This is a genomic window from Seohaeicola sp. 4SK31, from assembly GCF_028802875.1.
Lineage (GTDB): Bacteria > Pseudomonadota > Alphaproteobacteria > Rhodobacterales > Rhodobacteraceae > Seohaeicola.
Window position 1 is genome coordinate 110,721 of sequence record NZ_JARAMP010000003.1, and the last position, 56,617, is coordinate 167,337.

At 64.2% G+C, this 56,617-nt stretch carries 55 protein-coding genes (2 of these 55 only partly in view); 30 read left to right on the forward strand and 25 right to left on the reverse strand.

What is annotated here, in order from left to right; all coding sequences use genetic code 11:
- The 8 genes from lpdA to mdh form a co-directional block, all read right to left on the reverse strand.
- Window positions 1-264, reverse strand: partial view of a dihydrolipoyl dehydrogenase gene (gene lpdA, locus PVW27_RS03685; RefSeq protein WP_274555199.1) — the start only. 1,125 nt of this gene lie to the left of the window's left edge; the window shows 264 of its 1,389 coding nt (coding positions 1-264); its start codon is at window positions 262-264; the stop codon falls past the left edge of the window.
- Window positions 265-320: 56 nt separating this feature from the next.
- On the reverse strand, window positions 321-731 hold the full coding sequence (locus tag PVW27_RS03690; RefSeq protein ID WP_274555433.1) for an MAPEG family protein: 411 nt from the start codon (window positions 729-731) through the stop codon (window positions 321-323).
- Window positions 732-739: 8 nt separating this feature from the next.
- Window positions 740-1,729: a glycosyltransferase family 2 protein gene (locus PVW27_RS03695; protein ID WP_274555200.1), complete on the reverse strand. Its 990-nt coding sequence runs from the start codon at window positions 1,727-1,729 to the stop codon at window positions 740-742.
- A gap of 81 nt (window positions 1,730-1,810) precedes the next feature.
- Complete coding sequence (gene odhB, locus PVW27_RS03700; RefSeq protein ID WP_274555201.1) at window positions 1,811-3,325, reverse strand: 2-oxoglutarate dehydrogenase complex dihydrolipoyllysine-residue succinyltransferase; 1,515 nt, start codon at window positions 3,323-3,325, stop codon at window positions 1,811-1,813.
- A 3-nt stretch (window positions 3,326-3,328) separates the two neighbouring features.
- On the reverse strand, window positions 3,329-6,292 hold the full coding sequence (locus PVW27_RS03705; RefSeq protein WP_274555202.1) for a 2-oxoglutarate dehydrogenase E1 component: 2,964 nt from the start codon (window positions 6,290-6,292) through the stop codon (window positions 3,329-3,331).
- Window positions 6,293-6,349: 57 nt separating this feature from the next.
- Window positions 6,350-7,231: a succinate--CoA ligase subunit alpha gene (gene sucD / locus PVW27_RS03710; RefSeq protein ID WP_274555203.1), complete on the reverse strand. Its 882-nt coding sequence runs from the start codon at window positions 7,229-7,231 to the stop codon at window positions 6,350-6,352.
- 4 nt (window positions 7,232-7,235) lie between these two features.
- Window positions 7,236-8,429: an ADP-forming succinate--CoA ligase subunit beta gene (sucC, locus tag PVW27_RS03715; RefSeq protein ID WP_274555204.1), complete on the reverse strand. Its 1,194-nt coding sequence runs from the start codon at window positions 8,427-8,429 to the stop codon at window positions 7,236-7,238.
- Between the two features lie 261 nt (window positions 8,430-8,690).
- Window positions 8,691-9,653 (reverse strand): malate dehydrogenase, encoded by a 963-nt coding sequence (mdh, locus tag PVW27_RS03720; RefSeq protein WP_274555206.1) that lies wholly within the window; start codon window positions 9,651-9,653, stop codon window positions 8,691-8,693.
- A gap of 186 nt (window positions 9,654-9,839) precedes the next feature.
- On the opposite strand from mdh, the gene PVW27_RS03725 reads away from it, so the two are divergent.
- Window positions 9,840-10,568: a sulfite exporter TauE/SafE family protein gene (locus PVW27_RS03725; RefSeq protein WP_443217133.1), complete on the forward strand. Its 729-nt coding sequence runs from the start codon at window positions 9,840-9,842 to the stop codon at window positions 10,566-10,568.
- A gap of 3 nt (window positions 10,569-10,571) precedes the next feature.
- On the opposite strand, the gene PVW27_RS03730 is transcribed toward PVW27_RS03725, so the two are convergent.
- On the reverse strand, window positions 10,572-10,853 hold the full coding sequence (locus PVW27_RS03730; protein ID WP_274555435.1) for a hypothetical protein: 282 nt from the start codon (window positions 10,851-10,853) through the stop codon (window positions 10,572-10,574).
- Window positions 10,854-11,119: 266 nt separating this feature from the next.
- Between PVW27_RS03730 and PVW27_RS03735 the strand changes: the two genes are divergently transcribed.
- From PVW27_RS03735 to PVW27_RS03785, 11 genes are all read left to right on the forward strand, one after another.
- Window positions 11,120-11,965 (forward strand): HpcH/HpaI aldolase/citrate lyase family protein, encoded by an 846-nt coding sequence (locus PVW27_RS03735; protein ID WP_274555210.1) that lies wholly within the window; start codon window positions 11,120-11,122, stop codon window positions 11,963-11,965.
- Window positions 11,966-11,979: 14 nt separating this feature from the next.
- Entirely contained in the window at window positions 11,980-12,525 is a 546-nt protein-coding gene (locus PVW27_RS03740) for an NnrU family protein (protein WP_274555212.1), read from the forward strand.
- Window positions 12,526-12,529: 4 nt separating this feature from the next.
- Window positions 12,530-12,733, forward strand: a complete 204-nt coding sequence (locus PVW27_RS03745) for a DUF1737 domain-containing protein (RefSeq protein WP_274555437.1) — start codon at window positions 12,530-12,532, stop codon at window positions 12,731-12,733.
- The gene (locus PVW27_RS03750; protein ID WP_274555214.1) at window positions 12,734-13,792 is read left to right on the forward strand and encodes a MaoC family dehydratase; all 1,059 of its coding nucleotides are present in this window, start codon (window positions 12,734-12,736) and stop codon (window positions 13,790-13,792) included.
- 325 nt (window positions 13,793-14,117) lie between these two features.
- Complete coding sequence (gene sdhC, locus PVW27_RS03755; protein WP_274555215.1) at window positions 14,118-14,501, forward strand: succinate dehydrogenase, cytochrome b556 subunit; 384 nt, start codon at window positions 14,118-14,120, stop codon at window positions 14,499-14,501.
- A gap of 11 nt (window positions 14,502-14,512) precedes the next feature.
- Entirely contained in the window at window positions 14,513-14,884 is a 372-nt protein-coding gene (gene sdhD, locus PVW27_RS03760) for a succinate dehydrogenase, hydrophobic membrane anchor protein (RefSeq protein WP_274555217.1), read from the forward strand.
- An 18-nt stretch (window positions 14,885-14,902) separates the two neighbouring features.
- Window positions 14,903-16,708 (forward strand): succinate dehydrogenase flavoprotein subunit, encoded by a 1,806-nt coding sequence (sdhA, locus tag PVW27_RS03765; RefSeq protein ID WP_274555219.1) that lies wholly within the window; start codon window positions 14,903-14,905, stop codon window positions 16,706-16,708.
- Entirely contained in the window at window positions 16,705-17,046 is a 342-nt protein-coding gene (locus PVW27_RS03770; protein WP_274555220.1) for a hypothetical protein, read from the forward strand. Before sdhA ends, PVW27_RS03770 begins: the two co-directional genes overlap by 4 nt.
- Before the next feature lie 13 nt (window positions 17,047-17,059).
- Complete coding sequence (locus PVW27_RS03775) at window positions 17,060-17,839, forward strand: succinate dehydrogenase iron-sulfur subunit (protein WP_274555221.1); 780 nt, start codon at window positions 17,060-17,062, stop codon at window positions 17,837-17,839.
- An 85-nt stretch (window positions 17,840-17,924) separates the two neighbouring features.
- Window positions 17,925-18,137: a hypothetical protein gene (locus tag PVW27_RS03780; protein ID WP_274555223.1), complete on the forward strand. Its 213-nt coding sequence runs from the start codon at window positions 17,925-17,927 to the stop codon at window positions 18,135-18,137.
- An 8-nt stretch (window positions 18,138-18,145) separates the two neighbouring features.
- A complete protein-coding gene (locus PVW27_RS03785; RefSeq protein ID WP_274555225.1) occupies window positions 18,146-18,988 on the forward strand; it encodes an urea carboxylase-associated family protein in 843 nt (280 codons plus the stop codon).
- A 2-nt stretch (window positions 18,989-18,990) separates the two neighbouring features.
- Here PVW27_RS03785 and deoD read toward each other — a convergent pair whose 3' ends face one another.
- Both deoD and PVW27_RS03795 read right to left on the reverse strand, forming a co-directional pair.
- On the reverse strand, window positions 18,991-19,701 hold the full coding sequence (deoD, locus tag PVW27_RS03790) for a purine-nucleoside phosphorylase (RefSeq protein WP_274555227.1): 711 nt from the start codon (window positions 19,699-19,701) through the stop codon (window positions 18,991-18,993).
- Between the two features lie 13 nt (window positions 19,702-19,714).
- A complete protein-coding gene (locus tag PVW27_RS03795; RefSeq protein WP_274555229.1) occupies window positions 19,715-20,155 on the reverse strand; it encodes a GNAT family N-acetyltransferase in 441 nt (146 codons plus the stop codon).
- 217 nt (window positions 20,156-20,372) lie between these two features.
- Between PVW27_RS03795 and PVW27_RS03800 the strand changes: the two genes are divergently transcribed.
- A complete protein-coding gene (locus PVW27_RS03800; RefSeq protein ID WP_274555231.1) occupies window positions 20,373-20,798 on the forward strand; it encodes a DUF4168 domain-containing protein in 426 nt (141 codons plus the stop codon).
- 61 nt (window positions 20,799-20,859) lie between these two features.
- Here the strand turns inward: PVW27_RS03800 and PVW27_RS03805 are convergent, their stop codons facing one another.
- Window positions 20,860-22,827: a protein meaA gene (locus tag PVW27_RS03805; RefSeq protein ID WP_274555233.1), complete on the reverse strand. Its 1,968-nt coding sequence runs from the start codon at window positions 22,825-22,827 to the stop codon at window positions 20,860-20,862.
- Window positions 22,828-22,998: 171 nt separating this feature from the next.
- Between PVW27_RS03805 and PVW27_RS03810 the strand changes: the two genes are divergently transcribed.
- The 7 genes from PVW27_RS03810 to PVW27_RS03840 all read left to right on the forward strand — a co-directional run bounded on the left by PVW27_RS03810 (window position 22,999) and on the right by PVW27_RS03840 (window position 29,965).
- The gene (locus PVW27_RS03810) at window positions 22,999-24,354 is read left to right on the forward strand and encodes a 1-acyl-sn-glycerol-3-phosphate acyltransferase (RefSeq protein WP_274555235.1); all 1,356 of its coding nucleotides are present in this window, start codon (window positions 22,999-23,001) and stop codon (window positions 24,352-24,354) included.
- A 159-nt stretch (window positions 24,355-24,513) separates the two neighbouring features.
- Window positions 24,514-25,803 carry a crotonyl-CoA carboxylase/reductase gene (ccrA, locus tag PVW27_RS03815; RefSeq protein ID WP_274555237.1) on the forward strand — a complete coding sequence of 430 codons (1,290 nt, stop codon included), beginning with the start codon at window positions 24,514-24,516 and terminating at the stop codon, window positions 25,801-25,803.
- 274 nt (window positions 25,804-26,077) lie between these two features.
- Window positions 26,078-26,266, forward strand: a complete 189-nt coding sequence (locus tag PVW27_RS03820; protein ID WP_274555239.1) for a hypothetical protein — start codon at window positions 26,078-26,080, stop codon at window positions 26,264-26,266.
- Entirely contained in the window at window positions 26,238-26,951 is a 714-nt protein-coding gene (locus tag PVW27_RS03825) for a helix-turn-helix transcriptional regulator (protein ID WP_274555241.1), read from the forward strand. Before PVW27_RS03820 ends, PVW27_RS03825 begins: the two co-directional genes overlap by 29 nt.
- An 86-nt stretch (window positions 26,952-27,037) precedes the next feature.
- Window positions 27,038-27,739 carry an acyl-homoserine-lactone synthase gene (locus tag PVW27_RS03830; RefSeq protein ID WP_274555242.1) on the forward strand — a complete coding sequence of 234 codons (702 nt, stop codon included), beginning with the start codon at window positions 27,038-27,040 and terminating at the stop codon, window positions 27,737-27,739.
- Complete coding sequence (locus PVW27_RS03835) at window positions 27,711-29,249, forward strand: ATP-dependent DNA helicase (RefSeq protein ID WP_274555244.1); 1,539 nt, start codon at window positions 27,711-27,713, stop codon at window positions 29,247-29,249. The genes PVW27_RS03830 and PVW27_RS03835 overlap by 29 nt, the downstream gene beginning before the upstream one ends.
- Window positions 29,246-29,965: an SDR family oxidoreductase gene (locus tag PVW27_RS03840; RefSeq protein WP_274555246.1), complete on the forward strand. Its 720-nt coding sequence runs from the start codon at window positions 29,246-29,248 to the stop codon at window positions 29,963-29,965. Before PVW27_RS03835 ends, PVW27_RS03840 begins: the two co-directional genes overlap by 4 nt.
- Window positions 29,966-30,032: 67 nt before the next feature.
- On the opposite strand, the gene PVW27_RS03845 is transcribed toward PVW27_RS03840, so the two are convergent.
- The 10 genes from PVW27_RS03845 to PVW27_RS03890 form a co-directional block, all read right to left on the reverse strand.
- Window positions 30,033-30,827 carry a TIGR02186 family protein gene (locus PVW27_RS03845; RefSeq protein ID WP_274555248.1) on the reverse strand — a complete coding sequence of 265 codons (795 nt, stop codon included), beginning with the start codon at window positions 30,825-30,827 and terminating at the stop codon, window positions 30,033-30,035.
- Window positions 30,824-31,753, reverse strand: coding sequence for a sulfite exporter TauE/SafE family protein (locus tag PVW27_RS03850; RefSeq protein ID WP_274555250.1), 930 nt, complete (start codon window positions 31,751-31,753; stop codon window positions 30,824-30,826). Before PVW27_RS03850 ends, PVW27_RS03845 begins: the two co-directional genes overlap by 4 nt.
- Window positions 31,754-31,853: 100 nt before the next feature.
- The gene (locus tag PVW27_RS03855) at window positions 31,854-32,819 is read right to left on the reverse strand and encodes an ABC transporter permease (protein WP_274555251.1); all 966 of its coding nucleotides are present in this window, start codon (window positions 32,817-32,819) and stop codon (window positions 31,854-31,856) included.
- Entirely contained in the window at window positions 32,819-33,913 is a 1,095-nt protein-coding gene (locus PVW27_RS03860) for an ABC transporter permease (RefSeq protein ID WP_274555253.1), read from the reverse strand. Before PVW27_RS03860 ends, PVW27_RS03855 begins: the two co-directional genes overlap by 1 nt.
- A complete protein-coding gene (locus tag PVW27_RS03865; protein ID WP_274555255.1) occupies window positions 33,913-35,496 on the reverse strand; it encodes an ABC transporter ATP-binding protein in 1,584 nt (527 codons plus the stop codon). The genes PVW27_RS03860 and PVW27_RS03865 overlap by 1 nt, the downstream gene beginning before the upstream one ends.
- Window positions 35,497-35,498: 2 nt before the next feature.
- The gene (locus PVW27_RS03870; RefSeq protein WP_274555257.1) at window positions 35,499-36,494 is read right to left on the reverse strand and encodes a BMP family lipoprotein; all 996 of its coding nucleotides are present in this window, start codon (window positions 36,492-36,494) and stop codon (window positions 35,499-35,501) included.
- Between the two features lie 172 nt (window positions 36,495-36,666).
- The gene (locus tag PVW27_RS03875) at window positions 36,667-37,101 is read right to left on the reverse strand and encodes a GNAT family N-acetyltransferase (RefSeq protein ID WP_274555259.1); all 435 of its coding nucleotides are present in this window, start codon (window positions 37,099-37,101) and stop codon (window positions 36,667-36,669) included.
- Window positions 37,088-37,705 (reverse strand): tRNA (adenosine(37)-N6)-threonylcarbamoyltransferase complex dimerization subunit type 1 TsaB, encoded by a 618-nt coding sequence (tsaB, locus tag PVW27_RS03880; RefSeq protein WP_274555260.1) that lies wholly within the window; start codon window positions 37,703-37,705, stop codon window positions 37,088-37,090. The genes PVW27_RS03875 and tsaB overlap by 14 nt, the downstream gene beginning before the upstream one ends.
- A gap of 26 nt (window positions 37,706-37,731) precedes the next feature.
- The gene (locus PVW27_RS03885; RefSeq protein ID WP_274555261.1) at window positions 37,732-38,295 is read right to left on the reverse strand and encodes a NifU family protein; all 564 of its coding nucleotides are present in this window, start codon (window positions 38,293-38,295) and stop codon (window positions 37,732-37,734) included.
- A 71-nt stretch (window positions 38,296-38,366) separates the two neighbouring features.
- Window positions 38,367-41,201 (reverse strand): cation:proton antiporter, encoded by a 2,835-nt coding sequence (locus tag PVW27_RS03890; protein ID WP_274555262.1) that lies wholly within the window; start codon window positions 41,199-41,201, stop codon window positions 38,367-38,369.
- A gap of 250 nt (window positions 41,202-41,451) precedes the next feature.
- On the opposite strand from PVW27_RS03890, the gene PVW27_RS03895 reads away from it, so the two are divergent.
- The 7 genes from PVW27_RS03895 (at window position 41,452) to PVW27_RS03925 (ending at window position 48,965) form a co-directional block, all read left to right on the forward strand.
- Window positions 41,452-42,366 (forward strand): lipid A-modifier LpxR family protein, encoded by a 915-nt coding sequence (locus PVW27_RS03895; RefSeq protein ID WP_274555263.1) that lies wholly within the window; start codon window positions 41,452-41,454, stop codon window positions 42,364-42,366.
- 193 nt (window positions 42,367-42,559) lie between these two features.
- Complete coding sequence (locus tag PVW27_RS03900) at window positions 42,560-43,624, forward strand: Hint domain-containing protein (protein WP_274555264.1); 1,065 nt, start codon at window positions 42,560-42,562, stop codon at window positions 43,622-43,624.
- A gap of 387 nt (window positions 43,625-44,011) precedes the next feature.
- A complete protein-coding gene (rpsD, locus tag PVW27_RS03905; RefSeq protein ID WP_274555266.1) occupies window positions 44,012-44,632 on the forward strand; it encodes a 30S ribosomal protein S4 in 621 nt (206 codons plus the stop codon).
- 109 nt (window positions 44,633-44,741) lie between these two features.
- Window positions 44,742-46,175, forward strand: coding sequence for a homospermidine synthase (locus PVW27_RS03910; protein WP_274555268.1), 1,434 nt, complete (start codon window positions 44,742-44,744; stop codon window positions 46,173-46,175).
- A 149-nt stretch (window positions 46,176-46,324) separates the two neighbouring features.
- Complete coding sequence (gene hisC, locus PVW27_RS03915; protein ID WP_274555270.1) at window positions 46,325-47,410, forward strand: histidinol-phosphate transaminase; 1,086 nt, start codon at window positions 46,325-46,327, stop codon at window positions 47,408-47,410.
- Window positions 47,407-48,327, forward strand: a complete 921-nt coding sequence (locus PVW27_RS03920; RefSeq protein WP_274555271.1) for a prephenate/arogenate dehydrogenase family protein — start codon at window positions 47,407-47,409, stop codon at window positions 48,325-48,327. Before hisC ends, PVW27_RS03920 begins: the two co-directional genes overlap by 4 nt.
- Window positions 48,324-48,965 (forward strand): extensin-like domain-containing protein, encoded by a 642-nt coding sequence (locus PVW27_RS03925; RefSeq protein WP_274555273.1) that lies wholly within the window; start codon window positions 48,324-48,326, stop codon window positions 48,963-48,965. Before PVW27_RS03920 ends, PVW27_RS03925 begins: the two co-directional genes overlap by 4 nt.
- A gap of 3 nt (window positions 48,966-48,968) precedes the next feature.
- Here the strand turns inward: PVW27_RS03925 and PVW27_RS03930 are convergent, their stop codons facing one another.
- Window positions 48,969-49,994, reverse strand: a complete 1,026-nt coding sequence (locus tag PVW27_RS03930; protein ID WP_274555275.1) for a DUF2125 domain-containing protein — start codon at window positions 49,992-49,994, stop codon at window positions 48,969-48,971.
- Between the two features lie 76 nt (window positions 49,995-50,070).
- Here PVW27_RS03930 and PVW27_RS03935 point away from each other — a divergent pair, with 76 nt between their 5' ends.
- From PVW27_RS03935 to PVW27_RS03945, 3 genes are all read left to right on the forward strand, one after another.
- On the forward strand, window positions 50,071-50,616 hold the full coding sequence (locus tag PVW27_RS03935; protein ID WP_274555439.1) for a gamma-glutamylcyclotransferase: 546 nt from the start codon (window positions 50,071-50,073) through the stop codon (window positions 50,614-50,616).
- 68 nt (window positions 50,617-50,684) lie between these two features.
- Complete coding sequence (locus PVW27_RS03940; protein WP_274555277.1) at window positions 50,685-51,905, forward strand: biopolymer transporter ExbB; 1,221 nt, start codon at window positions 50,685-50,687, stop codon at window positions 51,903-51,905.
- Between the two features lie 3 nt (window positions 51,906-51,908).
- Complete coding sequence (locus PVW27_RS03945; RefSeq protein ID WP_274555278.1) at window positions 51,909-53,552, forward strand: peptidoglycan -binding protein; 1,644 nt, start codon at window positions 51,909-51,911, stop codon at window positions 53,550-53,552.
- 12 nt (window positions 53,553-53,564) lie between these two features.
- Here PVW27_RS03945 and PVW27_RS03950 read toward each other — a convergent pair whose 3' ends face one another.
- Together PVW27_RS03950 and clpA are read right to left on the reverse strand one after the other, a co-directional pair.
- Window positions 53,565-54,527, reverse strand: coding sequence for a M23 family metallopeptidase (locus PVW27_RS03950; RefSeq protein WP_274555279.1), 963 nt, complete (start codon window positions 54,525-54,527; stop codon window positions 53,565-53,567).
- Window positions 54,527-56,617 carry the 3' portion of an ATP-dependent Clp protease ATP-binding subunit ClpA gene (gene clpA / locus PVW27_RS03955; protein ID WP_274555280.1) on the reverse strand. 240 nt of this gene lie beyond the right edge of the window, so the window shows 2,091 of its 2,331 coding nt (coding positions 241-2,331); its start codon lies beyond the right edge, outside the window; it ends in the stop codon at window positions 54,527-54,529. Before clpA ends, PVW27_RS03950 begins: the two co-directional genes overlap by 1 nt.

Below are 56,617 nucleotides of genomic sequence, written 5' to 3' on the forward strand. Positions count from 1 at the left end.
CTTGTAGGCCAGCATCTGCTTCCAGTCGACCGAGGGGGATTTCCCCTTGAGGCCCATCTTGGCGAAGTTATGCTCGGCCTCGTGCAGCATGTGGCTGGCATGGAGCAGCGCCTTGGAGGGGATGCAGCCGACGTTGAGGCAGGTGCCGCCAAGGGTGGCGCGGCCTTCGACACAGGCGGTCTTGAGGCCCAGTTGGGCGCAGCGGATGGCGGCGACATAGCCGCCGGGGCCAGCACCGATGATGATCACGTCATAGCTTGCCATGGGGAAATCTCCTTAAGATCGTGTGAATGGCGAGGGGATGTGCTGCGGCATGGGCATCAGACAAGCGCCGCCAGCAGCATGAGGGTGGTGGCGGAAAAACCCACTATCCAGATGAGGGAGCGCCATGGCACAAGGCCGAAGGCATAGGCGGGCACATAGAGCACGCGCGCGACAAGATAGGTCCATGCACAGGCGGCGGTGAAGGGGCTGGACTGGTCTGAAAGAGTGACCACGACCACGGCGAGGGTGAAGAGGATCAGCCCCTCGAAATGGTTGTTGAGCGCGCGGAACAGGCGGCCCGTGCGGGGGCTGACCTGTTCGATCAGCGGCTTGCCCAGACGGTCGGGATCGCGGGGGCCCAGCGTCTTGCCCGGTCCCAGTTCCAGATTGGCGGGGATCGACATCAGCATGAACTGGATGACTTGCAGCAGGCCCGCAAGGGCGAGGGCGGTCAGTTCGGGGGTCATGGTCTGCGTCATGTCTGCGGCCTTTCGCGGCGGGTCCAGAGGGCCAGAGCCTCGGGCGTCAGGATGGCGGATTTGCGGGTGGTGAACCAGTCGAAACAGGCTTTTTCCGCGGCGGCGGTGGCGGGGTCTTGCCGGAGGGCCGCCATGCGGGCTTCGGTTGCGGGCCAGTGGCGCAGGATCGTGCGATCCTCGACATCGTTCTTGTTGGCGCTTCGGTGCCAGTTCGAGCCGAGGTGATATTTGGTCTGATCGGTCTTGCCCTGCCCGTCGCCACGGTCGTTCTTCATCATGAAGAGATCGCGGGATTTGACGGCATAGTGGTTGATCCGGGCTGTCGCGTTGGAGGCGGCCAGATCATGCGGGCGGAAGCGGCTGGAGCGGTCCTGATAGAGGCTGGCCGCGTGCAGCGGCGTGCCATCCGGGTTGACGACAACGGGGCTGTCCACCAGCGGATGACGCGGGTTGTGATCGGTGGCGGCGGCAAAGCTGGCGGCGCGGAACAGGCATTTGGATTTGGTCACGCGCGGTTCGGGGCGCGGTTCGGCGCGGGTGAAGCTGGGCAGGACGGCCATGCCGGGGGTCCATTCGGTGACGCCTGCATCACCAAACAATTGCCACGGGATCGCGACGACATCGGCCTCTGACGCGTTTGCCATCAGGGTGGGCAAGCGCCCGTCACCTGCGGTGATGTTCAGAAATTCGTCACTGTCGATATGCAGAAGCCAAGTGACATTCTGCGCGCGCGCCCAGTCAAGGACCAGCGCCATGCCGCTGTCCTGCGGTGGGGTGCCTGGCGGGACGCTCTGGCGGATATGGGTCAGGTGGCCTGCGGCGGCCAAGGCATCCAGAAGCCTGTCCGAACCATCGGTGCAATCATTGCTGACCACGACCACCTGATCGAAGCCGATCACCTGATGATATGCCAGCCATTCAAGGATGAAGAGCCCCTCGTTGCGCATGCAGGAGACGAGGGCTGTCTGGTCCGATGCGGCGGTCATGGGGGATACCGGGAGATAAGAGGGTGCACCAAACGGGGCGGGGGAAGGGCGCGCGGATCACGCGCCCTTCGGATCACGGGATCAAAGGTCCATCAGCAGACGGCGGGGATCTTCCAGCGCCTCTTTCACGCGGACGAGGAAGGTCACAGCGCCTTTGCCGTCCACGATCCGGTGGTCATAGGACAGCGCCAGATACATCATCGGTCGGATCACCACCTGGCCGTTGATCGCCACGGGGCGGTCCTGGATCTTGTGCATGCCCAGAATACCCGACTGCGGGGGGTTCAGGATGGGCGAGGACATCAGCGAGCCATAGACGCCGCCGTTCGAGATGGTGAAGGAGCCGCCCTGCATTTCGGCCATGCTCAGCTTGCCATCGCGGGCGCGGACGCCCAGTTCGGCGATCTTCTTCTCGATGGCGGCAAAGCTCATCTGATCGGCGTCGCGCACCACAGGCACGACGAGGCCCGAGGGCGTGCCCACGGCCACGCCCATATGGACGAAGTTCTTGTAGACCACATCGGTGCCGTCGATTTCGGCGTTCACCTCGGGCACTTCGCGGAGCGCATGGCAGCAGGCCTTCACGAAGAAGGACATGAAGCCCAGTTTGACGCCGTGTTTCTTCTCGAAGATGTCCTTGTATTCCTTGCGCAGATCCATCGTCGCGGTCATGTCCACCTCGTTATAGGTGGTCAGCATGGCGGCGGTGTTCTGCGCGTCCTTGAGGCGGCGCGCGATGGTCTGGCGCAGGCGGGTCATCTTGACACGCTCTTCGCGGGCGGCGTCATCGGCGGGCACGGGGGCGCGCGGCGCGGTGGCGACGGGGGTCGCGGCTGCGGGGGCCGCTTTGGTGCCTGCGGCGATGGCTTTCTGCACGTCTTCTTTCATGATGCGTCCGTCACGGCCTGATCCTGTTACCGCGTCGCGGCTGATGCCGGCTTCGGCCATGGCTTTCTTGGCGGCGGGGGCGTCTTCGACGTCCTTGCCGGAAGCGGCCGGGGCCGGGGCGGCGGCGGGTTTGTCATCTGATTTGGCAGCAGGCGCCGCACCCGAAGACGAGATCACCGCCAGTTTCGCGGAGGCGTCGACGGTGGTGCCTTCCGGGGCCACGATTTCCGCCAGAACACCTGCGGCGGGGCTGGGGACCTCGACGCTGACCTTGTCGGTTTCCAGCTCGCACAGCATTTCGTCCTGCGCAACGGTGTCGCCCACTTTCTTGAACCAAGTCGACACAGTCGCCTCGGTCACGGATTCGCCCAGAGAGGGGACCATCACGTCGACGCTGTCGGATTTCCCCGCCTTGGCGGGCTTGTCCTCGGCCTTGGCAGGTTTCGCGGCGGGCTTGGGCGCAGCGGCCTCACCTTCGTTGATGGTGGCCAGCAGCGCATCGACGCCAACGGTCGCGCCTTCTTCGGCCACGATCTCGCCCATCGTGCCAGCGGCGGGGGCGGGGACCTCGACCGTCACCTTGTCGGTTTCCAGCTCGCACAGCATCTCGTCAGCGGCGACCGGATCGCCCGGCTTCTTGAACCATGTGGCCACCGTGGCCTCGGTCACGGATTCGCCAAGGGTGGGGACGCGGACTTCGGTTGTCATGGGTTAGTTCCCTTTGATGGTCAGCGCTTCGTCAACCAGCGCCTGTTGTTGTGCTTTGTGGGTCGAGGCCAGGCCCGTCGCGGGCGAGGCGCTGGCGGCGCGGCCCACATAGACGGGGCGCAGATGCTTGGCCTTGATGCGGCCCAGAACCCATTCGATATTCGGCTCGACAAAGGTCCAGGCGCCCTGATTTTTCGGCTCTTCCTGACACCAGACCATTTCCGCCTGCGGGAAGCGTTCCAACTCGCGCACCAGCGACATGGCCGGGAAGGGGTAGAACTGTTCGATCCGCAGCAGATAGATATCGTCGATCCCGCGGGCGTCGCGTTCCTCGAGCAGGTCGTAATAGACCTTGCCCGAGCACATGACGACGCGCTTGATCTTGTCATCCGCCGCCAGCTTGGTGTCGGAATGACCCTTTTCGGCGTCATCCCACAGCACCCGGTGGAAGCTGGATCCGGTGGTGAAATCAGCCGCGTCCGAGATGGCCAGCTTGTGGCGCAGCAGGGATTTCGGCGTCATCAGCATCAGCGGCTTGCGGAACGTGCGATGCAGTTGGCGACGCAGGATGTGGAAATAGTTGGCCGGCGTCGTGCAGTTGGCGACGATCCAGTTGTCCTGTCCACACATTTGCAGGAAGCGTTCCAGACGGGCGCTGGAATGTTCCGGGCCCTGGCCTTCGTAGCCATGCGGCATCAGGCAGACGAGGCCGGACATCCGCAGCCATTTGCTTTCGCCCGAGCTGATGAACTGGTCGAACATGATCTGCGCGCCGTTGGCGAAATCGCCGAACTGCGCTTCCCACATCACCAGCGCGTTGGGTTCGGACAGCGAATAGCCGTATTCGAAACCCAGCACCGCGTATTCGGACAGCATCGAGTCGATGACCTCGTAGCGGGCCTGACCTTCGCGGATGTTGTTCAGCGGGTAGTAGCGTTCCTCGGTCTCCTGATTGATCAGGGCCGAGTGACGCTGGCTGAAGGTGCCGCGAGAGCTGTCCTGCCCGGCCAGACGGACCGGGTAGCCTTCCAGCAGAAGCGAGCCGAAGGCCAGCGCCTCGCCGGTGGCCCAGTCAAAGCCCTCGCCGGTGTCGAACATCTTCTTGCGGGTTTCCAGCAGACGTTCGACCGTCTTGTGCATGGGGAAACCATCGGGTGCGCGGGTCAGGGCGGTGCCGATCTGCTCCATCGTCTCGGGCTTGATGGCGGTCTTGCCGCGCTGGTATTTCTTCTGGTCGCGCCGGTCCAGATGCGACCAACGCCCGTCCAGCCAGTCGGCCTTGTTGGGTTTGTAATCCTTGCCCGCCTCGAATTCCTCGTTCAGCTTGGCCTGGAAGGCGGCCTTCATATCCTCGATCTCGCCTTCGGGGATCAGGCCGTCCTTGACCAGACGCTCGGTATAGAGGCTGAGCGTGGTCTTCTGCTTCTTGATCTTGTTGTACATGATCGGGTTGGTGAACATCGGCTCGTCGCCTTCGTTATGCCCGAAGCGGCGATAACAGATGATGTCCAGAACCACGTCCTTGTGGAACAGCTGGCGGAATTCCGTGGCCACCTTGGCGGCATGGACTACGGCTTCGGGATCATCCCCGTTGACGTGGAAGATCGGCGCTTCGACAACCAGCGCGTTATCGGTGGGATAGGGGCTGGAGCGGCTGAAATGCGGGGCGGTGGTGAAGCCGATCTGGTTGTTCACCACGATATGCATCGTGCCGCCGGTCTTGTGACCGACCAGACCCGACAGGGCGAAACATTCCGCCACGACGCCCTGACCGGCAAAGGCCGCGTCGCCGTGCAGCAGCACCGGCAGCACCTTGGAGCGGTCGGTGTCGTTCATCTGTGCCTGCTTGGCGCGGACCTTGCCCAGCACGACCGGGTTCACGGCCTCGAGGTGCGAGGGGTTGGCGGTCAGCGACAGGTGGACGGAATTGCCGTCGAACTCGCGGTCGCTGGAGGCGCCGAGGTGGTATTTCACGTCGCCTGATCCGTCCACGTCCTCGGGCTTGAAGCTACCGCCCTGGAATTCGTTGAAGATCGCGCGGTAGGGTTTGCCCATCACATTGGCGAGCACCGACAGACGGCCCCGGTGGGGCATGCCGATGACGATTTCCTTGACGCCCAGATTGCCGCCGCGCTTGATGATCTGCTCCATCGCGGGGATCAGGCTTTCGCCGCCATCCAGACCGAACCGCTTGGTGCCCATGTATTTGACATGGAGGAATTTCTCGAAGCCTTCCGCCTCGACCAGCTTGTTCAGGATCGCGCGGCGCCCTTCGCGGGTGAAGGTGATTTCCTTGCCGAAACCCTCGATCCGCTCCTTGAGCCATGCCGACTGCTCGGGGTCAGAGATGTGCATGTATTGCAGCGCAAACGTGCCGCAATAGGTGCGCTTCACGATGTCGAGGATCTGCCGCATCGACGCGATTTGCAGGCCCAGCACGTTGTCGATGAAGATCGGCCGGTCCATGTCGGCCTCGGTGAAGCCGTAGGATTTCGGATCAAGCTCCGGATGCGGGGTCGGTTCGCGCAGGCCCAGCGGATCAAGATCGGCGGCCAGATGGCCCCGGATGCGGTAGGCGCGGATGATCATCAGGGCGCGGACGGAATCCAGCACGGCGCGCTTGATCTGATCGTCGCTGACCTTGACGCCGGTCTCGGCGGCCTTGGCCGCGATCTTCTGACCCGCAGCGCGGGTTTCCACGGCGGCAGGCCATTGCCCGTCAAGGGCCGAGGTCAGCTCGTCCGACGGTGCGGGCGGCCAGTCGGCGCGCGCCCAGCTTGGGCCAGCAGCCTCGCGTTTCACATCATGGTCGGCGTCGCCCATTGCCCGAAAGAACGCCTGCCATGCCTCATCAACCGCGTTCGGGTCGGCGGCGTAGCGCGCGTAAAGCTGTTCCAGATATTCCGCGTTATGCCCCTGCATGAAGGAAGAGGCGTGGAAAACGTCGTTGGGGGATTGCTCGGTCATGATGTCACCTGAACGTGGGAAAACCCCGGCAGGCGTCTGCCGGGGCTGTTGGTTCGCTTAGCCGATGGCCTTCAGCACGGCCTCGCCCAGACCTGCGGGGCTGTCGGCCACGATGATCCCGGCGGATTTCATCGCCTCGATCTTGCTTTCGGCATCGCCCTTGCCACCGGCCACGATGGCCCCGGCATGGCCCATGCGGCGGCCTTTGGGCGCGGTGCGGCCCGCGATGAAACCGGCGGTCGGCTTCCAGCGGCCGCGCTTTTTCTCATCCTTGAGGAACTGCGCCGCCTCTTCTTCCGCGGAACCACCGATCTCGCCGATCATGATGATCGACTGGGTTTCGGGGTCGGCCAGGAACATTTCCAGCACGTCGATATGCTCGGTCCCTTTGATGGGGTCGCCACCGATGCCGACAGCCGAGGATTGGCCCAGACCGGAATCAGAGGTCTGCTTGACCGCCTCGTAGGTCAGGGTGCCGGAGCGGGAGACCACGCCGACCGAGCCACGCTTGTGGATATGGCCGGGCATGATGCCGATCTTGCAGGCGCCGGGGGTGATGACGCCGGGGCAGTTCGGCCCGATCAGGCGGGATTTGGACCCCTCCAGCGCGCGCTTGACCTTCATCATGTCCAGCACCGGGATGCCTTCGGTGATGCAGACGATCAGCTCCATTTCGGCGTCGATCGCCTCGAGGATACTGTCTGCGGCGAAGGGCGGCGGGACATAGATCACGGAGGCGTTGGCTTCGGTCACATGCTTGGCCTCATGGACCGAGTTGAAGACCGGCAGGTTCAGGTGCGTGGAGCCACCTTTGCCCGGCGTCACGCCGCCGACCATCTTGGTGCCGTAAGCGATCGCCTGTTCCGAGTGGAAGGTGCCCTGCGAGCCGGTGAAGCCCTGACAGATGACCTTGGTGTTTTCGTTGACGAGGACTGCCATGCTCTTATCCTTTCACCGCTTTGACGATCTTTTCTGCGCCATCGCGCAGGTCGTCTGCCGCGATCACATCCAGACCGGAGTTGCGGATGATTTCCTTGCCCTTGTCGACATTCGTGCCCTCAAGGCGCACGACCAGCGGCACTTTCAGGCCCACTTCCTTGACCGCAGCCAGAACGCCCTCGGCGATGACATCGCAGCGCATGATGCCGCCGAAGATGTTCACGAGGATGCCTTTGACATTGGGGTCGGAGGTGATGATCTTGAACGCCTCGGTCACCTTTTCCTTGGTGGCGCCACCGCCCACGTCAAGGAAGTTGGCAGGTTCGGCACCGTAGAGTTTGATGATGTCCATCGTGGCCATCGCAAGACCCGCGCCGTTGACCATGCAGCCGATCTCGCCGTCCAGCGCGATGTAGTTGAGGTCGTATTTGGATGCGGCGAGTTCCTTGGGGTCCTCTTCGGTCTCGTCGCGCAGGGCGGCGATGTCGGAATGGCGATAGATCGCGTTGCCGTCGAAGCTGACCTTGGCGTCCAGCACCTTCAGATCGCCCTTGTCGGTCACGATCAGCGGGTTGATTTCCAGCATCTCCATGTCTTTTTCGACGAAGGCTTTGTAGAGCAGACCCATCAGGTTGACGCATTGCTTGATCTGCGCGCCCTCAAGACCCAGCGAGAAGGCGATGCGGCGGCCGTGGAAGCCCTGATAGCCCGTGGCCGGATCGACGCTGAAGGACAGGATTTTCTCGGGCGTGTGCTCGGCCACTTCCTCGATATCCATGCCGCCCTCGGTCGAGCAGACAAAGGAAATGCGGCTGGTCTGGCGGTCCACCAGAAGCGCCAGATAAAGCTCGGTCGTGATGCCGGAGCCATCTTCGATGTAGATGCGGTTGACCTGCTTGCCTGCGGGGCCGGTCTGATGCGTGACCAGCGTGCGGCCCAGCATCTTCTTGGCTTCCTCGGCGGCCTCTTCGACCGACTTGGCAAGACGGACACCGCCCTTTTCACCGGCGTCGGATTCCTTGAACTTGCCCTTGCCGCGACCGCCCGCGTGGATCTGCGCCTTGACGACCCAGAGGGGTCCGTCCAGTTCGCCTGCGGCGGTTTTGGCTTCTTCGGCCCGGAAGACGACACGTCCGTCCGAGACCGGGGCGCCGTAGGTGCGAAGGAGGGCCTTCGCCTGATACTCATGAATGTTCATGAAATTGTCCCGTCTTGCTGCGATTGCGACGGGGTTTGGCACAGGTTGGACGTGGAAATAAACGGTTTTCGGCGCTTTTCCGGCTTTTGAGCGATTATTTTCGCATTTGTGATCACACCCTGAAAATCTGTGATCACAAAGCGGGACTCGGCTGAGTCATGCGCTCTTCCGGTGATTTGCGAAAGAATCAGGGCCGGCCCATGGCCAGCCCTGATGTCTTGGAACCGAGGTTTCGTCTGCGAAACCAATAGTTGTATGGGCTTATGCCAGCGAGGGGTCGATTTCCTTGCAGGCGGCGACCAGACCTTTGACGGCATCGACAGACTTGTCGAACATCGCCTGTTCGTCCTTGTTCATGGTGATGTCCACGACCTTTTCGACACCGCCCGCGCCGATCACGGTGGGCACGCCGACGTAGAAGCCTTTCAGACCGTAGGCACCGTCCACATAGGCCGCGCAGGGCAGGACGCGCTTTTGGTCTTTCAGATAGGCTTCGGCCATTTCGATGGCCGAGGTCGCGGGGGCGTAGAAGGCGGAACCCGTTTTCAGAAGGCCCACGATTTCCGCGCCGCCGTCACGGGTGCGCTGCACGATGGCGTCCAGCTTGTCCTGAGTGGTCCAGCCCATCTTGACCAGATCCGGCAGCGGGATGCCTGCAACGGTGGAGTAACGCACCAGCGGCACCATCGTATCGCCATGGCCGCCCAGCACGAAGGCGGTGACGTCGCGCATGGACACGCCGAACTCAAGGCTCAGGAAGTGGCGGAAGCGGGCCGAGTCCAGCACGCCGGCCATGCCGCAGACCTTGTTATGGGGCAGGCCCGAGAATTCGCGCAGCGCCCAGACCATCGCGTCAAGCGGGTTGGTGATGCAGATCACGAAGGCATCGGGGGCGTGTTTGGCAATGCCCTCGCCCACGGATTTCATGACCTTGAGGTTGATGCCCAGAAGGTCGTCACGGCTCATGCCCGGCTTGCGGGGCACACCGGCGGTCACGATGCAGACATCCGCGCCCGCGATATCCTCATAGGACTGGGTGCCGCGCAGGGCTGCGTCGAACCCTTCCGAGGGGCCGGATTCCGCGATATCCAGCGCCTTGCCTTCGGGGGTGCCTTCGGCAATGTCGAACAGGACGATATCGCCCAGCTCCTTCAGCGCGGCGAGGTGGGCGAGCGTGCCCCCGATCTGTCCGGCGCCGATAAGGGCAATCTTGGGTCTGGCCATTGGAACTGTCTCCGCTTGGTTGATTTTGCCGCATGGCCTAGTCCCTTCCGCGTCGCCGCGCAAGAGTGCTGCGCCGCGCTGCGGCAGCGAGGGGGGCTGTTGTCCGCCTGCGGATGCGGCTAAATGCGTGACAGGGCGCAATTTTCACGAGCAGGGCCGGAAATGGAGCTGGACGCGCAGTTTTTCATGGTAGCGATACCGGCGGTTCTGTTCGCGGGAATTTCCAAGGGTGGCTTCGGATCGGGTGCAGCCTTTGCCGCTGCCTCGATTCTGGCGGTGGCGCTGGAGCCGGGGCAGGCCCTTGGCATCATGCTGCCGCTTCTGATGCTGATGGATGTGGCCAATCTGCGCCCCTATTGGAAGAAATGGAGCGCGCCGGATGCCAAGCTGCTGATCCTTGGGGCGCTGCCGGGCGTGGCCTTGGGCGCGTGGCTTTACACGATCGCGGATGCCGATGTGTTCCGGTTGCTGATCGGGACGATCTCGATCGCCTTTGTCGCTTGGCAGATGGGGTTGAAACTGGGCCTGATCCGGGCCGCGCGGGCCGAGTTGCCGCTGTGGGCGGGGGCATTGGCCGGGGCGACGGCGGGGTTCACCAGTTTTGTCAGCCACGCGGGCGGGCCGCCTGCGGCGGTCTGGCTGTTGTCGCGCAAGCTGGGCAAGACACCGTTTCAGGCGACGACCGTGATCGTGTTCTGGGCGGTGAACATCGCCAAGTTCGTGCCTTACGCCTTTCTGGGGATCTTTACCGCGCAGACCATGCTGGCCGATCTGTTTCTGGCCCCTGTCGCGCTGTTGGGGGCGTGGCTGGGGGTGAAGGCGCATCACATGGTGCCGGAGCGCGCCTTCTTTGCGCTGACCTATGTTCTGCTGACGCTGACGGGGATCAAGCTGATCTGGGATGCGCTGACCTGACGGTCAGGCACCCTTGCCGGGGGCGGGGGGCGCGTCGGCCATCGTCTCGAACGCCTGACCGCTGGCGACGATGCAGGTCAGGCCGTTGGGCAGCGTCACGGTGATCGTCCAACTGCCGCTGGCATCGCTGGCAAAAACCTCGACCACGGCGTTGTCGGCCCCAAGGCCCATGGACCGGCGCGTTTCGCCATAGGTGCCGGCCAGCCGTTCGACCACACGGTCGCGCGGGGCGCAATGCGCGGTCGTTTGCGAGGTGGCGGCGGGGGATATGGTGGCAAGGGCCATCGTCAGAAGGACCACGCCCGCTGTCAGAATCGTCCGTTCCAGTGCCATTGCCCCGCCCTTTCGCTGACCGTCCTGCGGCAAGACTGCGCGGGTGAGGTTGAATAATGGTTAACGTGGCGCTCCATGTTTGCGGCATGCTGTGGCATGCGCTTTTTTCTGCGATGCGGCACGAATAGTCTTGAAGGTTTCCACCAAAAAATGCCATCTCGGCGCAAGATTATTACACGCCAGACTCGCCTGCGCAGATTCAAGGAAAGGTCCCGCTCATGGATGTCCGCCCCTATCGTTCGGTTCTCTATATCCCCGGCTCGAAAGAGCGTGCGCTGGAGAAGGCGCGCGATCTGCCGGTGGATGCGATCATCTTCGATCTGGAGGATGCGGTGACGCCCGATGCCAAGGTCGAGGCGCGGGCCACGCTGGCGCAGGCCCTTGCGGTGGGTGGCTATGGCGACAAGGTCAAGATCATCCGCATCAACGGGCTGGATACGGCATGGGGGGCCGGTGATGTGGACGCGCTGCGCGATGCGGGTGCGGATGTGTTCCTGCTGCCCAAGGTGAATTCCGCAGCCGATGTGCAGGCGCTGTCGGACCTTTTGGGTAATGGCACGCCGATCTGGGCGATGATGGAGACGCCGCTGGGCATCCTGAACGCGGGCGCGATTGCCGCGCATCCGCAGTTGACCGGGTTTGTCGCGGGCACCAACGATCTGGCGAAAGAGCTGAACTGCCGTTCGCGCGCGGACCGTCTGCCGATGCAGATGGCCTTGCAGACGATCCTGATGGCGGCGCGGGCTTATGGCGTGATCGCGATTGACGGGGTCTACAACCAGTTCAAGGACGACGAGGGTTTGCGCGCCGAATGTGAACAGGGCCGCGATCTGGGTTTTGACGGCAAGACGCTGATCCATCCGGCGCAGGTGGATGTGACCAATGCGGTATTCGCCCCGTCCGAAGCCGAGGTTGATCTGGCCCGTCGTCAGATCGCCGCCTTCGAGGAGGTGCAGGCGAGCGGGCAGGGCGTGGCCGTGGTGGATGGTAAAATCGTCGAAAACCTGCATGTTGAGACCGCCAAGAAAATCCTCGCCATGGCATCCGCCATCGCGTCCCTCTGAGCGGAGCGTTTTCCATGATCCTTCTGACCCTCGGCGTGATCCTTTGGGCGGTGGCCCATTACTTCAAGAGACTGGCCCCCGATGCGCGTGCCGCGATGGGCAAAAGGGGCAAGGGGCTGGTGGCCGTGGCGCTGGTGATCAGCCTGCTGATGATGATCTTCGGCTATCGCGGAGCAGAGTTCATCCATGTCTGGTCCCCGCCAAGCTGGACCGTGCATCTGAACAACCTGATGATGCTGATCGCCGTGTTCCTGTATGGGATGAGCGCCACAACGGGCCGTTTGCGCGGCAAGATGCGGCATCCGCAGTTGACGGCCGTCAAGGTCTGGGCGGTGGCGCATCTGCTGGTGAACGGGGATCTGGCCTCGATCATCCTGTTCGGCGGCATGCTGGTCTGGGCGGTGGGATCGGTGATCCTGATCAACCGGTCCGAAGTCTGGGCGCGGCCCGCTCCGGGCGAGGCGAAGAAGGATATTCTTCTGGTGGTCATCACGCTGGTGACCTTTGGCCTGATGACCGCGATCCATGCCTGGCTGGGTGTCTGGCCGTTTCCGGGGTGAAGTGATGCAGCTTTACCGTTTCCTGACCGCAGACGATACATCCGCCTTTTGCCACAAGGTGACCGAGGCGCTGAACAAGGGTTGGGTGCTGCATGGCGGCCCGACCTATGCGTTCGATGCGGCCAATGGCGTGATGCGCTGTGGGCAAGCCGTCACCAAGGAGGTGCAAGGCACCTATTCCCCTGAACTCAGTCTTGGAGAGCAGTGAATGAAAGTCCCGCAATTTCATGTGGTTCCGATCAAGACAAGCGCGGGTCGGTTCTTTGAGGACTATCGTATAGGGCAGGTGATCGACCATGCCGTGCCGCGCACGGTGTCGGGCGGAGAGCGGGCGATGTATCACGCGCTTTATCCGATGCGGCATGCCTTGTATTCGTCGGATGAATTCGCGCGCGCCTGTGGTCTGCCGGAAAGCCCGCTGGATGATCTGGCGGCGTTTCACATCGTCTTTGGCAAGACCGTGCCCGATGTGTCTTTGAACGCGATTGCCAATCTGGGCTATGCCGAGGGGCGCTGGCTGAAGCCCGTCTATGCGGGGGATACGATCCGCTCGACTTCCGAGGTGATCGGGCTGAAGCAGAATTCCAACGGGCAGTCGGGCGTGGTCTATGTGCGCACGCGCGGCCTGAACCAGCGGGACGAGGTGGTGCTGGATTATGTGCGCTGGGTGATGGTGCGCAAGAACGATACCAGCGCACCAGCGCCGGAGACGGTGGTGCCGGAACTGGCGCAGGCCCTGACGCCGGATCAGCTTGTGGTGCCCGAGGGGCTGGATTTCACGAACCATGATTTCACCTTGTCCGGCGCGCCGCATCGCTGGGGCGATTACGAGATCGGCGAGACGATCGACCATGTGGATGGTGTGACGGTCGAGGAGGCCGAGCACATGATCGCCACGCGGCTGTGGCAGAACACCGCCAAGGTGCATTTCGACGCCACGCAGCGTGCGGATGGGCGGCGGCTGATCTATGGCGGGCATGTGATCAGCATGGCGCGGGCGCTGTCCTTCAATGGTCTGGCCAATGCGCAGATGATCGTGGGTCTGAACGCGGGCGCCCATGCCAACCCCTGTTTCAGTGGCGACACGATCCGCGCCTGGTCCGAGGTGCTGGACAAGGCCGAGACATCAGCGCCGGGCGTGGGGGCGATCCGGTTGCGGCTGGTCGCGACCAATGCGGCGGGGGCGTTCCGCCTGAAAAGCGACGATGGCAAGTATCAGCCGCATGTGTTGCTGGATCTGGATTACTGGGCATTGATGCCGATGTGATCACAAAATGCGTGACCGGTTTCGCAGGGGTTCGGGTGCCGACATGGGCAAAAGCCTGCTTGTCCTGCCCGGATCTGGGCGGGTTTACGTCGCGTGATTCCCCTTTGAGGGGATGCGATGGGTGCGTTTGTGATCACAGCTAAACCTGTTGTGATCACGAAACCCTTCATTGCGTCACTTCGCGCAGATTTTTCTGCATCTCGGGGCTGTGCTGACGTGACAGAGCCGCTAAAAAGAGTATCAAGGCCGCAAAAGGCATCGAAAGGTATACCGTCGTGTGCAATGTTGGCGCCGGTCCTTTCGCAACCCAAGAAGGAAGGGACACATGGCTGACGTGAACCGGGGCAACCGCCCGCTTTCGCCGCACCTGTCAATCTATCGCCCGCAGCTGACCTCGATCACCTCGATCCTGACGCGGATCACCGGCAACGCGCTGATCCTGGCCGCGTTGCTGATCGTGTGGTGGTTTCTGGCAGCTGCAACCTCGCCCGAGTATTTCGCCATTGCGGATGGGGTGATCACCAGTTGGTTCGGGGATCTGGTGATGTTCCTGTCGCTGTGGGCGCTGTGGTATCACACGCTGGCGGGTGTGCGGCATCTGATCTGGGACAATGCGGTGGGTCTGGACCTGCCGACCGCCTACAAGCTGGGTTATGCGGTGATCGGCGGGTCGGTGCTGCTGACCCTGCTGACCGTGGCCGTGATCTGAGGAGGATGGACATGCGTTACCTGACCGACCGCAAACGCGCCATGGGCATGGGATCGGCCAAGACGGGCACGGCCCATTTCTGGTCGATGAAAGTGTCTTCCGTCGCGTTGCTGATCCTGATCCCCTTGTTCGTGTTCACCTTCGGGCCGATGCTGGGCGCGCCGCATGCGGATGTGCTGGCCCACTTCGCGCGGCCTTTCCCGGCCATCGTGGCAGGGTTGACCCTGATCGTTGGATTCAAACATTTCAACGACGGTGCCCAAACCATGATCGAGGACTATGTCCACGGGACGACACAGAAAATCGTGATCATCGCGGTGACCTGCCTGAGCTATGGCGCAGCGGCCACCGGGCTGTTCGCCATCGCCAAGATCGCGCTTTAATTTTCGGAGACCGTTGCAATGGCAGCTTATGAATATGAAACCCACGACTATGACGTCGTGGTGGTCGGGGCCGGCGGGGCCGGTCTGCGCGCGACGCTGGGCATGGCCGAACAAGGGCTGCGCACCGCATGCGTGACCAAGGTGTTCCCGACCCGCTCGCATACCGTGGCGGCGCAGGGTGGAATCGCGGCGTCCCTGTCGAACATGGGTCCGGATCACTGGCAGTGGCACATGTATGACACCGTCAAGGGGTCGGACTGGCTGGGTGATACGGACGCGATGGAATACCTCGCCCGTGAAGCGCCCAAGGCGGTGTACGAGCTGGAACATTACGGCGTGCCGTTTTCCCGCACCGAAGAGGGCAAGATCTATCAGCGCCCCTTTGGTGGTCACACGACCGAATTCGGCGAAGGCCCGCCCGTGCAGCGCACCTGTGCTGCCGCTGACCGGACCGGTCACGCGATCCTGCACACGCTTTATGGGCAAAGCCTGAAGCAGAAGGCCGAGTTCTATATCGAATATTTCGCCATCGACCTGATCATGTCGGAAGATGGCGTCTGTCAGGGTGTCGTCTGCTGGAAGCTGGACGATGGCACGATGCATGTGTTCAACGCCAAGATGGTGGTGCTGGCGACGGGCGGCTATGGCCGCGCCTATTTCAGCGCGACATCCGCCCATACCTGCACCGGCGACGGCAACGGGATGGTGGCGCGGCAGGGTCTGCCCTTGCAGGACATGGAATTCGTCCAGTTCCACCCCACCGGCATCTATGGCGCGGGCTGCCTGATCACCGAGGGCGCGCGCGGCGAGGGCGGGTATCTGACCAACTCGGAAGGCGAGCGGTTCATGGAACGCTATGCGCCGACCTACAAGGATCTGGCCAGCCGCGATGTGGTGTCCCGCTGCATGACGATGGAGATCCGCGAGGGGCGCGGTGTCGGCCCGGATGGTGATCACATCCATCTGCACCTGAACCACCTGCCGCCCGAGGCGCTGCATCTGCGTCTGCCCGGTATTTCGGAAAGCGCGCGCATCTTCGCCGGTGTGGACGTGACCAAGGAACCGATCCCGGTGCTGCCGACCGTGCATTACAACATGGGCGGTATCCCTACCAACTATTGGGGCGAGGTGCTGAACCCGACCGCTGACGATCCCGACCGGATCGTGCCCGGCCTGATGGCCGTGGGCGAGGCGGGCTGTGCCTCGGTGCATGGGGCGAACCGTCTTGGCTCGAACTCCTTGATCGACCTTGTGGTCTTTGGCCGCGCCGCCGCGATCAAGGCGGGGCAGGTCGTGACGGCGGGCGCGCCGAACCCCAAGGCGAACCCGGCCTCGATCGAGTATGCGTTCACCCGTTTCGACGGTCTGCGCCATGCCAAGGGCAATATCGGCACTGCCGAGCTGCGACTTGAGATGCAAAAGACGATGCAGGCCGATGCGGCCGTGTTCCGCACCGACAAGACGCTGGCTGAAGGTGTCGCCAAGATGACCGCCGTGGCGGGCAAGATGGATGACATCAAGGTCACCGACCGCAGCCTGATCTGGAACTCCGACCTGATGGAGACGCTGGAGCTGACCAACCTGATGCCCAACGCGCTGGCCACCATCGTGGGGGCCGAGGCGCGCAAGGAATCGCGTGGCGCACATGCCCATGAGGATTATCCCGACCGGGATGATGCCAACTGGCGCAAGCATACCATCGCGCGGGTCGATGGCACCAAGGTGGATCTGAGCTATCGCCGGGTCGTGACCGAGCCTCTGACCAAGGAAGCCGAAGGCGGGATCGACCTGAAGAAAATCGCGCCCAAGGCGCGGGTCTATTGAGCCGCCGCACGGGGATAAACGCCCTGCGCGGGCTGTCGGTGGCGGTGCTTTGCGCCGCCACGCTGGCCGCCTGCACGCCGGCCGATCAGGACAGGCTAACCCGCGACGCCGCACGCGCCGCGATCACGCCGGTTCTGGTGGACCGCTTCCCCGGTGTGCCGGTGGCGCCTGCGGTGGATTGCATCGTCGACAATGCGAACAGCCGTGAATTGCTGTCGCTTGCGGCGGACAGCATCACCGGCCCCACGGCGAATACGGTGGAACTTGTGACAAATATCGTGTCCCGGCCGGACACGCTCAATTGCCTGCTGGCCAATGGCCTGCCAGCCCTTCTGTGACGGGAGAGACATCATGGTGCAACTGACACTGCCGAAGAACAGCCGGATGCGGACCGGCAAGACATGGCCCAAGCCCGAAGGCGCCAAGAATATCCGCACCTTCAAGATCTATCGATGGAACCCCGATGACGGGGAAAACCCGCGGCTGGATACCTATCACGTTGATCTGGACACCTGCGGGCCGATGATTCTGGACGCGCTGATCAAGATCAAGTCCGAGATCGACCCCACGCTGACCTTCCGCCGCTCGTGCCGCGAAGGGATCTGCGGGTCCTGCGCGATGAATATCGACGGGATCAACACGCTGGCCTGTCTGCATGGCATGGATGACGTGAAGGGCGATGTGAAGATCTATCCGCTGCCGCATATGCCGGTCATCAAGGACCTGATCCCCGACCTCACGCATTTCTATGCGCAGCATGCCTCGATCATGCCGTGGCTTGAGACCAAGACCAACCGCCCCGCGAAAGAGTGGCGCCAGTCGGTCGAGGATCGTGAAAAGCTGGACGGGCTTTATGAATGCGTGATGTGCGCCTGCTGCTCGACCTCCTGCCCGTCTTATTGGTGGAATGGCGATCGGTATCTGGGGCCGGCCGCGCTTCTGCATGCCTATCGCTGGATCATCGACAGCCGGGATGAGGCGACGGGCGAGCGTCTGGACGAGTTGGAAGACCCGTTCAAACTCTATCGCTGCCACACGATCATGAACTGCGCCAAGACCTGCCCCAAGGGCCTGAACCCGGCCAAGGCGATTGCCGAGATCAAGAAGATGATGGTCGAACGGACCGTTTAATTCGGACGTCGCTTGAGTATTTGAAGCAAGATGAAAGGGGCGGGCGCGATGGCCTGCCCTTTTCGCTTTTCAGAAGGAATGTGTCATGGTCGTCGTTGTCGGGCTGATCATCGCTTTCGTGCTGGTCGCGATTTTCGCGCGGCGCGGGGTGCGGATGTGTCGCTGGCGGATGGACAGGACACGGGATCGCGACGGGTTGCAGTTCTTTCGTTGCGCGGCCTGCGGGGCCGAGGTGCTTGTCCCGCCCGGAAAGATGCCGCAGGATTGCCGAGATCCGCGCCGCGCGGGACAAGGATGAGAGGGACCATGCAAGAGCCAGCCGATGCCGCCGCACGCCGTGCCGTAAACCCCGTGATCTGCTATCCGGTGGAGAGTTTGGCGGCGCCCGATCTGACGCTTTATGCGGGGTTTCGGGCCGCGGCGGTGAAGGCGGGTGAAGTCGTCGTGCCGCCACGCGATGCGGCGACTTTCCGGGTGCCGGCAGGCGGGTTCTTTCGGATCTCTTCGATTGACGGCCCGCAGGTGGGCGATCTGAACCTGTGGAACGCCGATGATCTGGGCGAGAGGTTCTACAGCGGCAAGACCCGCGCGCTGCATGGCACGCATGTGACGACCGGGCAGCGGTTGTGGTCCAGCTTTCCCGGCTTGCGGCCCATGGCCACGATCGTGGCCGATACGCTGGGCTGGTATGGCAAGGACGCGTTCGGCGGGTCGGTGCATGATGTGATCGGCACGCGCTGCGATCCTTATACGCATAACCTGTTGTCGGGGGGGCAGTACCACCATTGCTGCCATTCCAACCTGACCCGCGCGCTGGCCGATGCGACGGGGCTGTCGCTGTCCGAGGCGGAGGGGCATGTCCATGACGTGCTCAATGTCTTCATGTGCACCGGGTTCACCCGCGATACGGGGCAGTATTTCATGAAGGCCAGCCCTGTGCGGCCGGGCGACTATCTGGAGTTTTTCGCGGAAATCCCTTTGCTGGGCGCTCTGTCGGCCTGTCCGGGGGGCGACTGTTCGTCGGAACATTCCTCGGATCAGGCGGCGTGTCATCCGCTTCTGATCGAGATGTTCGAGACACCCGCCGCCCGCTTGGGCGATTGGGCCAGCCCGCCGCCCAATGCCTATGACCGCAGCCACGGGCGGTAGGGTCAGGCGTCCGGGAAAGCGGCTTGCAGCGCGATTTCCACCATGTCGCCAAAGCTACCTTGGCGTTGATCGGCGGGCAGGGCGGCCCCCGTCAGCAGGTGGTCGGATACGGTCAGCACCGCCAGCGCGCGCACCTTGTGCCGCAGGGCGAGGTTGTACAACTCTGCCGCCTCCATCTCGACGCCCAGGATGCCGTGGCGTGTCATGATCTCGTTCAGGTCGGGGCGTTCGTCGTAGAACACATCCGCGGAATAGATGCCGCCCACATGGGTGGGCACGCCCCGCGCCTCGGCCGCAGTCACGGCGGCGCGCAGCAGCGACCAATCGGCATGGGGGGCAAAATTCAGTTCGCGGAAGATGCCCGAGGATGGGGTGGAAAGTGTCGTGGCCGCCATCGCGATGATCACGTCGCGTATCGCCACATGCGCCTGCATCGCCCCGCAGGAGCCGATGCGGATCAGGGTTTTCGCGCCATAGTCGCGGATCAGTTCGTTTGCATAGATCGACAGCGACGCCATCCCCATGCCCGAGCCGTGGATCGTCACGCGGTTCCCGCGCCAGAGACCGGTATAGCCCAGCATCCCGCGCACCTCGTTGACCAGACGGGCCTCGGACAGAAAGGTTTCGGCAGCCCATTTGGCGCGCAGCGGATCGCCGGGCATCAGGACGGTTTCAGCGATCTCGCCGGGTTGGGCACCGATATGGATGGTCATTTCTGTCGTCCTTCTAGCGCGAATACTTGATGAAAGGCGTAAGCTTCGCGATGCGGTCATACAACAGCCGCGCGGTCGTGTTGAAGTCCTGCGTCATCCAGTAGACGGCGGGGGTGCCACGGCGGTCGGCCTCGGCATAGACCGCCTCGATCAGGGCGCGGCCCACGCCCTGTCCGCGCACATCCGGGTCGGCATAGAGGTCTTGCAGGTAGCAGACATCCTCGATGCGCCAGTTATGGGCGTGCCAGATCATGTGGACCAGACCCACGGCGCGGCCATCCAGATCGGCGATGAAGCAGCACCGCTCTGGTTGGGCGGGGTCAAGCTGGCGCGCGAAGGTGGTCTGAAAGATCTCGTCGGGCAGCGTGGTGTCATAGAAGGCCAGATAAGCCGTCCAGAGGCGACGCCATTCTGGTTCATCGGCGGCGATCAGGGGGCGGATGGTCAACGGCATGGGCAGGGTTCCTTGCAAGGGTTGACCCATGTTGACGGCAGGTTTCGTCGGGGTGCAAGGGGAACTGCGCGGAATACCGCCCCTTTGCAGGGCGCAGGGCGGCATGAACCTGCCCGTCCTCTTGGCGCGGGTTTGCACAGGAGGGGCGGGCTGACCATGTTGGCTGGGCGAGGCGGGCCAATGCCCTGCCAGACAACCCGAAACACTGGAGGCATCCATGACACTGACGACACACCGTAGCCTGAAAGCCCTGTTCCTGAGCGCATCCGTTGCCGCTCTGAGCCTTGGGGCGGTGGCGCCGGTCGCCGCGCAAACGGCCGCTCCTACACCCGAAACGCAATCGGCCCCGCAGGTCGAGATGACCGATGCGAAACTGGAGGCCTTTGTGACAGCGCTTCTGGGAGTCGAAGAGGTGCGGCAGGATTATACGCCACAGATCGAAGCCGCGACCGATGAGGCGCAGCAGACCGAACTGGTCAATCAGGCCAATGCCGAGATCATCGAGAAGATCGAGGCGGTGCCGGATCTGACCGTGGATGAATATGTGACGATCGCACAGGTCGCGCAGCAGGATCAGGCGCTGGGCGAGCGGATCGCCATGATGGTCGAGGCGCAAACGACCGGCGCGACGCAGACAGAGTGATCTGTCGATCCAACCGGAAAGGGGGCCTCGCGGCCCCCTTTTTCTTTGCCTTGAGTGGCGATCATTCGGCAGCGACAGCCTTGGGGTCGGCCAGCGTGACGATATCCATCATGATCGTGTTCAACTCGAAATCCTTGGGCGTGTAGACGCGGGCGACGCCCATTTCAGCCAAGCGTTTCGCGTCGTCCTCGGGGATGATCCCGCCCACGACCACGGGGATATGGCCAAGACCCGCCGCGCGCAGGCGGTCCATCAGATCGGCCATCAGCGGCATATGCGAGCCGGACAGGATCGAGAGGCCGACGACATGGGCCTGCCCTTCGCTGGCGGCTTTCACGATCTCTTCGGGGGTCAGGCGGATACCTTCATAGTCGATCTCCATCCCGCAGTCGCGGGCGCGGAAGGCGATCTGCTCGGCCCCGTTGGAATGGCCGTCCAGCCCCGGCTTGCCCACCAGAAAGCGCAGGCGGCGGCCCAGCTTGTCGGACACGCTATTCACCGCGTCGCGGATATCGTCCAGCCCTTCGGTCTTGTTGCTGACGGAGCGCGACACGCCGGTGGGGCCGCGATACTCGCCGAACACCGCGCGCATCTGGGCGGCCCATTCGCCGGTGGTGACGCCCGCTTTGGCGGCCTTGATCGAGGGTTCCATGATGTTGCGGCCCTCCTTGGCGGCGGCGCGCAGGTCGGCCAGCGCCTCGGCCACGGCTTTCGCGTCGCGGGTGTTGCGCCAGTCGTTCAGGCGGCCGATCTGTTCGGCCTCGACCGCCGGATCGACGGTCATGATCCCGCCGTCCCCGGTCATCAGGGGCGAGGGTTCGCCCTGCTGCCATTTGTTCACGCCCACCACGATCGTCTCATTCCGCTCGATCCGGTTGAGGCGCTCGGCGTTGCTGTCCACCAGACGCGATTTCATGTATTCGATGGCGCTGATCGCGCCGCCCATGCTGTCAAGGTTCGCCAGCTCCGCCCGCGCGCCTTCCTTCAGCGCCTCGACCTTGCGGTCCACGGCGGGGTTGCCGTCAAATAGGTCGTCATATTCCAGAAGGTCCGTCTCATAGGCCATGATCTGCTGCATCCGCAGCGACCATTGCTGATCCCATGGGCGCGGCAGGCCCAAAGCCTCGTTCCACGCGGGCAATTGCACGGCGCGGGCGCGGGCCTTTTTCGACAGGGTCACGGCCAGCATCTCGATCAGGATGCGGTAGACGTTGTTTTCAGGTTGCTGTTCGGTCAGGCCAAGGCTGTTGACCTGCACGCCGTAACGGAAGCGGCGGAATTTCGGATCGCTCACGCCATAGCGGGTTTCGCAGATTTCATCCCACAGATCGACGAAGGCGCGCATCTTGCACATCTCGGTGACAAAACGGATGCCCGCGTTCACGAAGAACGAGATCCGGCCGACAAGCTGCGGGAAATCCTCGGCGGGCACCTTGTTCTTCAGGTCGTCCAGCACGGCGGTGGCGGTGGCCAGCGCGAAGGCCAGTTCCTGTTCCGGCGTCGCACCCGCCTCTTGCAGATGGTAGGAACAGACGTTCATCGGGTTCCATTTTGGCACATGGGTATAGCAATAGGCCGCGACATCGGTGATCAGGTGCAAGGAGGGTTTCGGCGGCAGGATATAGGTGCCGCGGCTCAGGTATTCCTTGATGATGTCGTTCTGCACGGTCCCTTGCAGCTTGCTGATATCGGCGCCCTGTTCCTCGGCCACCGCGATATAGAGGGCGAGCAGCCACGGGGCCGTGGCGTTGATCGTCATCGAGGTATTCATCTGTTCCAGCGGGATCGCGTCGAACAGCGTCCTCATGTCGCCCAGATGACAGACCGGCACGCCGACCTTGCCCACCTCGCCGCGCGCCAGAATGTGGTCGCTGTCATAGCCCGTCTGCGTGGGCAGGTCGAAGGCGACCGACAGGCCCGTCTGTCCTTTGGCCAGATTCGAGCGATAGAGCGCGTTTGAGGCCTTGGCCGTGGAGTGGCCGGCATAGGTGCGGAAAAGCCAGGGCTGGTCTTTTTGCGTCTGGGTCATGGGGCCTCGCGGGTCATCTGGTGAATCGGGGTCGGCAACTTTGTTGCGTCCCCGCGTTGATACTTGGAATTTTATGGCGCTGTCAATTCGCTGCATTGCGGCATGGGACGCGGCGTCGTCCGCCTCTGCATTTGATTTACCTCTGACCGGATTCGCGCCATTGTCGCGCATATGGGTGCAACCGTTGAAATGCCTGTCTGGCTGCTGGTCCTGATCCTGCTTTTCGCGGGCGTGACCTTTGCATCGCATTTCCTGTTCCCGTCCGTGCGATGGTTCTTCCGCAAACGCGCCGAGCGGGTCATCGACGAATTGAACAAGCGGCTGGAGCGGCCGATTCAGCCGTTCAAGCTGGCGCGGCGCTATGACATGATCCAGCGCCTGATCTATGACCCCGAGGTGCTGCGTGCCGTGGCCGCCCATGCCGCAAGCGAAGGCGTGCCCGAGAACGTGGCCTTCGAGCAGGCGCGGCGCTATGCGCGGGAAATCGTGCCCTCGTTCAGTGCCAGCGCCTATTTCGGGGTGGCGACGCGGCTGGCCAAGCTGATCTCGACCTCGCTTTATCGGGTGCGGCTGGGCCATTACGCGGGTGACGCGCTGGCGCAGGTGGACCGGGACGCGACGGTGGTCTTTGTCATCAACCACCGCAGCAACATGGATTATGTGCTGGTCACCTATCTGGCGGCGGAACGCTCGGCCCTGTCCTATGCGGTGGGGGAATGGGGCCGGGTCTGGCCACTCAGCGCGCTGATCCGGGCTATGGGGGCCTATTTCATCCGGCGCAAGCGGTTCGGCCCGCTCTACAAGGCGGTGCTGTCGCGCTATGTGCAACTGGCGACCGAGGCGGGGGTGACGCAGGCGGTGTTCCCCGAAGGCGGGTTGAGCCTGACCGGGGCGATTGCGCCGCCCAAGCGCGGGATCCTGAAATATATCGTGGAAGGCCATGATCCGACGGCGCGCGACGTGGTTTTCGTGCCTGTTGCGGTGAATTACGACCGTGTGCTGGAGGACCGGGTGCTGGTCGCCGCCCATGAGGCGGGCGAGCGGCGGTTCACCGCACGGCTGAGCACGGTGCTGGGCTTTCTGGTCAGGATGCTGCGCCTGCGGTTCAAGGGGCAGTTCCACAGGTTCGGCTATGCCTCGGTCAGTTTCGGCGAGCCGCTGTCGCTCAAGGCATTCGGGACGGATGTGCCGGCGCTGGCGGATGAGCTGATGGCCCGCATCGCAGCAGAAGTGCCGGTGCTGCCGGTGCCCCTGGTGGCGACAGCGCTGTTGCAGGCGGAAGAACCGCTGAACCGGGCCGAACTGGACCGTGCCGTGCGCGCGCTGGTCGAAGATCTGCCGGAAGCGCATCTGCATATGCCCCGGCAGGATGTGGGCTATCTGATCGAGGTCGGGTTGCGGATGCTGATCCTGCGCCATCTGGTGGAAGAGGATGGCGGGTTCCTTGTGGTGACCCCGGCGGCGCGCCCGCTGTTGGCGTTCTATGCCGCTTCCATCGCGCATCTCTTTCGCAGTCGCAGCGCATAGGCGCTGTCATGCTGCAACTGCTCGGTTATAAAATTACAAAAACATGCTTATTGCGGTTGCATTATTACGCGGCCAACTTTATTCCCAAGGTCAGATCCGCGATTCTGCATTGCGGCATGACAAGACACACTTGGAACAGTGACCAAAACGGAGGTTGAGATGGCTCTGGATACGCATACCGGGATCGCGCCCTATGACGCGCCGGAAAAGGACCTCTATGAAATCGGTGAAATGCCGCCTTTGGGTTATGTGCCCAAGAAGATGTATGCTTGGGCGATCCGCCGCGAGCGGCATGGCGAACCGGAAAAAAGCTTTCAGGTCGAGGTTGTCGATACATGGGAGATCGACAGCAACGAGGTGCTGGTCCTCGTGATGGCGGCAGGCGTCAACTATAACGGTGTCTGGGCCGGACTGGGCCAGCCCATCAGCCCCTTTGACGGGCACAAGCAGCCGTTCCACATTGCCGGGTCGGATGCGTCGGGGATCGTTTGGAAGGTGGGTTCTGCCGTCAAGACATGGAAGGTCGGCGACGAGGTCGTGGTGCATTGCAATCAGGACGATGGCAATGACGAGGAATGCAACGGCGGCGATCCGATGATGTCGCCCACCCAGCGGATCTGGGGCTATGAGACACCGGACGGGGCCTTCGCGCAGTTCACCCGCGTGCAAGCGCAGCAGTTGATGCCGCGCCCCAAGCACCTGACATGGGAGGAAAGCGCCTGCTATACGCTGACGCTGGCCACCGCCTATCGGATGCTGTTCGGCCATGCGCCGCACGAGTTGAAGCCCGGCCAGAACGTGCTCGTCTGGGGCGCGTCCGGCGGTCTGGGCTCCTATGCGATCCAGTTGGCGAATACGGCCGGGGCCAATGCCATCGGCGTGATCTCGGAAGAGGACAAACGCGAGTTCGTGATGGCGATGGGCGCCAAGGGCGTGATCAACCGCAAGGATTTCAATTGCTGGGGTCAGATGCCCACGGTGAATACGCCCGAATATAACGAGTGGCTGAAAGAGGCGCGCAAGTTCGGCAAGGCGATCTGGGACATCACCGGCAAGGGTGTGAACGTCGATATGGTCTTCGAACATCCCGGCGAGGCGACATTTCCCGTCTCTACCCTGATCTGCAAGAAGGGCGGGATGGTCGTGATCTGTGCGGGCACCAGCGGTTTCAATTGCACCTTCGACGTGCGCTACATGTGGATGCACCAGAAGCGTCTTCAGGGCAGCCACTTCGCCCATCTGAAACAGGCCAGCGCCGCCAACAAGCTGATGATCGAGCGGCGGCTTGACCCCTGCATGTCCGAGGTCTTTCCCTGGTCCGACATCCCGATGGCGCATACCAAGATGCTGCGCAACCAGCACAAGCCGGGCAACATGGCCGTTCTGGTGCAGGCCCCCCGCACGGGGTTGCGCACGGTCGAAGACGTGCTGGAGGCCGGGCGCGGCTGAAACTGACAGTTAACTGTCAAGTCACTCGGAAAGTTGACACTTGGACCCGCGATTCGGTTAACGGATCGCGGGTTTGTCGTTTACCACTGTTCCGCGCCAGTGATTTCAAGCACTTGTCTGTCTTGATCCCACCAGTTCGGGGGGGCTTGAATTCGTGGGTAGGGTCCATTTGCGCCTTGTGGCTATAGTGGGACATGGCCTCAGGGCCCTGTCCTGCCGCACCGCGCCTTCGTCGCGTTAATCATTCCTTAACCGGTTGAGGAGCACTGTCATCATGCAGAACGAATGGCTTCTGGATGTCATCGCGGATCTGAAAACCTTTGCAGGTGAAAACGGCATGGAGCAGTTGGCGCGGCACCTTGAAGAGACCCGCGAGATCGTCCTGACCGAGATGTCATCCAGTCGCGGGGAGGCGCCGGTGGCGTTGCCGATGGATGAGAAGCGGACTGGAGCAGATACTTGAAACGGTCGAACATGCGACCGCACCGCAGGATATGCAAAGCGCCATCGAGGCGCTGAGAGACGCCTTTGGCGTCAACCACATGGTCTATCATTGGGTCAGCGCCGCCGGGCAGCAATATGGCTGCGGCACCTATGCGCCCGATTGGGTCGCCCGCTATCTGGAACGCGACTATCTGCGGATCGACCCCGTGGTGCAGGGCTGCATGCAGAACTTCCAGCCACAGGACTGGAAGCGCCTGGACTGGAGCGGCAAGGCGCAAAGGGCCTTTCAGGCGGATGCCATCGCCCATGGTGTCGGACGGCAGGGATTCTCGATCCCGATCCGCGGACCGAACGGGCAGTTTGCGCTGTTCACGGTCAACCACGATGCCGATGATGCCACTTGGTCGGCCTTCGCGCAGCGCCACGGGCGCGACCTGATCCTGATCGCGCATTATTTCAACTCGAAGGCGCTGGAGTTCGAACCCGGTCGCAGCCCCCCGCCCGCGCAGGCCCTCTCGCCGCGCGAGATCGACGCCATGACCCTGCTGGCCATGGGCTATAGCCGGGCGCAGGTGGCCAACTCGCTGTCGATCTCGGAACATACGCTGCGGGACTACATCGAAAGCGCGCGGTTGAAGCTGGGCGCGCTGAACACCACCCATGCCGTGGCCCGCGCGATCAGTCGCGGCTTGATCGTGGTCTAGCGCGCCGCCCTTCTCCGTCCGCTGGGCCAAGGCCCTGTTAACCAGATCAGCCTAGATCTGCGCCCTCCAACCAGAGGAGACCAGCGATGCTGCGCTATGTGACGGCAGGGGAATTGACGCAGTATCCCGTTCTGCGTGACACGATGTTCCGGGACCGGGCCGCGCAATTCTCGGACCGGTTGGGCTGGTCCGTTGCCGTCGATGCGGGCGGGTTCGAGCGGGATCAATATGATGCGCTGGACCCGCTCTATGTGATCTGGGCGCAGCCCTGCGGGCGGCACGGCGGGTCGATGCGCTTTCTGCCGACCACGGGGCGCTGCATGGTGAACGAGCATTTCGCCCATCTGAACGCCGGTGTTCCGGTGCGGAACCCGCAGATCTGGGAATGCACGCGTTTCTGTCTGGCCCCCGGTGCCGGATCGCAGGTGGCCGCCGCCTTGATGCTGGCCGGTGGCGAGTTGCTGGAACGGCAGGGGTTGCGGCATTTCGTGGGCGTGTTCGACGCCAATATGGAGCGGATCTATCGCCGGATCGGGTCCTGTCCGCAGGTTCTGGGCCATGCGGGCGAGGGGCGTGCGCGGGTCAGTCTGGGGCTGTGGTCGCTGACGCCCCCGGCGCGGGCCCGGGTGGCGCGGCGGGCGGGACTATCTGCGGCGCTGTCCGCGCTGTGGTATCGCCGCGCCTTCGGAGGGGCAGAGGACACAGGTGGCGTGATCGCGGGCTCTGGCCCTTGGCGCGGGGCGGCTGTAGGGTCGCGCCATGACCCTGCCCGCTGTGACATTTTCTGAAGATCAGGCCGAAGCCTTTGACCGTATCGCCGGTGCCCTGCGCGGCGTGGGCGTCGATCTGGAAGAGGGTGTCCTGACCCCCGCGACTGAGGGGGCGTCACGTGTCTTGGCCGTGATCGGCAAGGCCGGGTCGGGCAAGACCCTGCTGCTGGCCGAACTGACCCACGCCCTAGAGGCGGCAGGGGTGGAGCTGGTGTCCGGCGATTACGAGGGCAAGCGCCGCAAGGACCGGCGCACGCTGGCGATTCTGGCCCCCACGAACAAGGCGGCCTCGGTGCTGCGGAACCGTGGTGTCCCCGCGACGACGATCCACCGCATCATCTATACCCCCGTCTATGATCCCGAATACGAGCGTGTCGCCGAATGGCTGGCCGGCAATGGCGAGCGCCCCGAGATCGAGGGGCTGACCGATGTGGCGCTGGACCGGGCGCTGGCGTTCTACCAGATCCACAAGTCCATCCCCGGTGCCTTGGCGGCGGCGGGTCTGCGCGGGTCGGATTTCATCACCGGCTGGAAGCGGCGGGAAGAGCCTTTGGACATCGGGTTGGTCGATGAATCCTCGATGCTGGACGAGCGGCAGTTCACCGACCTCAAGGATATTTTCCCGACCCTGATCCTGTTCGGCGATCCGGCGCAGTTGGCCCCCATCAATCAGTCCGGCGGGATGGTGTTTGACAGCCTGCCCGCCCCCGCGCGTCTGGAGTTGAATCGCATCCACCGTCAGGAAGCGGATAACCCGATCCTTGATCTGGCCCATGCGCTGGCCGATCCCGCCCTGACTTTCGAGGATTTCGAACGGATGGTGGAACAGGCCGCCGCCCGCGATGACCGCGTGATCTGGGGCCAGCGGGTCGAGGTGGATCTGATGGCCCGCAGCCCGGTGCTGGTCTGGCGCAATGCCACGCGCATCCGGCTGATCCATGCCTTCCGCGCCGTGCATGGCGCGCCCGAGGATGAGCTGCTGGAGGGCGAGCCGCTGATCTGCGACGGGCTGGAACTGCCCTTGAAACATCGCAAGAAGCGGCTGGATCTTGAGGCGCGGGGCCTGATCAAGGGGGCGCAGGTGATCTATCTGGGCGCAGGGCGCAAGCCCGGTTTCTCGCGCCTGCATGTCATCGGGGCCGAAGATCCGCAGGTCAACGCGGCCTCCATCGTCAAGATCGAGAAGCCGGACGAGGAAGAACCCTTCATCCCCTATGCCGCCAAGATGGGCGCGACCTTTCTGCACGGGGCGGCGGTCACGATCCACAAGGCGCAGGGCAGCCAGTGGGAAAACGTGCAGGTTTTCGCCCCCGATCTTTATGCCGCCGCGCGCATGGGCCGGTCCGAGGCGGGGCAGCCCCTGTGGAAGCGGCTGGCCTATGTGGCGATCACCCGCGCGCAGGAGCGGCTCTATTGGGTGGTGCGCAACCGGCTGTCGAAACCGTCGGGGCCGCTCAGGGTGGATGACCTCAAGGCGATGGCAGCTCCGGCGCTGAGCCTTGAGATGCAGGAGGAGGCAGAGCTATGAAATCCATCATCATCACGGGTGCCAGCGCCGGAATAGGCGCCGCCTGCGCCACGGCCTTTCTTGAGGCGGGCTGGCGCGTCGGTCTGGTCGCGCGCCGCCCTGATGCGCTGGAGGCTGTGGCCAAAGGCCATGACGGGGCGGTGGTGCTGCCCTGCGACGTCACGGACCCGGACGCGGTGGATGCGGCGTTCAACGCCTTTGCCGCGCAAACGGGCCGTCTGGATGTGCTGTTCAACAACGCGGGCAGTTTCGGCCGCGCCGCCCCCATCGACGAACTGGGTGTCGATGAGTGGCGTCAGGTCGTGGATGTGAACCTGCATGGGATGTTTCTATGTGCCCGCGCGGCCTTTCGCCTGATGCGCGCACAAGACCCGCAGGGCGGGCGGATCATCAACAACGGCTCGATTTCTGCCCATGCGCCGCGCCCTTTCTCGGTGGCCTATACCACCACGAAACACGCGATTACCGGGCTGACCAAAAGCCTGTCGCTGGACGGGCGCGCCTTTGACATCGCCTGCGGGCAGATTGACATCGGCAATGCCCGCACCGAGCTTCTGGAAGGGATCATCGCCGCCAATCCCGGCGATGCGCCGCCCACGATGGATGTGGCCGATGTGGCGCGCGCCGTGCTGCAGATGGCGGCCCTTGGCCCCGAGGCGAATGTCCAGTTCATGACCATCCTCGCGACCAAGATGCCCTATATCGGGCGCGGCTGACGCCCTGTTTCTTCTTGCTGAAAATATCCAAAGGGCCACAGCCGCCGCTGCGCGCGGGCCTGCGAGATCAGCCCTGCCGCAGCACCACGCGGAAGAAGGCCGAGGCGCCCCAGCCCGCCAGAATGGCGATGGCCAGTGACATCAGCCCGTAGATCAGGGGCTGTTGATGGGCGAGGGTGAAGAGATAGCGTTCCAACCCGACCTTGCGGACGTCGATCTCGGTTTCATACTGGGCGACGACCTCGCCGTCGCGGGCCAGGAAGATGCGGGTCAGGTAGTCGCCTTCGGTCAGGTTGGCGGGCAGGCTGATCGAGGCGCGGAACAGGGTCTGTTCCTGCACCTCGACCGCGCTTTCCAGCAGGGCATAAAGGCCGTTCTCGGTGCGGATGCGGATCAGGGCTTCGGTAAAGGTCTGCGCGTCCCCGACGGTTTCGGGTGCGCCGACCGACCGGATCGCCAGCGGGATCGACACGCGGTGGCGCAGGTTCTCGGTCTGTGACAACACCTCGGACAGCGGTCCGGTCGTGGCCACGGCATAGAACGAGGGGGCGCGGTCGATCTCGACCGCGGCGGTGTTGATCCACAGACCCAGCCGCCTGTCCTTGCGCCGGATCGTCAGCGGGGTAGAGGGGCCTGAGATGGTGACGATCACATCCAGATCGCCCTCGGGGATGGCGACCTCACGCTTGATGGCGCCGAAAATCAGGATGTCCGAGCCCGAGAAATTGGTCGAGATCGAGATACTGCTCTGGCTGAGGCCCATCACCACCTCTTCCGCCAGCGCGGTGCGGGGCGCGACCAGTGCGAGCAAGCCAAGGGCAAGGGTCAACAGGCCAGCCGGAAGGATGCGCGACGGGATCATGCCCCACCCCCTTCCGCGCCGATGGAGTAAAGCTCGGACGGCATCAGAAGCAGATCCAGCGCCAGCTTGCCGCAGACCGCCAGCACAAGGATCGCCAGCAGGATGCGCAACTGCTCGGCCTTCAGCTTGACGCCGATCCGCGCGCCGATCTGCGCGCCGATCACACCGCCCAGCAGCAGCAGCACCCCCAGCACCACATCAACGGTCTGGTTGGTGATCGCGTGCAGCATCATGGTGAAGGCGGTGACGAAGATGATCTGGAACAGCGAGGTCCCGATCACGACCTTGGTCGGCATGCCCAGAAGGTAGATCATCGCGGGCACCATGATGAAGCCGCCCCCGACGCCCATGATCGCGGTCAGGATACCCACGCTGACCCCGATCAGCACCGGCGGGATCAGCGAGATATACAGCCCGGATGTGCGAAAGCGCATCTTGAAGGGCAGCACATGCACCCAGTTGCGGTGCCGTCGCTTGGCACTGCTGCCCGCGCCACCCGCCTTGCGCGCCTTGCGGATCGCGTTCAGGCTTTCGACGAACATCAGCGTGCCGATGATGCCAAGGAAAAAGACATAGAACAGCGTCACCAGCAGATCGACCTGCCCCAGCGCCTTGAGGTAGTTGAACACCATCACGCCGATGCCCGCGCCGATCATGCCGCCGCCCAGCAGGACGGTGCCCATCCTCAGGTCCACGGTCTTGCGCCTGAGATGGGCCAGCACACCCGAGAAGGACGAGGCGACGATCTGGTTGGTGCCCGTGGCCACGGCCACGGCCGGAGGGATGCCGATGAAGAACAGCAGCGGCGTCATCAGGAAGCCGCCGCCCACGCCGAACATGCCCGACAGCACACCCACGATCCCGCCCAGACCCAGCAGCAGGTAGGCATTGACCGACACTTCGGCTATGGGAAGGTAGATCTGCATGGCTATCCCTAGCGCGCTGCGGCTTCAAAAGGCAAGCGGAGCGGGGCGAATTTCGCCTCAGGTCTGATCCTGCGGGGCGATCTGGACTTATTCGCCGTGCTCAGCGCTCTTTCACATAGGGTTGGCCCCCTGCGCGGGGGGGCACGGCCTTGCCGATGAAGCCCGCCAGAATCACCACCGTCAGGATATAGGGCAGTGCATCCATCGCCTGCACAGGCAAGGTGACAAAGCCCAGATCGAGGTTCTGGTAACGCAAGGCGATGGCTTGCAGAAAGCCGAACAGCAGCGTTGCATAGAGCGCATGCCAGGGTCGCCACTTGGCAAAGATCAGCGCGGCCAGCGCGATATAGCCGCGCCCGGCTGTCATGTCCTGCACAAAGCCCGCTTGCAGGGCGGTCGCCAGATAGGCCCCGGCCAGACCGCAGAGCAGCCCGCAGATCAGCACCGCGCTATAACGCAGCCGCACGACCGAGATCCCGGCGGTATCCACCGCTTCAGGGTTTTCGCCCACGGCGCGCAGGCGCAGACCGAACCGCGTGCGATAGAGGATCCACCATGTCAGCGGCACGCAGGCGAAAGCCACATAGACAAGGATCGAATGGCCAGAAATCAGCTCGGCATAGATCGGGCCCAGAACGGGCACCTCGCGCAGCGCCTCGGCCCCCGGCAGGCTGATCGGGCCGAAACGCCCGCTGGCCAGCAATGCGGGCGTGCGGCCCCCTTGCTGGAACCAGCTTTGCGCGATCAGCACGGTCAGCCCCGCGGCCAGAAAGTTGATCGCCACGCCTGAGATCAGCTGATTGCCCCGGAAGGTGATCGAGGCCAGACCGTGCAGCCCCGACAGCGCCAGAGAGGCGATGATACCCGCCCCCAGCCCCAGCCAGACCGATCCTGTCACGGCGGCAATGGCGGCGGAGAAGAAGGCGGCGGCCAGCATCTTGCCTTCAAGCCCGATGTCGAAAATGCCCGCGCGTTCACTGAACAGCCCCGCGAGGCAAGCCAGCAGCAACGGCGTCGCCAGCCGCACGGTGGAATCGAGCACTTGCAGGACGGTGATCAGATCCATCACGCGCCCCTCCGCCGCAGCGCCATGAAGATACGCTCCAGCGGCATTCGGACCATGTTGTCCAGCGCGCCGGTGAACAGGATCACCAACGCCTGAATCACGATGATCAGCTCACGCGGGATGGCTGTCCACAGCGCCAGTTCCGCGCCCCCCTGATAGAGAAAGCCGAACAGGATCGCCGCCAGAAACACCCCGAACGGATGGCTGCGCCCCATCAGCGCGACGGCGATGCCAATGAAACCGGCACCTTCCGTCGCGTTCAGCACCAGACGCTCCGCCTCGCCCATGACGTTGTTGATGGCCATCATTCCCGCCAGCCCGCCCGAGATCAGCATGGTGATCACGGTGATCTTGGTGGGGCTGATCCCGGCATAGCGCGCGGCGGGTTCGGAATGGCCGAAGGCGCGGATCTCATATCCCAGACGGGTGCGCCAGATCAGCACCCAGACCAGCACACAGGCCAGAATGCCCACCAGAAACGAGATATTGGCCGGGGCGGCCTTGGAAAAGCTGATCCCCAGCGGGGCCAGAAGGTCATGCAGGCTGGGCAGGTTCGTGGCCTCGGGGAAACGCGCGGTGGAGGGGTCCATGCCCCCGCGCGGCTTCAAAGGCCCGACCAGCAGCCAGTTCAGGAACGCGGCGGCGATGAAGTTGAACATGATCGTTGTGATCACGATATGGCTGCCGCGTTTGGCCTGCAGCACGGCGGGCATAAAGGCCCAGGCCGCGCCGAACAGCGCCGCCCCCACGGTTGATGCGATCAGCGCCAGCGACCAATGCGGCCACGGCAGGTAAAGGCAGACCAGCGCCACACCCAGCCCGCCCAGCATGGCCTGTCCCTCGCCGCCGATATTGAAAAGGCGGGCATGAAAGGCCACGGCCACGGCCAACCCGGTGAACATGAAGTTCGTCGCGTAATACAGCGTATAGCCCCAGCCATAGGTCGAACCCAGCGCGCCCTTGATCATCAGGTTCAGCGCGTTGATCGGGTCCTCGCCAATCGCCAGGATCACAAGTCCCGAGAGCACCGCCGCCAGCAGCAAGGAGATCAGCGGGATAAGCACGACATCGGCCCATTTCGGCATCCGCTCCATCAGGCGGCCTTTCCGGTTGAGACGCCGGCCATCATCAGGCCAAGTTCGCGGGCGCTCGCATCCTCGGCTGCGACCTCGCCCATGATGCGGCCATCGAAGATGACGGCGATACGGTCCGACAGCGCCATGATCTCGTCCAGTTCGACACTGACCAGAAGGATCGCCTTGCCCGCGTCACGCAGGGCGATGACCTGCTGATGGATGAATTCGATGGCCCCGATATCAACCCCGCGCGTGGGCTGGCCGATCAGCAAAAGGTCAGGGCCGCGCTCGATCTCGCGCGCCAGCACCACCTTTTGCTGATTGCCGCCCGAGAACGCCTTGGCGGGAAGGCGTGGATTGGGCGGGCGCACGTCGAAACGCTGCATCTGCGCTGCGGCGTGATCCAGAATGGCGGCGTTCCGCATCAGCGGGCCGCGTCCGATGGTCGGGTCGCGGTGATAGCCGAAGACCGAATTCTCCCACGCGGCATAATCCATGATCAGGCCCTTGCGCTGCCGATCCTCCGGCACATGCGCGATGCCCGCGGCGCGGCGGCTTTGCCCATCGGCATGGGGGCCGGTCAGATCAATGGGGGTGCCGTTCACCCGAACGGTGCCGGTGGCGGGCATCATGCCACCCAGCACCTCCAGCAATTCGGACTGCCCGTTGCCTGCGACCCCGGCCAGCCCCAGCACCTCGCCCGCGCGGATGGTGAAGGACACGCCGCGCAGGCGTTCAACCCCGGCGGCATCCACGACGCGCAGGTTATCCACGTCCAGCACGGGTTTGCCGGGGGTGGCGGGCGTTTTCTCGACCCGCAGCAGGACCTTGCGGCCCACCATCAGCTCGGCCAGTTGCGCGGGGCTGGTCTCGGCGGTCTTGACGGTCGCCGTCATCTCGCCCCGCCGCATGACGCTGACGGTATCGGTGATATCCATGATCTCGCGCAGCTTGTGGGTGATCAGGATGATCGTCTTGCCCTCGTCCCGCAGGTTGCGCAGGATGCGGAACAGGTGATCGGCCTCGGGCGGGGTCAGAACGCCGGTCGGTTCGTCCAGGATCAGGATATCCGCCTGCCGATACAGCGCCTTGAGGATCTCGACACGCTGCTGCATGCCGACACCGATATCCTCGATCACCGCATCGGGATCGACGTTCAGTTCATATTCCGTGGCCAGCGATTTCAACGAGGCGCGCGCCTTGGCCAGACTGGGGCGCAGCAGGCCGCCATCCTCGGCCCCAAGGATGATGTTCTCCAGCACCGTGAAATTCTCGACCAGCTTGAAATGCTGGAACACCATGCCGATGCCTGCGGCGATGGCCGCCTGGCTGTCGGGGATGGTGGTCTTTTGCCCACTGATGAAGATCTCACCCGCATCGGCCTTGTAGAACCCATAGAGGATCGACATCAGCGTGGATTTGCCCGCGCCATTCTCGCCGATGATGCCATGGATCGTGCCGGGCATGACGCGGATCGAAATGTCCTTGTTGGCCTGCACGGGCCCAAACGCCTTGGAGATGCCGCGCAGCTCGATCGCGGGCACCTGTGGATCAGGCGCGGCAGTGACCTGCCGCGCCGCGTCTGGTGTGTCTGCCGTCATCCTTAGAAGGTCAGGACCGGGCAGCTGTCGTCAGAGGTATAGTCATGCACGGTGATTTCGCCCGAGATGATCTTGGCCCGCGCGTCATCGACGGCGGCTTTCATCTCGTCCGACACCAGCGCCGCGTTGTTTTCGTCCAGCGCATAGCCCACGCCTTCAGCCGCCAGATCCAGCACTTCGACACCGGGTTCCAGATCGGCCCCGGCCTTCATGACGTTATACACCGCAACATCGACGCGCTTGAGCATCGAGGTCAGGACCTTGCCCGGATGCAGGTGGTTCTGGTTGCTGTCCACGCCGATGGACAGGATGCCTTCATCCGCGGCGGTTTGCAGCACGCCAACGCCGGTGCCGCCCGCGGCAGCATAGATCACATCCGCGCCCTGGCCGATCTGCGACAGGGTCAGTTCCGATCCCTTGACCGGGTCGTTCCACGCGGCGGGCGTGGTGCCGGTCATGTTGGCGATGATATTCGCATCCGCATTCACCGCCTTGACGCCCTGCGCATAGCCACAGGCGAATTTGCGGATCAGCGGCACGTCCATGCCGCCGATGAAGCCCACGGTGTTCGATTTGGAGGCCATCGCCGCCATCATGCCCACAAGATAGGACCCTTCATGTTCGGTAAAGCCGATCACCTTGACGTTGGGCAGATCGACATAGCCGTCGATGGTCACGAACATGGTCTCGGGATAATCGGGTGCGACCTGCGCGATGGGATCGGACATGGCGAAACCCGTGGTCACGATGGGGTTGGCCCCTGCCTCGGCAAAGCGGCGCAGGGCCTGCTCGCGCTGGGCCTCGGACTGCATCACCGTCTCCAGATAGCTCCCGCCGGTTTCCGCCTTCCAGCGTTCGGCCCCGTTGAAGGCGGCTTCGTTGAAGCTTTTGTCGAACTTGCCGCCCAGATCGAAGATCAGGGCCGGTTCGGCCAGTGCGGCACCTGCGCTGAGGGCGGTGGCTGCGGCGGCGCCGAGGAATTTCTGCATCAGGGTCATGTTGGTCTCCCGTGGGTTGGCGGCGGCGGTGCTGGTTGCGTCGCACCCCGTCCGGCGATCTATAGGCTTTGATCAAAAGCCAGTTTAGGCCGCAGCGCCGGGGATGGGTCAACAGGAAACTGGAAGTTGACGTAGCGACTCCCGCGAAATCGTGAAGGTTGTCGCCACAGTCTCAGATGAGTGACCGTTCAAGGACAAGGGCATCCGCCGCCGGCCCCGCGGCGCGGTCATAATAGGCGCGCCGTTGACCGACCTGCGCATAGCCTGCGGCCAGATACAGCGTCAGCGCCGGGGTATTGTCTGCCGCCACTTCCAGAAAGGCGCGTGTCGCGCCGTGCGCGCGGGCCGCCGCGTGAAAACGCTCCAGGAGCGCGCGGGCCAGACCCTTGCGGCGGTGATCGGGATGGGTGGCGATGGTCAGAACCTCGGCCTCGTCCGCGATGATCCGGGTCAGAAGGATCGCGCGCGCATCCCCGAAGGCCATGACATGGGGGCTTGCGGTCAGACCGGCGAATTCCGCCTCGGACCAGGGACGGTCCAGCCGGTAGGCGGCGGCATGGACGGCGGCCATGCAGGCGGGTGTCGGGCCTTGGTCAGCGGGCGTCATCAGGCAGCATCACCGGAGGCGCGTCGCGGGCCGGGGCCGCATCGGCGGCACGGATATAGAGAGGCGCAGGCGCAAGCAGCGACGCGCCTACGATAAAGCGGTTGCGGGCCACGCGGGCCATGGCCACCACCAGATCGGCGGGCGCGGGCGGCAGCGCCAATGGCAGGCCGATGGCATGCGCCTCGTCCATCGTCACAAGCGAGGGGTCCTGCCCTTCGGGCGCAATATAGACCTTGTCCTGCGGCGCGGGCACGGCGGCCAGATGGGGCAGGGTCGCCATTCTGGTGATCGCCTCGAAAGTGCTGATGCCGATGGCCGGAATGTCCAACGCCAGTGCCAGCCCCCGCGCGGTCGAGACGGAAATGCGGATGCCGGTGAAATTGCCGGGGCCGATACCCACGGCCAGCGCCGACAGATCGGACCATTCCAGTCCGGCACCCTTGATGACCTCGTCCAGCAGCGGCACCAGCCTTTCGGCCTGACCGCGCCCCATGTCCTCGGCCGTGCGGGCCAACAGGGTCTTGCCGCGCAGCAAAGCGGCCGCGCAATGCGCGGCCGATGTGTCGAAGGCCAGAATGACCGGTTCGGTGGGATGCGGTGTCACGGCGTCGCGCTCGGCCAGCGGTCGGATCAGACGGCGACCGGCCGGACCTCGGTCACTTCGGGGATATAGTGCCGCAACAGGTTCTCGATCCCCATCTTGAGGGTCAGGGTCGAGGACGGGCAGCCCGCGCAGGCGCCCTGCATGTGCAGGTAGACGACGCCACGGTCAAACCCGTGGAAGGTGATGTCGCCCCCGTCCTGCGCCACGGCGGGACGGACACGGGTGTCCAGCAGTTCCTTGATCTGCCCGACCACGACGGAATCCGGTCCATCATGCTCTGCATGGCCAGAGGCGGCCTGTGCGCCAGCGCCCATGACCGGCTGGCCGGACTGGAAATGCTCCATGATCGCGCCCAGCAGGGCGGGTTTGATATGGTCCCATTCCACATCCGCCGCCTTGGTCACGGTCACGAAATCAGTGCCGAAAAAGACGCCGGTCACACCATCGACGGCGAACAGCCGGGTTGCCAGCGGCGAGGACGAGGCCCCTTCCGGGCTGGGGAAATCGGCTGTGCCCATCTCCAGCACGGTCTGGCCGGGCAGGAACTTGAGCGTGGCTGGGTTCGGGGTGGATTCGGTCTGAATGAACATCGCGGTCATACCTTTCGTGGTTACCAAGGATATGCGCCCCGCCGGGCCATCTGTCAAGGTTTGGAACGATTCTAAACTGTGCCGGTCCGGCCCGGTTTCGGGTCTTCGTCCTGCTCCACCGTTTCGGATCCGGTCCTTGACGCGGACTTTGCCCGCTTGCGTTTGGGCGCGGCCTCCGGCTGCTCAGGGGCCTCTTCGGCGGCTGCCGGTGATGCGGGCGCTGACGGGTCGGCGCCGCCACCAACGGGCGGCTCCTCCACCTCTGCCACGCCCTGTGGTTCTTCCGACGGGGCGCTGGCCGGCTTTTCAGGGATGGCCTCTTCCGCCCGGCCAGAGTCCTTGTGTGACGTCGTCGCGGGCTTGTCTGCGCCGGTTTCAGCAAGAGGCTCGCTCGGGACCGTCACCCCGACAGCGGCCAGTATCTGCGCCGGGTCCAGACCGCGCCGCCGCGCGCTGTCGATCACGGCGTCTTGCAGGATCTTGCTGCGCTTGAGCAGGCGGCGGAAGCGCGCTTCGTCCAGCACAAGAAGGCTGGAGGGCGCAATGGCCGTCACCTCGGTCCGGCGCGGTTTCTGCATCAGGATCGCCATCTGGCCGAACATTTCGCCCCGGCCCAGCCGCCATGTCTGCCCCGCAGCCTGCAATTCGACGGCACCAGAAGCGATGAAATGAACATTGCGGGCGGGCGTGTCGCGGCGGATGATCTTGTCATCCGCGTTGACATAGCGGGTGACCAGCGCCTTGCTCAGGCGATGCAGCGTTTTCTCGTCCAGCCCCGAGAACAGCGGAAACTGCCGCACCAGATCGGATTTCTGCACGGCAAGGTCCAGCGTAGGGCGGTCATCGGCCCGTTTGCGCCGCGCGGCCACATCCTGCACAAGTGCCATATGCAATTCCGCGCCGATCAACCCGTCGGCGCGCATCGTGTCATATTCGCGCTCTTCCAGACGCAGGGCCGAGCGGCGGATGAAGCGGCGCTCCAGTTCCTCGGCATAACCGGGATATTGCAGGCGCATCCCGTCCAGACCTTGCTCGACCTGCTCCAGCCGCCGGTCCAGCAAGTCGTGGAGCAGATCGGCGATGCGGCGGCCATGGATGCGGCGGATGCGGGTGTCGATGAAACCGTGCAGATCGCGCAGGATCAGGCGCTGGGACAGTAGGATCTCGAAGCGGTCGGCGGTGCGGCGGCCCAGCGGGCCCGACAGGCGCAGGCGGTTGTGCAGAAAGACGGCGGCGCGGAACCCCGGCCCGTTGCCCAGACTGCGCCGTGCCGCGCGCTGATACCCGGTGCGCCCGCCGCTGCGGGCGGCTTCGATCAACCGGTCCGCATCGCTGAGGATGCGATCCGACAGGCGCGAGGAAATCGCGCGTTCGCGAAAGCGCGCAAGGATCATCTCGCGCTCGGCCCCGGCCAGCGCGATCAGGCCCAGTGTCACACGGTTCTTGTCCGAGATTTCCTCGCCTTCCTCGGCATCCTTCACGGCCTTGTCCAGCCGCGCGGCAAAGCGCTTGGCCTCGGACCTTACGGTTTCGCGGGTCAACTCGTAACTCTCGGTGGTGGTCGCCACATCCTCGCGCACCTTTTGCAGGGCGACGGCGACGACCTGCTTCGACAGGGCCGCATCCAGCGCCGACAACCGGTCCAGCCCCAGCCGTTTGATCACCCAGCGCAGGGTGGTGCCCTGCACCAGAAGAGTGAACAGCGTGAAGCCCGTGGCAAGGATGCCGACCACGCGCTTGACCTCGACCGGCACGCGGAAGCTCTCGGTCACAGCCAGCGCCAGCGCCAGCGTCACCGCGCCGCGCAACCCGCCCCAGAGGATCGCGACCCGGTAGGGGCGTTCGATCACGGGCGACAGGCGGATCAGCGACAGAAAGGGCATCAGGCCGAACAGGATGATCACCCGCGCGGTGATGGCCGCAAGGATCACCACGACGACCAGCGCCAGATCCGACAGACGCACCTCGTCCAGCAGGCGCGGGATCAGCAGGGCGGCAAGGATAAAGATCAACGCCCCCGCCCAATGGGCCAGCAGCCCCCAGACCTCGCGCAGGTTCGACCAGCTTCCCGGTGGCAGGCGCCCCGGCCCCAGCAGGTTCAGCGTCAGGCCGGCCGCGACCGCCGCGATCACACCTGACGCGCCGACCAGTTGTTCCGCCGCCACATAGGACAGATAGGGCAGCGCGACCGAGATCGAGATGATCGCCAGATCATGCTGCGACACGAAGATCATCAGCCACAGGGCCGCCCGCGCCATGACCCAGCCCACCAGCGCGCCGCCAAGGATCAGCAGCGGGAACTGCGCCAGCGCACCTTGCAGGGTCGGGTCCGGCACACCAGCCATGACAAAGCCCATGAACAGGCCGAACAGCGCGATGGCGGCGGCGTCGTTCAGCAAGCTTTCGCCTTCGATGATCCGCGCCAGCCGCTTGGGGGCCGAGATCGAGCGGAAGATGCTGACCACCGCCGACGGGTCGGTGGTAGAGACGATCGCCCCGATCAGCAGGCAAGCAGCCAGCGGCAGCGCCGATGTCCATGACAGCGCGTAGCCGATGACCAGCGTGGCGACGATCACCGCCACCACCGCCAGCACAAGGATCGGCACCCAGTCATCCACCATCCGGCGCAGGTCCATGACCAGCGTCACCTGAAACAGCAGCGTCGGCAGGAAGACATACAGAAACACGTTCGACCGGATCGGCAGGCCCAGAATCGCCTCGGCCACCGGATTGAGCGCATCGGTCAGTTCCGTGCGCAGAAAGAAGGACGCCCCCACCGCGACCATGATGCCCAGAAGCGCCAAGATCACGCTGTAGGGCAGGCGCAGCCGCGCCGCCAGCGGCTCGGCAATCCCGATCAGCAGGAACAGCGAGGCAATGATCGTGGTGACAAGAATGATGTCCATGCGGGGAAGTTCGCCTCAAATCGTCAAGGAAATACGGGGGATGCCGTCAATAAATGCGCTCCATACGCACTATGCCCGATCCCGCGCGGCACGGCAAACCGGTCGCGGGACCGGGGCGGCGAACTGCTGCGCAGATGTCTCAATCTTGCGTCGCCGCAACAGGTCCATCTAATTTTTCGTCCTGACTGGTGAATTGCCCAAGCGGTGCCGTATGAGAGGACTACCAAGACGCGAATATAAGGGACTTGCCATGATCCGCTATCTGGCCGCGATATGTGTCGCTCTGATGGTTATACCGCAGGACATCCAGGCGCAAGAACACGCGCGGATCGGCTATGGCCGTCTGATCAACAACGACTTCATCGCCACCGGACAGGACCGGTGGCGCACCGGGTCGGTGCAGTCCAGCCGCCTCTGGGGGCGCGGGTGGACAGGGGCCGTGCCTTCGCAGCCCGGCGAGATCCTGGAGCTGCGTTTCGGGGCCGAGATCATCGCGCCGGACGATCTGAGCAACCCCGCGCCGGGCGACCGCCCCTATGCGGCGGCGCTGTCCGCAGGCCTGCACACACATTTCGACCGCAACGGGATTGAAATCGCGCTGGGTGCCGATCTGGTCATGACCGGACCGCAGACCCGGCTGGACCGGTTGCAGGGTGCCTTTCACGATCTGGTCGGTGTCGAGAAGGCATCCGCCGCCACGCGCGCGGCACAGGTCGGCAACGCGATCTATCCCACGCTTGTCGCCGAAGCCGGGCGCGAGTTCGATCTGTCCGGCACGGCGCGGATGCGACCCTTCCTTGAGGCGCGTGCCGGAATCGAGACGCTGGTGCGGGCCGGTGTGGATGTCACCTTCGGCGAGGTGGGGCGCGGCGAATTGATGGTGCGGGATTCCGTCTCCGGTCAGCGTTATCGCACCATCGGGGGCGATTTCACGGGATACGCATTCGTGCTTGGCGGCGATATCGCCTCGGTCGCGGACAGCCAGTTCCTGCCCTCCTCCTCGGGTGTCGAGGTGCGGGACATGCGCTCGCGCCTGCGGGCCGGGGTGCATTGGCAGGGTCGCCAGATGGCCGCCTTCTATGGTGTGACATGGCTGAGCAAGGAATTTCGCGGGCAGGACGAAGGACAGTTCGTCGGCTCGATCCGGCTTGACCTGAACTTCTGAACGGCGCCGCTCTCGCCCAGATTGTCCGCGTGCAACCTTGGCGGCACGCGATGCTGGCAAAGTGTATCCCTTTTGCCGCGCTTGTGCGGGATAGCCAAGGCAAGGGATTTGCAGCCCGCAATCTCGTCTGCTAACCTTTCGATACAAAAAGACGATCCAACGATAAAAAAAGATCGAGGCAGATAGAGCAGGTATGACGACGGGCTTTGGCGGCACGTTCGTTATCTCCTGGTCACAGACGGAAGTGGACGGTCTTGAGGCTGCTCCTGTGCATTCGCTGGTTGTCGGGGCGTCGTGGTCCTGGCGTGGCGACGTGGTGCGGGTTGATGGCTCTGATTCAGTCCTGCGTCTTGAGCAGGCGGATGGCGAAGCGGAATTGAGAAAACGTGCGGCGCGCATGGTGCGCCGCCTTGTCGGGGCCGCGATCACGCAGACGCGTGATCTGGATGCGGTCGAGGTCAGCACACCGTTGCAGGAAAACGGGTTCGTCGTCACGGACGGCGCGCAAAGCTTTACGGTCACCGTGATCGAGGTCGGCACCGGCGCGCTGCCGCTGCTGATGTTCATGGACAAGATCCCGCCGCGGAACACCGACCTGTGGGTCGTGCATCACACGATGGAGATGCTGCATCCCGCACAATCCGGCCTGTCCGGGGCCGGAGTGATCTGCTTCACGCCGGGCACCCGCATCGCCACGCCGGACGGTCCGCGTCTGGTGCAGGACCTACGGGAAGGTGACCGGGTGCAAACCAAGGACAATGGCGCGCAGGAGGTGCTCTGGGTCGGCAGTCGCCGGATGACCGGCGCGCGGCTGTTCGCGATGCCGCGCCTGCGCCCGATCCGTTTCCGTGCGGGTGCCCTTGGTCTGGAACGGCCCGATCAGGAATTGCTGGTCTCGCCGGATCATCGGATGCTGATCAGCGGCCACGCCGCGCGGGCGCTGTTCAACACCGATGAGGTGCTGGTGTCGGCACGGGATCTGGTGAACGGGCAGACCATCGCCGTCGACATGGCCCTGCGCGAGGTGACCTATGTGCACCTTCTGCTGTCCAGCCATCAGGTGCTATGGGCCAACGGGGTCGAGACGGAAAGCTTCCATCCGGCGCAGGCCGATCTGACCAGTCTGGCAGAAGGCGACAGGATGCGCCTGCTGGCGATGTTCCCGGCGCTGGAATACGATCCGCATCTCTACGGCGCATCGGCGCGTCGCGCGCTCAGCACCTCGGAAGCGGCGATCCTGCGGCACGAGGCAGCCTAGCGGAGCGGGCCGGGCAGTCCCTTGGTGATGCAGACCGGCGGGATCACCGCCATCGGATCAGGCAGGACGTCTGATCCGTGGCTTGTCCCGCCCTGTCAGACAAAGGGCACAAGCGGCACGCCGCATCCGGCAAGGGCCAGCACAAAAGCCATGATCACCCATTTCGACATGCCGTCCTCCGGATCTGCAACTGCGCGACCCTAGGCTCCGGCTCCGGTCGGGGTCAACCGCGCCGCGTCGCGGCACTTGCGTCATATCGGTGTTGACTCTGCGACCTGCGGCCGTATAAGCGCGGCTTCATTGGTGTTGGTGGCCCCCGCAAGGGGTGACCTGTCAGGCTTCGGCCAAAGGACAACGCCCTTCAAACTCTAACGAAGGAGATCAGCCGTGACCAAACGCACGTCTGCCAAGTACAAGATCGACCGCCGCATGGGCGAAAACATCTGGGGCCGTCCGAAATCCCCGGTGAACCGCCGCGAATACGGCCCCGGTCAGCACGGTCAGCGCCGCAAGGGCAAACTGTCCGATTTCGGCACCCAGCTGCGCGCCAAGCAGAAGCTGAAGGGCTATTACGGCGATCTGACCGAAAAGCAGTTCCGCCGCATCTATGCCGAGGCCGAGCGCGTCAAGGGCGACACCGGTGAAAACCTGATCGGTCTGCTGGAGCGCCGTCTGGACGCCGTCGTCTATCGCGCGAAATTCGTGCCGACCGTCTTTGCCGCCCGTCAGTTCGTGAACCACGGCCATGTGACCGTGAACGGCCAGCGCGTGAACATCCCCTCCTACCGTGTGAAGGAAGGTGACGTGATCGAGGTTCGCCAGAAATCCAAGCAGATGGCCGCCATTCTGGAAGCCACCCAACTGCCTGAGCGTGACGTTCCCGACTATCTGGACGTGGACAACTCCAAGCTGACCGCGACTTTCGTGCGCACCCCCAGCCTTGGCGATGTGCCCTATCCGGTCATCATGGAACCGAACCTCGTCGTCGAATTCTACGCGAAGAACTAAGGTTTCGCCCCTTTTGTGGACAGATAAACCCGCCGCAGCCTCTGCGGCGGGTTTTTTCGTGCCCGGGTGCTACCTATCTTGCATCCATGCAGGGGCGGGGGAGTGTGTGATGACGGGTAATGTGCGCGATGGCTGGCCAGTGCATGGCCGGATTGACGGGCCGGTGGTGATCATCGGCTATGGCTCGATCGGACGGGGCACGCTGCCGCTGATCCGACGCCATTTCGACTTTGACGAAAGCCGCCTCATGGTGATCGAACCCGATCCCGCCGCCGTGGCCGACCTGACGGCGCGCGGCATCCCGCATATGCCCATCGGCCTGACACGCGGAAATTACCGCGAGGTGCTGGGCAGCCTCTTTGCCAGCGGCACAGGGTTCTGCGTGAACCTGTCGGTGGATACATCCTCCTTGGATATCATGCGCCTCTGCCGCGAGATGGGTGTTCTCTACATCGACACGGTGGTGGAGCCGTGGGAGGGGTTCTATTTCGAGACGCCCGACAATGAGGCGCGCACGAATTACGCGCTGCGCCAAGCCGTGCGGGATGAAAAGGCGGCCCATCCCGGTGGCACGACGGCGGTATCCTGCTGCGGGGCCAATCCCGGCATGGTCAGCTGGTTCGTCAAGGAGGCGCTGCTGCAATTGGCCACGGATTGCGGATCTGCCGTAACCGCGCCGCAGGATCGCAACGGCTGGGCCATGCTGATGCAGGGGCTGGGCGTCAAGGGCGTGCATGTGGCCGAACGCGACACGCAGGCCCGCACCACACCGCGCCCGCGCGGTGTGTTTGTGAACACCTGGTCGGTCGAGGGCTTCATCGCCGAGGGTTTCCAGCCCGCCGAACTGGGCTGGGGCACGCATGAGACATGGTTTCCCGACAACGCCTATCGCCACGAGACGGGCTGCCGCGCCGCGATCTGGATCGAACGACCGGGTGCCATCACCCGCGTGCATAGCTGGTGCCCCACGCCGGGGCCGCAATTCGGCTTTCTGGTGACGCATAACGAGGCGATCTCGATTGCCGACTACTATACCGTAGGCGATCCCGCGGCCCCGGACTACCGGCCCACCTGCCACTATGCCTATCACCCCTGCGACGATGCGGTGTTGTCGCTGCACGAGATGTTCGGCTCGGGCCGGGTGCAGGGGGCGCATCACATCCTTGGCCCTGACGAGATCGTGGAAGGCAGCGACGAATTGGGCGTGCTGCTATACGGCCATGCGAAGAACGCCCTCTGGTATGGCTCGCGCCTGTCCAATGCCGAGGCCCGGACGCTCGCCCCCGACCAGAACGCGACCGGCCTGCAAGTGACCAGCGCCGTGCTGGCAGGCATGGTCTGGGCGCTTGAAAATCCGCGCGCGGGCATTGTCGAGACGGATGAGATGGATCACGCCCGCTGCCTTGCGGTGCAGCGGCCCTATCTTGGTCCGGTCGAGGCGCATTACACCGACTGGACACCGTTGCAGGACCGCTGGGAGCTGTTCCCCGAGGATATCGACGACAGCGATCCCTGGCAGTTCCGCAATGTGCTGGCCACCTGAGCCGGCGCGCGGCTGGCAAGGGCGGATATGAGTATTTTCGGCAAGATGAAGGGGCAGGCGGTCTGGCTGCGGCATCGGGTGCAGAGCCGCTTTCGCGCTTTTCTTGAGCTTGGCGCATCGCTAAGAGAGGGCGCAAGGAGAGCGCAGACATGACCCAGATCCAGCCGCAACCCGGCATCATGCAGATCGAGCTTTATCAGGGCGGGGCCGCCCATGTTGAGGGCGTGACCGATGTGGTCAAGCTCAGCTCGAACGAGAACCCTTTCGGGCCGAGCGAGGCCGCGATCGAGGCGTTCCGCCGCTCGGGCTATGAGCTGCATCGCTACCCCTCGACCGACCATGCGGCGCTGCGGCGCGCGATTGCCGAGGTTCACGGGCTGGATGCCGACCGGATCATCTGCGGCGTGGGCAGCGACGAGATCATCCATTTCCTGTGTCAGGCCTATGTCGGACCGGGGGATGAGGTGATCCACACAGAACACGGCTTTGCCATGTATCGCATCAGCACCCTGGCGGCGGGCGGCACCCCGGTTGAGGTGCACGAGCGCGAACGCGTCACCGATGTGGACGCGATCCTTGCCGCCGTGACGCCTGCGACCAAGCTGGTCTTCATCGCAAACCCCAACAATCCCACCGGCACCATGATCGGCGGCAACGAACTGGCGCGTCTGGCGCAGGGCCTGCCGGATCATGCCATCCTTGTGCTGGACGGCGCCTATGCCGAATATGTCGAGGGCTATGATGGCGGTGCCGCTCTGGTGGACATGCGCGAGAATGTCGTGATGACGCGGACATTCTCCAAACTTTACGGTCTTGGCGGGCTGCGCGTGGGCTGGGGCTATGGCCCGCGCGCGATCATCGATGTGCTCAACCGCATCCGCGGCCCCTTCAACCTGTCCAACACGGCGCTGGCCACGGCCGAAGCGGCGGTGCGCGATCAGGCCTATGCCGCCAAATGCCGGGCCGAGAATGCCCGCCTGCGCGTCTGGCTGGCCGAGGCCCTGGCCGAGCATGGTGTGCAATGCGACACGTCGAAGGCCAATTTCGTGCTGGCGCGTTTCGCCGATCAGGCCGAGGCCGAGGCCTGCGACACCTATCTGAAATCGCAGGGGCTGATCGTGCGCCGCGTGGCGGGTTACAAGTTGCCGCATTGCCTGCGGATCACCGTGGGCGACGAGTCGAGTTGCCGCCGCGTGGCCCATGCTGTCGGCCAGTTCAAGGGTGGCGCCAGATGACGGTGATCTATGACAGGGTGGCCCTGATCGGGCTGGGGCTGATCGCCTCGTCCATGTTCTGGGCGATGAAACGTGGCGGTCTGGCGGGCGAAGTGACCGGCTATGCGCGCTCTGCCGCCACCCGCGACACGGCGCGGCGGATCGGGCTGTGCGACCGGGTCTGTGACACGGCGGCCGAGGCTGTGGCGGGGGCCGATCTGGTGGTGCTCTGCGTGCCGGTCGGCGCGATGGGGGCCGTGGCGGCCGAGATCGCGCCGCATCTGAAACCGGGGGCCACGGTCAGCGACGTGGGCTCGGTCAAGGCGGCGGTCATTCAGGCGGTCGGACCGCATCTGCCGGACAATGTGCATTTCATTCCGGCGCATCCGCTGGCCGGGACCGAACATTCCGGCCCCGAGTCGGGCTTTGCCACGCTTTTCGACAACCGCTGGTGCCTGCTGGTGCCGGTCGGGGGGACGGATGCGGATGCGCTGGACCGGCTCTCGCGGCTCTGGGCGGGCATGGGCGCCAATGTCGACACGATGGAGGCGGATCATCACGATCTGGTGCTGGCCGTCACAAGCCACGCGCCGCATCTGATCGCCTATACGATGGTGGGCGTGGCCGATGACCTGCGCCGCGTCACCGACAGCGAGGTGATCAAGTATTCCGCCGCCGGGTTTCGCGACTTCACCCGGATCGCCGCCAGTGATCCGACCATGTGGCGCGATGTGTTCCTGACCAACAAGGAGGCCACGCTGGAGATCCTTGGCCGCTTCACCGAGGAGCTGTTCGCCCTGCAACGCGCGATCCGCACCGGGGATGGCGACCACCTGCATGCCTATTTCACCCGCACCCGCGCCATTCGGCGTGGGATCATCGAAGCCGGTCAGGATACCGATGCGCCGGATTTCGGTCGCGTGAAAGCGGTGCGATGACCCGGAGTCTGGTGATCCTGCCGCTTGCCCTTGTTGCACTGATGTTCAGCGCCAGTGCGTGCAGCGTCCGCTATGAGCGGGGTCCGGCGCGTGTGGCCCCGTCGACCAGTGGCTATCCGATGGTGTGCGGCGATCCTGCCCTGCGCGGCGAGGTGGTGGGCGAGGTGCCGGGCGGCGTGACCGGCTGTGGCATCGACAATGCCGTCCGTCTGCATGAGGTGAACGGTATCCAGCTCAGCACAGGTGCCGTGGTCGATTGCCCCACCGCGCGGGCCTTCAGGACATGGGTTGACCGCGGCATGGCGCCTGCGGTCGGCAGTCAGGGCGGCGGGATCGAGTCGATCCGCATCGCCGCCAGCTATGCCTGTCGCACCCGCAACCACCAGCGCGGCGCGCGGATTTCCGAACATGGGCGGGGCAAGGCCATCGACGTATCGGGCTATACGCTGCGTGACGGCACCCAGATCACGGTGCTGCGCGACTGGGGCGCGGGGCGCAACGGACGCGCGCTGCGCGAGATGCACCGCGCGGCCTGCGGGCCCTTCGGCACCGTGCTGGGGCCGCAGGCGGACCGGTTCCATCTGGATCATTTCCACTTCGACACCGCCCGCCATCGTGGCGGGCCCTACTGCCGCTAGGCGTCAGCGCAGCCGGAACAGGGGGCTGTCCATCACTGGCAGCGGGCCGATCCAGATCAACCCCCGACGGAAATCCAGCGGGATGTCGATACCGTCGTTGCGCCCTGCCAGAAGCGACAACCCCTGCTCCAGCGTATCGGCCACGCCGTCGGGCAATTCGCCCGACGCACGCGCCATCGCCAGAATCTCGCGCCAGTTCCGGGCCTTGACGGTGATGCGGCCGCTGGCCTCGCCCTCGGCGTCGATCTCCAGATCGCCCGCCGCCAGCAGTTCCAGCTCGCCCCAGCGCGCCTCGGCCAGCCGGAGCGAGATCAGTTGCGGCTGTGGGCGCGCCTCTTCCACGCTGCTGCGGTCCCATGGGCGGTCGAAGCCCAGCGTGACATCGGCACGCAGCGCATCGAGCGTGCGGGGCAGGCGGTCCGTGGGGTCGATCCGCTGGCGCAGGGCGCTGTCCGGGGCGAAACCCTCGGCGGACAGGGCGATGCGGTAGCGGGTCGGGCCGGCCTCGGGGGCCGTGGTCGCCGCCTGTCCATCCGCGCCCAACCGTTCAGCCGCAAGCCGCAGGGCGCTGGCCGCTGTGGTGCTGCCATCGCTGGCCGTCACCTGCACCGTATCCGCCACCAGCCGCACCCGGTCCAGCGCCAGAGCGGTGCTTGGCCAGAGCACCACACTGGCCTGCATCTCGGCCTGCGTCATGTCGAAACGGCCCTGCGGTGTGGCAATGCGTTGGGTCTCGGGCCAGATGGCGATCACGTGATTGGGCTTGTAGGACAGGGCCAGCAATTGGAAAAAGGGCGCATTCCACGCCCAACCCGTGCCCGGATCGGCCAGCGCGGGATCTGTGAAGGTGGTGTCGAACCGGTTGGGAAAGCCCCGGACCTCCAGATCGGCATAGTCAGCGGCCCACCCCTCGGCGCGACGCTCCTCGAACCATGCGACAAAGGCAGATTTGCTGGCCGAGGCACCGTAGAGCCAATAGCCCGACCAGAGCGCGGCGGAGACAAGGATCAGGATCAACAGTCGCTTCACGGGCCAACGCCCCCCTTTTCACTCTGGCTTTGGTGGTGTTTACAGGGGCGCAAATGGAAGGACCAGTGCCGCGATGATGTGGGTTTTCGGATATGGATCACTGTTGTGGAACCCCGGCTTCGAGGCGCGGCGCACGGTTCTGGCGCGGCTGCCCGATTATCACCGGAGTTTCTGCATGCGCTCGATCCATCACAGGGGCACGCCGGAAGAGCCGGGCTTGGTGCTGGCGCTGGACGCCGCAACCGGGGCCGAGTGTCACGGGCTGGCCTTGGGCGTGGCTCCGGACGAGGCGGATGCGGTGCTGCACTATCTGCGCGAGCGGGAACTGATCTCCTCCGCCTATGTCGAGAAGGTGCTGGAGATTGCATTGGCCGATGGCACGCAGGTCGAGGCCGTGACCTATGTGATCGACCCGGACCACGTCCAGTATTGTGGCGGCCTGCCGCTGGAAGAGCAGGCCCAGATCATCGCGCGCGCTGTGGGCGGACGCGGGCCGAACACCGAATATCTGCACAATACGGTGGCACATCTGGTCACTTTGGGCATCACCGACCCGGATCTGGACTGGCTGGACGGTCGGGTGCGCGATCTGACCCGTCAAGCTGCGATCGGCGGGGCATAAGCCCTTGGCAGGGCGCTGATCAACCCCTAGGATCAGCCCAACTATAACCAGTGTCAGGAGCCGTCCGCATGGACCTGCCGGACCGCGAGGCCGAGCCCCAGTTTTCCCAACCCTTGCGCCAGATCATCTCGATGCTGCTGGTGCTGGGACTGGCCGCATTCGTGGTGGTCCTGGCCCTGCCGCGCGTCTTGCCGGTGTTCGAGGCCAACCCCTATCTCAACGGGTTCATCCTGTTCGTCTTCGTGATCGGTGTGCTGGCCTGTTTCCTGCAAGTGGGGCAGCTGATCACATCGGTCCGCTGGATCGAGGATTTCACCAAGGGCCGTGGCGAAGGGCGGGCGGCCCCCCGTCTGCTGGCGCCTCTGGCGGCGCTGCTGCGCTCGCGGGGCGCACGGATGCATCTCGGGGCCAGTTCGACCCGCTCGATCCTCGATTCCGTGGCGACCCGGATCGACGAGGCGCGCGAGATCACGCGCTACATCGTCAACCTGCTGATTTTCCTTGGCCTTCTGGGCACGTTCTATGGGCTTGCGACAACCGTGCCCGCGCTGGTCGACACGATCCGCAGTCTTGCCCCGCAGGAGGGCGAAGAGGGCGTTGCCGTCTTCGGTCGCCTGATGGACGGGCTGGATGCGCAGTTGTCGGGCATGGGCGTGGCCTTCGGCTCGTCCCTGCTGGGTCTGGCCGGGTCGCTGGTTGTGGGCCTGCTGGAACTCTTTGCAGGCCATGGCCAGAACCGGTTTTACCGCGAGCTTGAGGAATGGCTGAGCACGATCACGCGGCTTGGCTTCTCCTCCGGTGATGGCGAGGGGGCGCCGGATCAGGCGATGCTGGCGCAGGTCGCCACGGGCATGGCCGATCAGATGGACGCCGTGCAACGCCTGCTGGATCAGGCCGAGGTCGGACGGATCGCGACCGAGGCGCGGCTGGAACAGTTGGGCCATGCCGTGGCTGGCCTGAACGACACGCTGGGTGCCGGAAGCGGCCAGCAGGGAGAGTTGACGGCCGCCCTGTTGCGTCTGGCCGAAGGGCAGGAACGCTTGGCACAGGCCCTGTCGACGCAGGAGCGTGGCGAAGGGCTGGACGCCGAAAGCAGGATGCGCCTGCGCTCGATGGATGTGCAATTGCTGCGGATCCTGGAAGAGATCAGCGCAGGCCGTCAGGACACAATGGCCGAGTTGCGCACCGATCTTGCGGCCCTGACCCGCGCCGTCGAACAGGGGCGCGCGCGCCCCGTCACACCGCGTCCGCTGGGCGCGGTCCTGGGCAACAAGGGCGAGGAGGGCTGATCCATGGCCCTGTCGCGGCGCACCGGGCAACGGTTTCAGGCCTCGATCTGGCCGGGTTTCGTGGATGCGATGACCGGGCTTTTGCTGGTGCTGATGTTCGTGCTGACCATCTTCATGGTGGTGCAATTCGTGTTGCGCGAGACGATCAGCGGGCAGGCGACGGAACTGGATGCCCTGGGGGCCGAAGTGGCCGCATTGGCGCAGGCGCTGGGTCTGGAACAGCGCCGCAGCGCCGATCTGACCACACGCCTGGGCGAGTTGGACGCGACACTGGGGGACGCCCGCGACCAGATCGCACAGCAGGAAGCCTTGATCCTGTCCTTGCGCGGTGAACGTGACGCGGGGCTGGCCGCGCTCGAGGCAGCCGAGACCCGGATCACCGCCTTCGAGGCGCAGGTTGCGGCCCTTCTGTCCGAGCGGGACACGGCGCTGGGCACGGTGGCGGAACTGGAGGCCGAGCAAGGTCGCCTTCTGTCCGAGCAGGAGGCGCTCAACCTTGCGCTGGCACAGGCACGCTCCGAAATCGACGCTGGCGTCGAGGCCGCCCGATTGGCCGCGGCCCGGCGCGAGGCGCTTGAGGCGCTGATCGCCGATCTGCGCGCCGAACAGGCCGAGGCGCAAGAACAGGTGCAGGCATTGACTGGACAGGTCACCACGCTCGAAGATCAACTGTCCGAGGAAGAGGCCGCGCGACTGGCCGAGGCTGCCGCCGCCGCCGCGTTGCGCGACAGGTTGCAGAATGCGGACAGTGAGTTGACCGCGATGACGCTGGCGCTGGAAGAACAGCGCGCCCGCGCAGAAGAGACATTGACCCTGCTGGCCGCCGCCGAAGCCGCGCGGGACGATCTGCAAGCGCAGCTTGGCGCGCAGATGAGCGAGGCCGAACGCGAAGCCGCCCTTCTGGCGCAGGCGCAGCGCTTGCTGGCCGAAGAGAAGGACAAATCCACCGAAGCGCAGCGGGCGCAGGCCCTGCTGAACCAACAGGTGGCCGCACTGCGCAACCAGTTGGGGCAGTTGCAGGCGCTTCTGGATGACAGCAAGGAACGCGAATCCGCCGCCTCGATTCAGGTGCAGTCCCTAGGTTCTGATCTGAACGCGGCGCTGGCTCGTGCGGCGGCCGAGGAACGGCGGCGGCGTCAGCTTGAGGAGGCGGAACGCCTGCGTCTTGAGGCCGAGGCGCAGGATTTGCAGAAATACCGCTCTGAATTCTTTGGTCGCCTGCGCGATCTTCTGGGCAATCAACCCGGTGTGCAGGTCGTGGGCGACCGCTTCGTCTTTGCCTCCGAGGTGCTCTTCCCGCCGGGCAGCGCCACCCTCTCAGCGGCAGGACAGGGCGAGGTGTCGAAGGTGGCCTCGATCCTTCAGACCGTGGCCGATGAGATCCCCGAAGGGATCGACTGGGTGATCCAGGTGAATGGGCATACCGACAACGTGCCACTGTCAGGGCTGGGCGAATTCGCCGACAACTGGGAATTGTCACAGGCCCGCGCCCTGTCGGTGGTGCGCTATATGTCCGGCTCGCTCGGTATCCCGCCCAACCGGCTCAGCGCCAACGGCTTTGGCGAATACAACCCCGTCAACACCGCCGATACCGAAGAAGCCCGCGCGCAGAACCGCCGGATCGAACTGAAATTCACCGAGAAATGATCAGCGAATGGATCACTCGATCTCCATCGTGATCAGTTGCGTGTCGATCATCTGCCCGTCACGCCACAGGCTGATCAGCGCGCGATAGGTGCCCGGCGGCCAGCCGCCCGCGCGCATCCGTCGCCCGGCGGCGCGGAAGAACTGCGCCTGCTCCTTGTCCAGCCGGTCGCTATGGTCTGTGATCAAACCCTCTGGCCCTGACAGGGTGATGCGCAAAACGTCACCCATACGCCCGCCAAAGGCATGTCCCCAAACCACCATCGCCGGGGAAACCGGGGTGACGACCTCGGACGCGGTGCCCGCCTTGATCGCGTCGAAATCAGGAACGGCTGTCGCGAAACCCGCCCCCAGCAGCCCGCCGGGGGCATAGGCGATGGGCGGCGACCACAGCGTCTGCGGATCAGGCGCGCCGCAGGTGATCTGCCCGTCAGGATCAAAGGGATCGACCGCCCGCCCGTTGCGGCGCAGCGACAGATGGAGATGGGGAAACGCGGTATTGCCGGACAGTCCCACCAGTCCCAGCCTGTCCCCCACCGCAACCTGCTGGCCCTGACGCACCGCGACGGACCCCTGTTTCAGATGGCAATATTGCGTCTGCCAGCCATCCTCATGCTGGATCACAACGCCATTCCCGCATTCGCGCCCGTCGATCCGGGCGGCGGTCTCGGGGGACAGTCCTGTGTCGGGCATCCCGTCGCGCAGGGCCGTGACCGTCCCGGCGGCCGCAGCCAGAACCGCGACACCGGCCTGCATCGCCACCAACGATGGCAGGCCGAAATCGGTGCCCGTATGGGTGTCGTAGCTCAGCCCGTTGCAGGTGAAATCCGTCGCATCCGGGCCGGGATCATGATCCATGTATTGCTGGATGAAACAGTCCTGCCCCAAGACGCAGTCGATGGGCTGGCCCAAAAGAAAAACCTCTGCGCTGGCAGGCAGCGCAGAGGTCATCAGTGTCAGCAGCCAGGCTGCCCGCATCAGTCGGCGGTCAGCAGCGGCGGTTTGTTGCCCGACAGACGGGCCTGTTCCGGTCCGACCACATGCAGGTCGATCTCGCCGTTTTTCAGGCCGACGCGCACCAGACCGCCCTTGGTCAGCTTGCCGAACAGCAGTTCCTCGGCCAGCGGCTTCTTGATGTGCTCCTGTATCACGCGACCCAGCGGACGCGCGCCCATCTTCTCGTCATAGCCCTTGTCGGCCAGCCATTCGGCGGCGGGCTTGGTCAGTTCGATGTGAACGTTACGGTCCATCAGCTGCGCTTCCAGTTGCAGCACGAACTTCTCGACGACCTGCATGATCACCTCTTTCGGCAGCGCGCCGAAACTGATGACCGCGTCCAGACGGTTGCGGAACTCGGGCGTGAACGTCCGTTCGATCGCCGCCGTATCCTCGCCCGTGCGGCGGTCGCGCCCGAAGCCGATGGCGGCCTTGGCCATGTCGGATGCGCCTGCGTTCGAGGTCATGATCAGGATCACATTGCGGAAATCCACCTTGCGCCCGTTATGGTCGGTCAGCGTGCCGTGATCCATCACCTGCAACAGGATGTTGAACACGTCCGGATGCGCCTTCTCGATCTCGTCCAGCAGCAGCACGCAATGCGGATGCTGATCGACGCCATCGGTCAGAAGCCCGCCCTGATCGAACCCGACATAGCCCGGAGGGGCACCGATCAGGCGCGATACCGCGTGTTTCTCCATGTATTCGGACATGTCGAAGCGCAGCAGTTCCACACCCAGCGTGTCCGCCAGCTGCTTGGCCACCTCGGTCTTGCCCACACCCGTTGGACCCGCGAACAGGTAGTTGCCGATGGGCTTTTCCGGCTCGCGCAGACCCGCGCGGGCCAGTTTGATGGCGCTCGACAGGGCCACGATGGCCGCGTCCTGCCCGAACACCACCCGCTTGAGGGTCTTTTCCAGATCCTTCAACACCTCGGCATCGTCCTTGGAGACGTTCTTCGGCGGAATGCGGGCGATCTTGGCCACCACAGCCTCGATCTCCTTGGCACCAATCGTCTTGCGACGCTTCGATTCCGCCACCAGATGCTGCGCGGCCCCGGCTTCGTCGATCACGTCGATCGCCTTGTCGGGCAGCTTGCGGTCGTTGATGTAACGCGCGCTCAGCTCCACCGCCGATTTGATCGCATCGGCCGTGTAACGGACCGAGTGATGCTCCTCGAAATAGGGCTTCAACCCCTGAAGGATCTTCACGGTGTCATCCACGGTGGGCTCGTTCACGTCGATCTTCTGGAACCGGCGCGACAGGGCGCGGTCCTTCTCGAAATGCTGACGGAACTCCTTGTAGGTGGTCGATCCCATGCAGCGCAGCTTGCCGCCCTGCAACGCGGGTTTCAGCAGGTTGGACGCATCCATTGCCCCGCCAGACGTGGCCCCAGCTCCGATCACGGTATGAATCTCGTCGATGAACAGAACCGCATCGGGATGCGCCTCAAGCTCGTTGACCACGGCTTTCAGACGCTCCTCGAAATCGCCGCGATAGCGGGTGCCCGCCAGCAGCGCGCCCATATCAAGGCTGAAAATCGTGGTTTTCGACAGAACCTCGGGCGTTTCGCCCTTCACGATCTTGCGCGCCAGACCTTCGGCGATGGCGGTCTTGCCCACGCCGGGATCACCCACCAGAAGCGGGTTGTTCTTGCGGCGGCGGCACAGCACCTGAATGCACCGCTCCACCTCGGACGCGCGGCCGATCAGCGGATCGACATCGCCCTTGAACGCTTTGGCATTCAGGTCCACGCAATATTTGCCCAGCGCGGATTCCTTCTGGTCGGTCGCTTCGGACGACGTGCTGGTCGAACTCGTCTCCTCCGCCTCGGTGGCGCCCGTCACGGGGCGCGCCTCGCCGTAAGCGGGGTCCTTGGCCACACCATGGGCGATGAAATTCACCGCGTCATAGCGCGTCATCTCCTGCTCCTGCAGGAAATAGGCGGCGTTGCTTTCGCGCTCGGCAAAGATCGCGACAAGGACATTGGCCCCCGTCACCTCAGTCCGGCCCGAGGATTGCACATGGATCGCCGCGCGCTGGATCACCCGCTGAAACGCCGCCGTGGGCAC

Coding starts and splice junctions, on each gene's coding strand:
- PVW27_RS03690 (WP_274555433.1), bottom strand. CDS start 731: ATGACCCCCGAACTGACCGCCCTCGCCCTTGCGGGCCTGCTGCAAGTC.
- PVW27_RS03695 (WP_274555200.1), bottom strand. CDS start 1,729: ATGACCGCCGCATCGGACCAGACAGCCCTCGTCTCCTGCATGCGCAAC.
- odhB (WP_274555201.1), bottom strand. CDS start 3,325: ATGACAACCGAAGTCCGCGTCCCCACCCTTGGCGAATCCGTGACCGAG.
- PVW27_RS03705 (WP_274555202.1), bottom strand. CDS start 6,292: ATGACCGAGCAATCCCCCAACGACGTTTTCCACGCCTCTTCCTTCATG.
- sucD (WP_274555203.1), bottom strand. CDS start 7,231: ATGGCAGTCCTCGTCAACGAAAACACCAAGGTCATCTGTCAGGGCTTC.
- sucC (WP_274555204.1), bottom strand. CDS start 8,429: ATGAACATTCATGAGTATCAGGCGAAGGCCCTCCTTCGCACCTACGGC.
- mdh (WP_274555206.1), bottom strand. CDS start 9,653: ATGGCCAGACCCAAGATTGCCCTTATCGGCGCCGGACAGATCGGGGGC.
- PVW27_RS03725 (WP_443217133.1), top strand. CDS start 9,840: ATGGTAGCGATACCGGCGGTTCTGTTCGCGGGAATTTCCAAGGGTGGC.
- PVW27_RS03730 (WP_274555435.1), bottom strand. CDS start 10,853: ATGGCCCTTGCCACCATATCCCCCGCCGCCACCTCGCAAACGACCGCG.
- PVW27_RS03735 (WP_274555210.1), top strand. CDS start 11,120: ATGGATGTCCGCCCCTATCGTTCGGTTCTCTATATCCCCGGCTCGAAA.
- PVW27_RS03740 (WP_274555212.1), top strand. CDS start 11,980: ATGATCCTTCTGACCCTCGGCGTGATCCTTTGGGCGGTGGCCCATTAC.
- PVW27_RS03745 (WP_274555437.1), top strand. CDS start 12,530: ATGCAGCTTTACCGTTTCCTGACCGCAGACGATACATCCGCCTTTTGC.
- PVW27_RS03750 (WP_274555214.1), top strand. CDS start 12,734: ATGAAAGTCCCGCAATTTCATGTGGTTCCGATCAAGACAAGCGCGGGT.
- sdhC (WP_274555215.1), top strand. CDS start 14,118: ATGGCTGACGTGAACCGGGGCAACCGCCCGCTTTCGCCGCACCTGTCA.
- sdhD (WP_274555217.1), top strand. CDS start 14,513: ATGCGTTACCTGACCGACCGCAAACGCGCCATGGGCATGGGATCGGCC.
- sdhA (WP_274555219.1), top strand. CDS start 14,903: ATGGCAGCTTATGAATATGAAACCCACGACTATGACGTCGTGGTGGTC.
- PVW27_RS03775 (WP_274555221.1), top strand. CDS start 17,060: ATGGTGCAACTGACACTGCCGAAGAACAGCCGGATGCGGACCGGCAAG.
- PVW27_RS03780 (WP_274555223.1), top strand. CDS start 17,925: ATGGTCGTCGTTGTCGGGCTGATCATCGCTTTCGTGCTGGTCGCGATT.
- PVW27_RS03785 (WP_274555225.1), top strand. CDS start 18,146: ATGCAAGAGCCAGCCGATGCCGCCGCACGCCGTGCCGTAAACCCCGTG.
- deoD (WP_274555227.1), bottom strand. CDS start 19,701: ATGACCATCCATATCGGTGCCCAACCCGGCGAGATCGCTGAAACCGTC.
- PVW27_RS03795 (WP_274555229.1), bottom strand. CDS start 20,155: ATGCCGTTGACCATCCGCCCCCTGATCGCCGCCGATGAACCAGAATGG.
- PVW27_RS03800 (WP_274555231.1), top strand. CDS start 20,373: ATGACACTGACGACACACCGTAGCCTGAAAGCCCTGTTCCTGAGCGCA.
- PVW27_RS03805 (WP_274555233.1), bottom strand. CDS start 22,827: ATGACCCAGACGCAAAAAGACCAGCCCTGGCTTTTCCGCACCTATGCC.
- PVW27_RS03810 (WP_274555235.1), top strand. CDS start 22,999: ATGGGTGCAACCGTTGAAATGCCTGTCTGGCTGCTGGTCCTGATCCTG.
- ccrA (WP_274555237.1), top strand. CDS start 24,514: ATGGCTCTGGATACGCATACCGGGATCGCGCCCTATGACGCGCCGGAA.
- PVW27_RS03820 (WP_274555239.1), top strand. CDS start 26,078: ATGCAGAACGAATGGCTTCTGGATGTCATCGCGGATCTGAAAACCTTT.
- PVW27_RS03825 (WP_274555241.1), top strand. CDS start 26,238: ATGAGAAGCGGACTGGAGCAGATACTTGAAACGGTCGAACATGCGACC.
- PVW27_RS03830 (WP_274555242.1), top strand. CDS start 27,038: ATGCTGCGCTATGTGACGGCAGGGGAATTGACGCAGTATCCCGTTCTG.
- PVW27_RS03835 (WP_274555244.1), top strand. CDS start 27,711: ATGACCCTGCCCGCTGTGACATTTTCTGAAGATCAGGCCGAAGCCTTT.
- PVW27_RS03840 (WP_274555246.1), top strand. CDS start 29,246: ATGAAATCCATCATCATCACGGGTGCCAGCGCCGGAATAGGCGCCGCC.
- PVW27_RS03845 (WP_274555248.1), bottom strand. CDS start 30,827: ATGATCCCGTCGCGCATCCTTCCGGCTGGCCTGTTGACCCTTGCCCTT.
- PVW27_RS03850 (WP_274555250.1), bottom strand. CDS start 31,753: ATGCAGATCTACCTTCCCATAGCCGAAGTGTCGGTCAATGCCTACCTG.
- PVW27_RS03855 (WP_274555251.1), bottom strand. CDS start 32,819: ATGGATCTGATCACCGTCCTGCAAGTGCTCGATTCCACCGTGCGGCTG.
- PVW27_RS03860 (WP_274555253.1), bottom strand. CDS start 33,913: ATGGAGCGGATGCCGAAATGGGCCGATGTCGTGCTTATCCCGCTGATC.
- PVW27_RS03865 (WP_274555255.1), bottom strand. CDS start 35,496: ATGACGGCAGACACACCAGACGCGGCGCGGCAGGTCACTGCCGCGCCT.
- PVW27_RS03870 (WP_274555257.1), bottom strand. CDS start 36,494: ATGACCCTGATGCAGAAATTCCTCGGCGCCGCCGCAGCCACCGCCCTC.
- PVW27_RS03875 (WP_274555259.1), bottom strand. CDS start 37,101: ATGACGCCCGCTGACCAAGGCCCGACACCCGCCTGCATGGCCGCCGTC.
- PVW27_RS03885 (WP_274555261.1), bottom strand. CDS start 38,295: ATGTTCATTCAGACCGAATCCACCCCGAACCCAGCCACGCTCAAGTTC.
- PVW27_RS03890 (WP_274555262.1), bottom strand. CDS start 41,201: ATGGACATCATTCTTGTCACCACGATCATTGCCTCGCTGTTCCTGCTG.
- PVW27_RS03895 (WP_274555263.1), top strand. CDS start 41,452: ATGATCCGCTATCTGGCCGCGATATGTGTCGCTCTGATGGTTATACCG.
- PVW27_RS03900 (WP_274555264.1), top strand. CDS start 42,560: ATGACGACGGGCTTTGGCGGCACGTTCGTTATCTCCTGGTCACAGACG.
- PVW27_RS03910 (WP_274555268.1), top strand. CDS start 44,742: ATGACGGGTAATGTGCGCGATGGCTGGCCAGTGCATGGCCGGATTGAC.
- hisC (WP_274555270.1), top strand. CDS start 46,325: ATGACCCAGATCCAGCCGCAACCCGGCATCATGCAGATCGAGCTTTAT.
- PVW27_RS03920 (WP_274555271.1), top strand. CDS start 47,407: ATGACGGTGATCTATGACAGGGTGGCCCTGATCGGGCTGGGGCTGATC.
- PVW27_RS03925 (WP_274555273.1), top strand. CDS start 48,324: ATGACCCGGAGTCTGGTGATCCTGCCGCTTGCCCTTGTTGCACTGATG.
- PVW27_RS03935 (WP_274555439.1), top strand. CDS start 50,071: ATGTGGGTTTTCGGATATGGATCACTGTTGTGGAACCCCGGCTTCGAG.
- PVW27_RS03940 (WP_274555277.1), top strand. CDS start 50,685: ATGGACCTGCCGGACCGCGAGGCCGAGCCCCAGTTTTCCCAACCCTTG.
- PVW27_RS03945 (WP_274555278.1), top strand. CDS start 51,909: ATGGCCCTGTCGCGGCGCACCGGGCAACGGTTTCAGGCCTCGATCTGG.
- PVW27_RS03950 (WP_274555279.1), bottom strand. CDS start 54,527: ATGCGGGCAGCCTGGCTGCTGACACTGATGACCTCTGCGCTGCCTGCC.